Origin of the sequence: Actinopolyspora sabaoui (genome assembly GCF_051225635.1) — a bacterium.
GTDB lineage: Bacteria > Actinomycetota > Actinomycetes > Mycobacteriales > Pseudonocardiaceae > Actinopolyspora.
This window is the reverse complement of record NZ_JBMIHH010000005.1, coordinates 342,402-400,072: the sequence shown is the minus strand read 5'-3', so window position 1 is coordinate 400,072 and position 57,671 is coordinate 342,402. Positions and strand designations below refer to the sequence as shown.

The 57,671-nt window shown below is 67.8% G+C and carries 49 protein-coding genes and 1 riboswitch (1 of these 50 only partly in view); of the genes, 14 read left to right on the top strand and 35 right to left on the bottom strand.

Annotated features, from left to right (window positions below; translation table 11 throughout):
- The 3 genes from ACOQFL_RS11825 to ACOQFL_RS11815 form a co-directional block, all read left to right on the top strand.
- Positions 1-4,865 carry the 3' portion of a type VII secretion system-associated protein gene (locus tag ACOQFL_RS11825; protein WP_435544174.1) on the top strand. Its footprint begins 319 nt before the window's first position, so 4,865 of the gene's 5,184 nt are visible here — the last part of the coding sequence; its start codon lies beyond the left edge, outside the window; its stop codon occupies positions 4,863-4,865.
- A 24-nt stretch (positions 4,866-4,889) separates the two neighbouring features.
- Positions 4,890-7,334: an ADP-ribosylglycohydrolase family protein gene (locus ACOQFL_RS11820; protein ID WP_435544173.1), complete on the top strand. Its 2,445-nt coding sequence runs from the start codon at positions 4,890-4,892 to the stop codon at positions 7,332-7,334.
- A gap of 128 nt (positions 7,335-7,462) precedes the next feature.
- Positions 7,463-7,705, top strand: coding sequence for a hypothetical protein (locus tag ACOQFL_RS11815; protein WP_435544172.1), 243 nt, complete (start codon positions 7,463-7,465; stop codon positions 7,703-7,705).
- Positions 7,706-7,754: 49 nt separating this feature from the next.
- On the opposite strand, the gene ACOQFL_RS11810 is transcribed toward ACOQFL_RS11815, so the two are convergent.
- Both ACOQFL_RS11810 and ACOQFL_RS11805 read right to left on the bottom strand, forming a co-directional pair.
- Positions 7,755-8,981, bottom strand: a complete 1,227-nt coding sequence (locus ACOQFL_RS11810) for an RNA polymerase sigma factor (protein ID WP_435544171.1) — start codon at positions 8,979-8,981, stop codon at positions 7,755-7,757.
- Positions 8,978-9,346 carry a YciI family protein gene (locus ACOQFL_RS11805; protein ID WP_435544170.1) on the bottom strand — a complete coding sequence of 123 codons (369 nt, stop codon included), beginning with the start codon at positions 9,344-9,346 and terminating at the stop codon, positions 8,978-8,980. Before ACOQFL_RS11805 ends, ACOQFL_RS11810 begins: the two co-directional genes overlap by 4 nt.
- A 240-nt stretch (positions 9,347-9,586) precedes the next feature.
- Here ACOQFL_RS11805 and ACOQFL_RS11800 point away from each other — a divergent pair, with 240 nt between their 5' ends.
- Positions 9,587-10,363, top strand: coding sequence for an enoyl-CoA hydratase-related protein (locus ACOQFL_RS11800; protein WP_435544169.1), 777 nt, complete (start codon positions 9,587-9,589; stop codon positions 10,361-10,363).
- 220 nt (positions 10,364-10,583) lie between these two features.
- On the opposite strand, the gene ACOQFL_RS11795 is transcribed toward ACOQFL_RS11800, so the two are convergent.
- From ACOQFL_RS11795 to ACOQFL_RS11770, 6 genes are all read right to left on the bottom strand, one after another.
- A complete protein-coding gene (locus ACOQFL_RS11795; RefSeq protein WP_435544291.1) occupies positions 10,584-10,922 on the bottom strand; it encodes a barstar family protein in 339 nt (112 codons plus the stop codon).
- Between the two features lie 268 nt (positions 10,923-11,190).
- The gene (locus tag ACOQFL_RS11790) at positions 11,191-11,454 is read right to left on the bottom strand and encodes a hypothetical protein (protein ID WP_435544290.1); all 264 of its coding nucleotides are present in this window, start codon (positions 11,452-11,454) and stop codon (positions 11,191-11,193) included.
- Positions 11,455-11,865: 411 nt separating this feature from the next.
- Positions 11,866-12,753 (bottom strand): 3-hydroxyisobutyrate dehydrogenase, encoded by an 888-nt coding sequence (gene mmsB / locus ACOQFL_RS11785; RefSeq protein WP_435544168.1) that lies wholly within the window; start codon positions 12,751-12,753, stop codon positions 11,866-11,868.
- Between the two features lie 59 nt (positions 12,754-12,812).
- A complete protein-coding gene (locus ACOQFL_RS11780) occupies positions 12,813-13,871 on the bottom strand; it encodes an enoyl-CoA hydratase/isomerase family protein (protein ID WP_435544167.1) in 1,059 nt (352 codons plus the stop codon).
- Positions 13,868-15,049 (bottom strand): acyl-CoA dehydrogenase family protein, encoded by a 1,182-nt coding sequence (locus tag ACOQFL_RS11775; protein ID WP_435544166.1) that lies wholly within the window; start codon positions 15,047-15,049, stop codon positions 13,868-13,870. The genes ACOQFL_RS11780 and ACOQFL_RS11775 overlap by 4 nt, the downstream gene beginning before the upstream one ends.
- A gap of 172 nt (positions 15,050-15,221) precedes the next feature.
- Positions 15,222-16,721 (bottom strand): CoA-acylating methylmalonate-semialdehyde dehydrogenase, encoded by a 1,500-nt coding sequence (locus ACOQFL_RS11770; protein WP_435544165.1) that lies wholly within the window; start codon positions 16,719-16,721, stop codon positions 15,222-15,224.
- A gap of 324 nt (positions 16,722-17,045) precedes the next feature.
- On the opposite strand from ACOQFL_RS11770, the gene ACOQFL_RS11765 reads away from it, so the two are divergent.
- Positions 17,046-17,387 carry a type II toxin-antitoxin system PemK/MazF family toxin gene (locus ACOQFL_RS11765; RefSeq protein ID WP_435544164.1) on the top strand — a complete coding sequence of 114 codons (342 nt, stop codon included), beginning with the start codon at positions 17,046-17,048 and terminating at the stop codon, positions 17,385-17,387.
- Between the two features lie 137 nt (positions 17,388-17,524).
- Here the strand turns inward: ACOQFL_RS11765 and ACOQFL_RS11760 are convergent, their stop codons facing one another.
- On the bottom strand, positions 17,525-18,151 hold the full coding sequence (locus tag ACOQFL_RS11760) for an MOSC domain-containing protein (protein WP_435544163.1): 627 nt from the start codon (positions 18,149-18,151) through the stop codon (positions 17,525-17,527).
- A gap of 470 nt (positions 18,152-18,621) precedes the next feature.
- The gene (aceA, locus tag ACOQFL_RS11755) at positions 18,622-19,944 is read right to left on the bottom strand and encodes an isocitrate lyase (RefSeq protein WP_435544162.1); all 1,323 of its coding nucleotides are present in this window, start codon (positions 19,942-19,944) and stop codon (positions 18,622-18,624) included.
- A 115-nt stretch (positions 19,945-20,059) separates the two neighbouring features.
- Between aceA and ACOQFL_RS11750 the strand changes: the two genes are divergently transcribed.
- Positions 20,060-21,535: a helix-turn-helix domain-containing protein gene (locus tag ACOQFL_RS11750; protein ID WP_435544161.1), complete on the top strand. Its 1,476-nt coding sequence runs from the start codon at positions 20,060-20,062 to the stop codon at positions 21,533-21,535.
- Positions 21,536-21,877: 342 nt separating this feature from the next.
- Here the strand turns inward: ACOQFL_RS11750 and ACOQFL_RS11745 are convergent, their stop codons facing one another.
- The 7 genes from ACOQFL_RS11745 to ACOQFL_RS11715 form a co-directional block, all read right to left on the bottom strand.
- A complete protein-coding gene (locus ACOQFL_RS11745; RefSeq protein WP_435544160.1) occupies positions 21,878-23,542 on the bottom strand; it encodes a BCCT family transporter in 1,665 nt (554 codons plus the stop codon).
- Positions 23,543-23,970: 428 nt separating this feature from the next.
- Positions 23,971-24,876 (bottom strand): LysR family transcriptional regulator, encoded by a 906-nt coding sequence (locus ACOQFL_RS11740; RefSeq protein ID WP_435544159.1) that lies wholly within the window; start codon positions 24,874-24,876, stop codon positions 23,971-23,973.
- Complete coding sequence (locus ACOQFL_RS11735) at positions 24,846-25,853, bottom strand: formylglycine-generating enzyme family protein (RefSeq protein ID WP_435544158.1); 1,008 nt, start codon at positions 25,851-25,853, stop codon at positions 24,846-24,848. Before ACOQFL_RS11735 ends, ACOQFL_RS11740 begins: the two co-directional genes overlap by 31 nt.
- Entirely contained in the window at positions 25,846-28,209 is a 2,364-nt protein-coding gene (locus ACOQFL_RS11730) for an arylsulfatase (RefSeq protein ID WP_435544157.1), read from the bottom strand. The genes ACOQFL_RS11735 and ACOQFL_RS11730 overlap by 8 nt, the downstream gene beginning before the upstream one ends.
- A gap of 529 nt (positions 28,210-28,738) precedes the next feature.
- A complete protein-coding gene (locus ACOQFL_RS11725) occupies positions 28,739-29,212 on the bottom strand; it encodes an OsmC family protein (RefSeq protein WP_435544156.1) in 474 nt (157 codons plus the stop codon).
- Between the two features lie 224 nt (positions 29,213-29,436).
- Complete coding sequence (gene lepA, locus ACOQFL_RS11720; RefSeq protein ID WP_435544155.1) at positions 29,437-31,299, bottom strand: translation elongation factor 4; 1,863 nt, start codon at positions 31,297-31,299, stop codon at positions 29,437-29,439.
- Positions 31,300-31,475: 176 nt separating this feature from the next.
- Positions 31,476-31,859, bottom strand: coding sequence for a VOC family protein (locus tag ACOQFL_RS11715; protein ID WP_435544154.1), 384 nt, complete (start codon positions 31,857-31,859; stop codon positions 31,476-31,478).
- 314 nt (positions 31,860-32,173) lie between these two features.
- Here ACOQFL_RS11715 and ACOQFL_RS11710 point away from each other — a divergent pair, with 314 nt between their 5' ends.
- Positions 32,174-32,641, top strand: coding sequence for a helix-turn-helix domain-containing protein (locus ACOQFL_RS11710; RefSeq protein ID WP_435544153.1), 468 nt, complete (start codon positions 32,174-32,176; stop codon positions 32,639-32,641).
- An 8-nt stretch (positions 32,642-32,649) separates the two neighbouring features.
- Positions 32,650-33,198 carry a PIN domain-containing protein gene (locus ACOQFL_RS11705; protein ID WP_435544152.1) on the top strand — a complete coding sequence of 183 codons (549 nt, stop codon included), beginning with the start codon at positions 32,650-32,652 and terminating at the stop codon, positions 33,196-33,198.
- A gap of 18 nt (positions 33,199-33,216) precedes the next feature.
- Here the strand turns inward: ACOQFL_RS11705 and ACOQFL_RS11700 are convergent, their stop codons facing one another.
- Positions 33,217-34,227: an EamA family transporter gene (locus ACOQFL_RS11700; RefSeq protein ID WP_435544151.1), complete on the bottom strand. Its 1,011-nt coding sequence runs from the start codon at positions 34,225-34,227 to the stop codon at positions 33,217-33,219.
- 91 nt (positions 34,228-34,318) lie between these two features.
- On the opposite strand from ACOQFL_RS11700, the gene ACOQFL_RS11695 reads away from it, so the two are divergent.
- The 3 genes from ACOQFL_RS11695 (at position 34,319) to rpsT (ending at position 36,020) form a co-directional block, all read left to right on the top strand.
- Positions 34,319-35,236: an SPFH domain-containing protein gene (locus tag ACOQFL_RS11695; protein ID WP_435544150.1), complete on the top strand. Its 918-nt coding sequence runs from the start codon at positions 34,319-34,321 to the stop codon at positions 35,234-35,236.
- Between the two features lie 9 nt (positions 35,237-35,245).
- Positions 35,246-35,452 carry a type II toxin-antitoxin system antitoxin gene (locus ACOQFL_RS11690; RefSeq protein WP_435544149.1) on the top strand — a complete coding sequence of 69 codons (207 nt, stop codon included), beginning with the start codon at positions 35,246-35,248 and terminating at the stop codon, positions 35,450-35,452.
- A 307-nt stretch (positions 35,453-35,759) separates the two neighbouring features.
- The gene (gene rpsT / locus ACOQFL_RS11685) at positions 35,760-36,020 is read left to right on the top strand and encodes a 30S ribosomal protein S20 (protein WP_092924347.1); all 261 of its coding nucleotides are present in this window, start codon (positions 35,760-35,762) and stop codon (positions 36,018-36,020) included.
- Positions 36,021-36,158: 138 nt separating this feature from the next.
- On the opposite strand, the gene holA is transcribed toward rpsT, so the two are convergent.
- The gene (gene holA, locus ACOQFL_RS11680) at positions 36,159-37,139 is read right to left on the bottom strand and encodes a DNA polymerase III subunit delta (RefSeq protein WP_435544148.1); all 981 of its coding nucleotides are present in this window, start codon (positions 37,137-37,139) and stop codon (positions 36,159-36,161) included.
- Between the two features lie 106 nt (positions 37,140-37,245).
- A riboswitch (SAM riboswitch) is annotated at positions 37,246-37,377 on the top strand.
- Between the two features lie 13 nt (positions 37,378-37,390).
- Here holA and thrC point away from each other — a divergent pair.
- Positions 37,391-38,662: a threonine synthase gene (gene thrC / locus ACOQFL_RS11675; RefSeq protein ID WP_435544147.1), complete on the top strand. Its 1,272-nt coding sequence runs from the start codon at positions 37,391-37,393 to the stop codon at positions 38,660-38,662.
- A gap of 421 nt (positions 38,663-39,083) precedes the next feature.
- On the opposite strand, the gene ACOQFL_RS11670 is transcribed toward thrC, so the two are convergent.
- The 5 genes from ACOQFL_RS11670 to rsfS all read right to left on the bottom strand — a co-directional run bounded on the left by ACOQFL_RS11670 (position 39,084) and on the right by rsfS (position 44,541).
- A complete protein-coding gene (locus ACOQFL_RS11670) occupies positions 39,084-41,462 on the bottom strand; it encodes a ComEC/Rec2 family competence protein (protein WP_435544146.1) in 2,379 nt (792 codons plus the stop codon).
- Positions 41,463-41,469: 7 nt separating this feature from the next.
- Positions 41,470-42,336 (bottom strand): ComEA family DNA-binding protein, encoded by an 867-nt coding sequence (locus ACOQFL_RS11665; RefSeq protein ID WP_435544145.1) that lies wholly within the window; start codon positions 42,334-42,336, stop codon positions 41,470-41,472.
- A 234-nt stretch (positions 42,337-42,570) separates the two neighbouring features.
- Positions 42,571-43,461 carry a DegV family protein gene (locus ACOQFL_RS11660; RefSeq protein WP_435544144.1) on the bottom strand — a complete coding sequence of 297 codons (891 nt, stop codon included), beginning with the start codon at positions 43,459-43,461 and terminating at the stop codon, positions 42,571-42,573.
- A gap of 40 nt (positions 43,462-43,501) precedes the next feature.
- A complete protein-coding gene (locus tag ACOQFL_RS11655; protein WP_435544143.1) occupies positions 43,502-44,116 on the bottom strand; it encodes a histidine phosphatase family protein in 615 nt (204 codons plus the stop codon).
- Positions 44,113-44,541 (bottom strand): ribosome silencing factor, encoded by a 429-nt coding sequence (gene rsfS / locus ACOQFL_RS11650; protein ID WP_435544289.1) that lies wholly within the window; start codon positions 44,539-44,541, stop codon positions 44,113-44,115. The genes ACOQFL_RS11655 and rsfS overlap by 4 nt, the downstream gene beginning before the upstream one ends.
- A gap of 658 nt (positions 44,542-45,199) precedes the next feature.
- Here rsfS and ACOQFL_RS11645 point away from each other — a divergent pair.
- Positions 45,200-45,790 carry a DUF421 domain-containing protein gene (locus ACOQFL_RS11645; protein WP_435544142.1) on the top strand — a complete coding sequence of 197 codons (591 nt, stop codon included), beginning with the start codon at positions 45,200-45,202 and terminating at the stop codon, positions 45,788-45,790.
- On the opposite strand, the gene nadD is transcribed toward ACOQFL_RS11645, so the two are convergent.
- The 4 genes from nadD to ACOQFL_RS11625 all read right to left on the bottom strand — a co-directional run bounded on the left by nadD (position 45,791) and on the right by ACOQFL_RS11625 (position 48,864).
- Positions 45,791-46,414, bottom strand: a complete 624-nt coding sequence (gene nadD, locus ACOQFL_RS11640) for a nicotinate-nucleotide adenylyltransferase (protein ID WP_435544141.1) — start codon at positions 46,412-46,414, stop codon at positions 45,791-45,793.
- A 128-nt stretch (positions 46,415-46,542) separates the two neighbouring features.
- Complete coding sequence (locus tag ACOQFL_RS11635) at positions 46,543-46,764, bottom strand: ferredoxin (protein WP_435544140.1); 222 nt, start codon at positions 46,762-46,764, stop codon at positions 46,543-46,545.
- Between the two features lie 134 nt (positions 46,765-46,898).
- Complete coding sequence (locus ACOQFL_RS11630) at positions 46,899-48,098, bottom strand: cytochrome P450 (RefSeq protein ID WP_435544139.1); 1,200 nt, start codon at positions 48,096-48,098, stop codon at positions 46,899-46,901.
- Positions 48,099-48,240: 142 nt separating this feature from the next.
- Positions 48,241-48,864 carry a TetR/AcrR family transcriptional regulator gene (locus ACOQFL_RS11625; protein WP_435544138.1) on the bottom strand — a complete coding sequence of 208 codons (624 nt, stop codon included), beginning with the start codon at positions 48,862-48,864 and terminating at the stop codon, positions 48,241-48,243.
- Positions 48,865-49,192: 328 nt separating this feature from the next.
- Here ACOQFL_RS11625 and ACOQFL_RS11620 point away from each other — a divergent pair, with 328 nt between their 5' ends.
- Positions 49,193-51,283 carry a RecQ family ATP-dependent DNA helicase gene (locus ACOQFL_RS11620; RefSeq protein WP_435544288.1) on the top strand — a complete coding sequence of 697 codons (2,091 nt, stop codon included), beginning with the start codon at positions 49,193-49,195 and terminating at the stop codon, positions 51,281-51,283.
- A 465-nt stretch (positions 51,284-51,748) separates the two neighbouring features.
- Here the strand turns inward: ACOQFL_RS11620 and proB are convergent, their stop codons facing one another.
- From proB to ACOQFL_RS11585, 7 genes are all read right to left on the bottom strand, one after another.
- Positions 51,749-52,885, bottom strand: a complete 1,137-nt coding sequence (proB, locus tag ACOQFL_RS11615) for a glutamate 5-kinase (RefSeq protein WP_435544137.1) — start codon at positions 52,883-52,885, stop codon at positions 51,749-51,751.
- Positions 52,882-54,405, bottom strand: coding sequence for a GTPase ObgE (gene obgE / locus ACOQFL_RS11610; RefSeq protein ID WP_435544287.1), 1,524 nt, complete (start codon positions 54,403-54,405; stop codon positions 52,882-52,884). Before obgE ends, proB begins: the two co-directional genes overlap by 4 nt.
- Positions 54,406-54,573: 168 nt before the next feature.
- Positions 54,574-54,831 carry a 50S ribosomal protein L27 gene (gene rpmA / locus ACOQFL_RS11605; RefSeq protein WP_092923565.1) on the bottom strand — a complete coding sequence of 86 codons (258 nt, stop codon included), beginning with the start codon at positions 54,829-54,831 and terminating at the stop codon, positions 54,574-54,576.
- A gap of 14 nt (positions 54,832-54,845) precedes the next feature.
- Positions 54,846-55,154: a 50S ribosomal protein L21 gene (gene rplU / locus ACOQFL_RS11600; protein WP_092630791.1), complete on the bottom strand. Its 309-nt coding sequence runs from the start codon at positions 55,152-55,154 to the stop codon at positions 54,846-54,848.
- A gap of 290 nt (positions 55,155-55,444) precedes the next feature.
- Entirely contained in the window at positions 55,445-56,305 is an 861-nt protein-coding gene (locus tag ACOQFL_RS11595; protein WP_435544136.1) for a hypothetical protein, read from the bottom strand.
- On the bottom strand, positions 56,302-56,880 hold the full coding sequence (locus tag ACOQFL_RS11590) for a DUF6114 domain-containing protein (RefSeq protein WP_435544135.1): 579 nt from the start codon (positions 56,878-56,880) through the stop codon (positions 56,302-56,304). The genes ACOQFL_RS11595 and ACOQFL_RS11590 overlap by 4 nt, the downstream gene beginning before the upstream one ends.
- A gap of 105 nt (positions 56,881-56,985) precedes the next feature.
- Positions 56,986-57,618: a DUF6230 family protein gene (locus ACOQFL_RS11585; protein ID WP_435544134.1), complete on the bottom strand. Its 633-nt coding sequence runs from the start codon at positions 57,616-57,618 to the stop codon at positions 56,986-56,988.
- Positions 57,619-57,671 lie beyond the last annotated feature (53 nt).

The window sequence follows — 57,671 nt, the reverse complement described above, 5'->3', positions numbered from 1 at the left end:
TGCTCGGTTCCCTGCTGGAGGCCGAGCTCATCCTGTTCGCCCAGCCGCAGGGCGAGGGACTGTTCACCTTCGAACACCCTTCGGGACGCAATCAACTGCAGGTGTTCACCTCGGAAGGTCATCTGCCGCGGAACTGGACCAGCTGGCAACGCATGACCGGCAGGTCATTGGCGGAGCTGCGCCCGCTCGGCACCGATATGCAGGTGAACCCCACCAGCCCGGGCAAGGTGCGTGTTCCCTGCGAGGACCTGATCCAGGCCGCGGGGATCCCGCTGCGGACCAACGAGGGCGCATCGCGCAACGGTTCGGAAGCGACCACGGTGGTCACGGGGATCGGAACCCGGCACCGACCGGATCGATCCGGGGGAACGACACAGGCGGTCCCGGTGCAGCCGCCGATGCCCCAGCGACCCCCCGCGACGGCCACGGCTCCGGCGGAGCGATCGAGCGGTTCACCGGAAAACGTCACAGCGGGGAGCACCCCGCCCTCCGACGCCACCCGCACGCCTGCCGATGGGACCAGCGGCGCAGCCGGCGAGGACGAAACCGGACAGCGCCTGCTCGGCAGCCTGCTCGCCGCCGCGGCCGGTGACGCGCTCGGTGCACCGGTGGAGTTCTACCCGCTGGAGCAGATCCGCAACCGGTACGGCAGCGCGGGAGTGACCGACTACGACCGTGACAGCCAGCAGGGCGGGTCGTTCACCGACGACGGCCAGTTGATGCTGTTCGCGCTCGAGGGATTCGTGCGCGGTCACATCGCGGTGCGCCTGCGGGTCGCGGAGACACCACTTCCGGCCGTACAGCTGGCATTGCAGCGCTGGCTGCACAGCCAGGGATACTCCTGGTCACGTGTGGCCGGGCCGTTCTCGGCCACTCACCCGGAACCGGACGGCTGGCTCGTGGAGCGGCCGGAGCTGTTCGTGGTGCGCTCGCCCGCCAGCAGCTCGATCAGCGCGCTGCGCGAGTTCGCGGCCTCGGGCAGGGCGGGCACGATCGAGGAGCCACTGTACTATTCGGACACTCATGGCGCGGTGCTTCGCGGAGTCGGTCCCGCGCTGTGGTCGGACGACCTCGCTGAGGTCTTCCGAATGGCCGCCTGTGCCGCCGCGCTGACCCACGGCGAGCCGGACGGTTATCTGCCCGCCGGCACGTTCGCGGTCCTGCTCCGGGAGCTCCTGCGGGAAACCCCGGTTCCGGAGGCACTCGCGCGGGCCAGGAGGGTACTCGGCGAGCACGCCGCCGAATCGGCCACGGAGCAGGCACTGGCCGCGGCGGTGGGCCTGGCCGAAGACGGGCGTCCCACACCGGAACGACTCAAGGACGTACTCGGCGGCGGCTGGACCGGTCCCGAGGCCCTGTCGATCGCCGTCTGTGCCCTGCTGAGTACCGAAAGCCTCGCCGCGGCCGTGCTGCTGGCGGTCAATCACTCCGGCGACAGCGACTCCACCGGAGCGATCTGCGGCGCCCTGGCGGGCGCCCGGTACGGCAAGGACGCCCTGCCGGGCACCTGGCTGCGCGACCTGCGGGGACGAGAGACGATCGAAGCCCTGGGACGGGACGCGCTACTGGAGTTCGGCGCGGAGCCGCCGGACGACCCGAACTGGCGGCACCGTTATCCGGGCAGGTTGGACGGTTCCGAACTCGGATTCAGCACCGACTTTCCCGTGACGGTTCCCGACCACTCCGAACCGTCCACGGCGGAACAGCCGACCGCCGAGGACTCCCCTGCCGAAGCACCGGCTATCGAGGAACCGGCCGAAAGCGCCGACGCGAACGCGGGCTCCTCGACGGAGGAGGCGAACGAGGCCGAAAAACGTCCCGGTGCGGCGGACACGTCCCGGAAACCGGTGCTCGGCTGTCTGCTGGGTGGGGCGGTCGGTGACGCGCTGGGGTACCCGGTGGAGTTCGACTCGCTGCGCGCGATCCGCGACCGGTTCGGCCCCGAGGGGGCCACCGGCCTCGAACCGAGCGGAGCGGACACCGCTCCGATCAGTGACGACACCCAGTTGACGCTGTTCACGCTGGACGGACTCATCCGCGCCGGTCACAGTGTGCGTCGTGGTCAGGCGACCGATCCGGTCGAGCTGGTGCAGCACTCCTACCAACGCTGGCTGCACACCCAGGGCTTCGAGAGTGATGAGGTCACCGGCCCCGGCTGCACCGAACCGGACGGTTGGCTGCTGTCCCAGCCCGAACTGTTCGACCGACGAGCGCCGGGAACGACCTGCATCGAGGCGCTGCGGGGATTCGCCGCGGGCGACAATCCCGGTTCGCCGGACCACCCGCTGAACGACTCCAAAGGGTGTGGCGCGGTCATGCGTGCCGCACCCGTGGCACTGTGGTCGGCCGATGTGGACGAGGTGTTCCGGCTGGGCGCCGAGACGGGGATGCTGACCCACGGCCATCCCAGCGGATATCTGCCTGCCGGGACGCTGGCCGTGTTGGTGCGTCGGCTGTTGGAGGGGGACACGCTGCGGCGGGCCCTCGACACCGCGTTGGCGCGACTGGCGACCTGGGAGGGGCACGAGGAGACGACCGAGTGCCTGTTGCGGGCGGAGGAGCTGGTCTCGCTGGGCGAGCCGGGCCCTGAGGTGATCGAACAGCAGCTCGGCGGTGGCTGGGTGGGCGAAGAGGCACTCGCCATAGCTGTCTACGCCGCGCTGAGCCACCCCGACTCGTTCACCGACGCGGTGCTGTTGGCGGTCAACCACTCCGGCGACAGCGACTCCACCGGAGCGATCTGCGGCAATATCATGGGCAGCACGTCGCGGGTCGAGCGAATTCCCGCGGAATGGCTGGAATCGCTGGAACTGCGCGAGTCGATCGAGCGGCTCGCGCGGGACGCGGAGCTCGAGTTCGGCACGGAGACGCCGCCCGAGCGGGACTGGGCGGAACGGTATCCGGTACCCGACGGAGGAAAAGCCGGTGTGGCGGCACCCAGGTGGCCGCTGCGAGAACGGGCGTTGGCCACGCCACCGGAAACAGGTGCGGCGGACGAAGCCGGGCAGTCGAGCGAAGCGGAAGCGTCGGAAGAACCTGCCGAGGATGCCGCGGTCACGCCGAGCGGGGACGAGACCGAACCGGAGGGCGGGGAACCAGCCGGTGGGGAGGAGCAGTCCACCGCGCACGAGGAAAGCACGTACCGGCAACAGGACGAGGTCGCCGCGGCACACACACCGGTGGAGACGGCGGCCGTGGCGGACCCGGCCGGGGAAGAAACGGACGGGGTGGCTACCGCGGCGGATTTCGCCGGGAGCGACATCCCGGCCACGGATTCCGTCCCGGCGCCGGAGCAGGACGCCACGTTGGAGGCCGACGCCGCCTCGACGAGCGCACGAACGGCGGAGTACCTGAACGCGGCGGAGTACGACACGGTGGATGGTGAAGTCCACGACGACGAGGAAAGCCACACCGGCGAAGGTGAGGAAGGCGGGGAAGAACGCGGCACCCCGCTGTCGGAGGGAACCGACTCCGAGGGAACGTCCGAGCCGACACCCGGAACCCCGGCGATGACGGGACCCGCGCCCGCCCCGGAATCCGACGTTTCCGAAGGAACCGGCCCACCGGAGGACTCGCCGGAAACGGAACTCTCCGCGGAGGAGACACGGTTGCTGGCCGCCTGGCGCAAGCTCAGGGAGAGCCCCGAGGAGGTTCCCAGCGAGCTCGCCGGGGAACTCCGCGAGCTCACCGCGCGGGCCTTCGGTGACGAACGGGCCGCGCTGCTGTTCGGTGAGCAGCCCGACGAATCCGCCGACTCCGGGGTCCTGGCGCGGGAAACCCCGCTGAACCTGGACTTCGACGAGCGGCTGGCGGGGTGCGTACTGGGTGCGGCCTGTGGCGACGCGTTCGGAGCACCCTGGATGCTCGGCCGAGCGGACCGGCTGCGACGTCCGGAATCCATCGGGTTGGCCGAGGCGTTCGGGAGCAGCGGGCGTATCACGGCGGCGACCCAGCAGCTGGCCTTCCTACTGGCGGGAACGATCCGTGCCGACCTGCTCGGACGCGGAAGCGAAACCGCCTACGTAACCGAGATCCGGGAGGCACTACGGCACTGGGTCCGTACGCAGGGCGTGGCGATCGACCCGCCCACCACGACCGACTGGCTCTCGCACTGTTCCGAACTCAACGCCCAGCGCTTTCCCGATCACGCCGGGACGGCCGCGTTGGTCGAACCGCGTGACGAGGACGAACTTCCCCGCCCGACGGACCCACCCAACCACTCGGCGGGATACCTGGCCACTGTGCGCGTGGCACCGCTGGGTCTGCTGGCCCACGACACCGGCACGGCTTTCACGCTCGGTGCGCGAACGGCCGTGCTCACCCACGGCGCTCCGGACGGCTATCTGCCCGCCGGTGCGCTGGCCGCGCTGAGCCACGAGCTGCTGGGGGGAGCAACGCTGGCCGAAGCCGTGGCGGAGGTACTGACCGAACTGGACAAGTACGACGGCTGCGAGAACACGGCGGACGCGTTGCGCTCGGCGGTTCGGCTGGCGCGGCGGGGGACACCGAGCGCCACGGCGCTGCGTTCGTTGGGGACGGGTTGGCACGGCCCGAGCGCCCTGGGGATCGGTGTGCTGGCGGCACTCTCGTACCCCGACTCCTGGCGCCAGGCGGTCGTGCTGGCGGCGAGCCACACCGGCAACAGCGCCGCCACGGCGGCGGTCTGCGGTGCCGTGGTCGGGGTTTCCCGGGGTAGCAGCGCGCTACCCGCGAAGTGGCTGGACCGGCTGGAGGTGCGCGAGATCGTGGACCGGCTGCTCGCCGACCGCCGAGGTGTCGCGGACACCGAGCCGAACGGAAACCTTCCGGCCTGGGCACGTGCCTATGTCACCGAGACCGAACGGTCATCACACCGTCAGCGGTAACGGTCCGCGACGGGCCACACTAGGATGACGAGTGCTTTGGACGAGAACACCCTGGAAGACGACGAGAAGCGATTACTGACCGCTCTTCGTGCCCGCGAGAACGCGCCTCGGAGACGAGCCGACCCGGATGCTACGGCCGATCCGGCCATGTGGCTGGTGCGGAGCTGGCGGGGACTCGTGGCCAGCCCGGCGGCAACGCCGCTCTGGGCCACCGGGCTGCGTCACCGGCTCGCTGAGGAGACCACATCGGCCGGGAAACTGGGCTCCTTCGTTTCCGGTGGACTGTTCGACGTGGACGGTTTCGTGGCGCGCTCTCCCGGTCGACTGCTGGGGACGCTCTACGGCGGCGCGTTAGGTGAAACCGTCGCGCGGCAGGACAGCCAGGGCACGGAGCGCACCGCGGCCCTGCTGTGCGCGCTGGACGGACTGATCCACGCCCACGCCGAACTGCGGGAGCTCGGACGGGCCGATCCGCTGCGAGCGGTGCTCGCGGGACAACGGCGCTGGCTGCGCAGCCGGGGTGTCCCCGTGGCTCTGCCCGACGAGCAGCACGGAACCGAGTCACGTCCGGAAACACCGCTGGACGATCCAAGGCTGGTGGGTTCCGGCGGGGGTGATCCCGTGATGCTGACGGTGCTGGCTCGTCTCGTACCGGAGGAAACCCCGGCGAGCCCGGAGCACCCGGGCAACGACGTCGAGTCGGCGGCGGCCGTGCCGCTCGGCGCGGCCGCGGCGCTGTGGGCCGAGGACGACCGGAGTGCTTTCCGGCTGGGCAGCGAGATCGCCGCCGTCACGCACGGCGGGGCGCGGGGGCATCTGCCCGCCGGGGTGCTCGCCGTGCTGATTTCCCGGCTGCTGCGCGGCCACGGACTGGCGGAGGCGGCGGAGCTCGCGATCGGGCTGTGCCCGCACCCGGACATCACGGCGGAGCTGTGCGAAGCGGTGCGGCTGGCCGGTTTCCGACCGACGGGCAGCCTGCCCAGTGCGCGGAACCTGGCGGCCACGGCCGACGGCGGAACCGGCAGCGGAGTGCTCGCGATGGCGCTGCGGGTGGCGCTGTCGGCCGCCGAGGACTGCGCCACGGCGATCGAGGTCGCCGCCGGTCACTGTGGAGACACCGTCACCTCTGCGATGCTGTGCGGGCAGCTGCTCGGCGCCCTGCACGGCCCGGAATGGGTGAACCGCACCGGCAGGACCTCGCCCCGGATCGGCCCGCTGCTGGAACGGGTGGCCGCCGCTGCCGTCGCCGAGTTCGGTCCGGATCCGGCCGATACCGCGCCGCGCGGGGAGAGCCTTCCGGCGGGAGCGCCCCGGCAGCCGGAGCTCGCTGAGCGCGGAAGGATCGACGAGACCATCGACGAGAACTCCGCCGAGTCGGCGTGGCGACCGCGTTTCGTGCGGGCCGTGCTGGGATGCGCCGTCGGGGAGGCACTGGGCGGGGCGGTCACGGCCGACAGCTGGCGCGAGATCAGGGACCGCTACGGCGAGGAGGGACTGCGGGAGTACGTACCGGCCGGGCATCCCTCGGGGCGAATCGGCAGCGACACCCAACTGCTGCTGTTCACGCTGGAGGGAACGATCCGGGCCGGGGTGTCACGCAGGTCGTCCGGCGAGGTGCCGCGCCCCACGCGGCACGTGCAGCACGCCTATCAGCGATGGTTGCACACCCAGCACCTGAGCTGGCCCCGCGCGGCCGGGGAGTTCCTGGCCGTCTCCTCCGAACCGGACGGTTGGCTGGTGGGGTTGCGCGGGCTGTTCCAGACTCGCAGTCCGGGCAGGACCATGATGCGCACGCTGATCGCTTTCGCGAAGGGGCAGCAGGCCATGGGCTCGCCGGAGGAGCCGATCAGCGACTCGGACGGCAGCAGCGCGCTGCTGCGGGCGATCCCTGCGATGCTGTGGACGCCCCGCGCGGACGAGACTTTCCGGGTGGCCACCGAGACGGCGGCACTCACCCACGGCCACCCCACCGCCTGGCTGAGCGCGGGCACGCTGGGGGTGATCGTCTCGCGGTTGGCGCGGCAGGAGGAACTCTCCGAGGCCGTCGAGGCGGCCGAGTCCGAGTTGGGGCGACATCCGGAGCACGAGCCCGTGACACGCAGGATCGATGCGGCACGCGAGCTCGCAGAGTCCGGCGTCGTCGAGCCGGAGCGGCTGGAACGCACCCTCGGCACTGGTTTCAACGCGGCCGAGGCGCTGGCGATCGGGCTGTACGCGGCACTGGTGGCCGAGGGAGATTTCGCGGCCGGGCTGCGCACCGCCGTGAATCACTCCGGCAACAGCGGGGTCTGCGGCGCGGTGACGGGCACGCTGCTGGCGATGTCGGTGGACGAGGAGATCCCCGAGCACTGGACGCACCAGCTCGAACTGGGCGAAACCGTTCGCGCACTCGCCGCGGACGGCTGCCTGGAATTCGGACCGAACCCGCCGGAGCCCCCGGAGTGGTTCGAGCGGTATCCCGCTTCGTGAGCGGCGGGACTTTCCGGAGTGGCAGGACTTTCCGGAGTGGACGACGCGGTCGCTGCCGTGTCGCGGTGATGTCCCAAAGCTCACGGGCGGATCAGTGGCAGCGTGAGACGACAGGAGCGTTTTCGGCGATGCGGCGGACGAACCGCGGAACGAACCAGATCCACCTCTTCCTGCTGATCACCGTAGGAGCGCTTTTCCCGCTGCTGGCGGAGTGGATGCTCGGTCCCGTGGACAAGGCGCCCTGGTGGTCGCTCATAGCGCTGGCGACGCTGCTGTTCGGATGCTTCTCCCTGGTTTCCCTGGGCACCACCAAAGCGATCCAGCGCAAGAATCAGAGCAAGAGCACAGCCCACCGGGAGAGCCGTGAATAACTCTCCGCATCGCCGAAGTACCACGAACCGTCGAATCCGAGGCCAGTCCTCACTCATTCACGCCGGAGAGGCGTCGTAGCCGGTGTCCGAGGTGCTGTCGCTCGGCGAGATTGACGGTGGCGGCGATCGCTCGCCGGTAAGCGTTCGCCGCGTCCTCGGGTCTGTCGGCCTGCTCCAGTAGGTGAGCTCGTACGGCGTTGAGCCGGGGAAGGCGGGGATGCTCGGCTTCCAGCACATCGAGCTGGGCGAGCGCGGTGTCGTTTCCGTCTACCATGGCCTGGGCAACGATGCGGTTGAGGGTGATCGTGGGGTTGCCGCGATCTGTCACGAGTTCGAGGATCCGGTAGAGCACGAGGATCTCGTCCCAGTCCGTTGTCGCGAGGTCGGAAGCTTCGGCGTGCAGGGCCGCGATGCACGCCTGGAGCAAGTAAGGACCTGGTTCGGCACCCGGAGTCACTTGTTCGACGAGCTCGATTCCTTCGTCGATCAGTTCCCGGTCCCACAACGTCCGATCCTGCTCGTCGAACGGCTTTAGGCTCCCGTCCGGCCCTACCCTCGCTGGGTGGCGGGACTCGCTGAGCAGCATCAACGCGAGGAGGCCTGCTACCTCGGTGGATTCGGGGAGGCTGCGGCGAAGTAGCCGGGTCAGGTGAATCGCCTCCGCGACGAGATCCGCGTCGCGGGGCGGTGCACCGGTGGTCGTGTGGTGCGCCTCGGTGAACATCGCGTAGAGCACGTCGAGCACGGCGGTGACGCGCTCCTCGGCATGCTCGGGATAGGGGAGCGGGCGGCCGAGTTCGGAGACCCGCCGCTTGGCCCGCGTGATCCGTTGGGCGATGGTGCTCTCGGGCACCTGGTACACATTGGCGATCTGTGCTGTGCTCAGTCCGGCAACCGCGCGCAGGGTCAGCGCTACCTGCCCGGAACGTGGCAGGTCAGGGTGGCAACACAACTGCAGCACCAGTAGCGAGTCGTCATTCTGGGCCGCCTCCGGCGCCGGGGGATGCAACGAGACGGCACGCGTCTCGCGATGGCGGCGTCGCGCGTCGCTGCGGGCGTGGTCGGCATAGCGGCGGCGGGCGGTCGCTGTGAGCCAGCCCAGCGGATCGTCCGGGAGCTGTGTCGGCCATCGCTGCTGCGCGTGCAGGAGTGCCTCCTGGACGGCGTCTTCGCACAGGTCGAACCGGGTGCTGCCACAGGTGCGCACCAGTCGGGCGAGGGCCTGTCGCGTGAGTTCACGCCACAGGCCCTCACCCGTCCGAGAATCGGCAGTCACCCGTCCCCCAGATCGGCGAACATCACCGGACGTAGTTCGAGTGCGAGGCCGGGGATGTTCGCATCGGGGATCTGCTCGGCGAGCTTCACCGCTCGTGCCTCGTCCGCGACATCGATGAGGTAGAAGCCCCCCATGAACTCCTTGCTCTCGACGAACGGCCCGTCGGTCACCTCGGGCCCGCTCCCGGAACTGCGAATGACCTTCGACTGACTGGGATCGGCCAGGGCCTGAGTCGCGATGAACTCGCCTCGCTCCTTGGTCTCGGCCATGAACGCGCCGTGTCCTTCCTGGAGCTGCCGCTGCTGCTCGTCGGTGAGCTGCTCCAGCACCGTCGGGTCGACCTGCATCAGGATCAAGTACTTCACTGTTTCCTCCTCGATAAGTGAACCACCCTTGTGGCAACTCACCAGGGGGTCGTCACCGAACCGGCGAACACGACACACGCGATCAGGATTTTCATTCCGGATTTTCCGCCACCCCGCACCTCCCCCGCCGAGGGGGCGATCCCACGACCGTGCTCCGGCTGACCCGCTGGTGGACGACGAGCGGCTCGTTGGACGAGCACACCGTAGTGACACGCCACGAGTACGGCTAGGCTGCGGCGCATGACTGACGAACTCGTGCACCGCGAGGTGACCGGCGGCATCGCCACGATCACGCTGGACTCACCGCACAACCGCAACGCGCTGTCCGCGCGACTTCGCCGGGAACTGCTGGAAGCACTGCGGAACTCGATCGACGACGAGACGGTGCGGGTGATCCGGCTGACCCACACCGGCACCGTCTTCTGTGCGGGCATGGACCTCAAGGAGTCCCGCTCGGAGAGCGCGGAGAACCAGGGGATCAACGAGGTTCCCGGGCTGCTGGAGTGCATCTGGAACAGTCCGAAACCGGTGGTGGCCGAACTGAGCGGCCCCGCGCGGGCGGGCGGAATCGGGCTGGTGGCAGCCTGCGACATCGCCGTGGCCGCCGAGGGCGCCACCTTCGCGTTCAGCGAGGTGCGGATCGGGGTCGTCCCGGCGGTGATCTCGGTGACCGTGCTGCCCAGGCTGCACGCCAGGCAGGCCCATGAACTGTTCCTGACCGGGGAGACCTTCGACGCGAAGCGGGCCGAGGCGATCGGCCTGCTCAACGCGGCGGTTCCGGAGTCGGAGCTGGACGAGGCGGTACGGCACTACCTCGACATGCTGGCCAAGGGCGGACCGAACGCGATGGCGGCCACCAAGGCGATGCTGCGGCAACCCCGTCCGGACGATGTGGACAAGGACTTCGCCGACATGCTGCGGCTGTCCGCCGAGCACTTCGCGGGCGAGGAAGGTCAGGAGGGCATGCGAGCCTTCGCCGAGAAGCGCTCCCCCAGCTGGGTCCCCCAACAGGACTGACCCCGCACCGGGACACCATAAACCGAACTCCCACCACGCCCGCGGGGCGAACCCCGACCACCCTCGCGGTCGGCACCGCCGCGGGTTCTCTCGCGGTGCTCTCGCGAGGAAGGCCCGACGTTGTGTAGGTCGCTACCCGATGTCGGACCTCCCCGGAGCGAGAGCCGTGCGAGAGGTTCCGCCACCCGCACCGCCCGGCAAATCGAGCGGCCGAGTGCGCTCAGTCCGTAGTGCAGACGGCGCGGAACACTCGTTCGCCTGATTCCTGTGCCGCGGCCACCAGCACCGAACCGATGCCGCGATACGCCTTGGGGTCGTGCTCGGCCAGCACCCGGTAACCGGACCAGATCAACACGTGCTCTCCGGTCGGGAGCCAGGACAGATCGATCAGGCAGTCGTAGAGCGCGTCGAGATTGCGCCCCGCCCATTCCGGGAACGAGAGCTGGGCGGCGATCGCGCACAGCATCATGCGCTTGTTGACCAGCTCGCTGCCGTCGACCACGTGGGGATGGGCCCCCGCCGACCGGACCTGCTCGACCGCCTCTGCGGTGGTGCCCACGACGGGCAGCGGGGCGGGCTCGACCACTGACGTGTCCTTCCTGGCGTGTCGCTTCAGGAAGCCTACCGCATTCATCATCATCAACCGTGCGATTCAATCTTGCCGGATCGATACCCGGGGTCCACGACGCTCACATTCCGTCGACATACTGGCCCACCCAGCCGAGAACGACCAGCGCGAGCAACAGCACCAGGGTGCCGGTGATTCGAGCGCGCGAACTCACCCACGCCTCCCTCGGAACGACGCGTGGGCACGACACACCGTGCCACTACCTCTCGGAACCGGCACGGTTCGAACTCGCTTCCACGACGCTTCCACGGCGCTCGTAACTTTCCTTGCTGCGCAACGGTGGCTCGGCGTCGCGAATCCTGCTCGCCTTGGCCGAGATCTCGTCGACGATCCGGTCGACGAGCCGCGCCACCAACCAGCACAGCGGCACGAGAACAACGAGCACCAGCGCCACCTGGAACGGGTAGGGAAGCAGCACGAGCCACGACTCGACTCCGTCCCACAACGCGACCAGCTCGCCCATCACGGACCGTCAGCGTACTCCCGGGGTGGTTACAGCGTGCGCCGGGCACCCCGCGCGACGGAACGGCCAACGACACCAAGCCCTGCTTGACCGGTCCAGCCCGCCTGGGAAGGCACGTGAATCGGCTGCAGCGCTCGGTCGCGCCGCGTCCGCCCGGGCGCTCACCCTTCGCGTTTGCGCCCGCAGGCCGAACCCCGACCACCCTCGCAAGCCGCACTCCGAGCACTCCCGCAAGCCGAGCTCCGGTCACTCTCGCCACCGGCACCGCCGCGGGTTCTCTCGCGGTGCTCTCGCGAGGAAGGCCCGACGTTGTGTAGGTCGCTACCCGATGTCGGGCCTCCCCGGAGCTAGAGCGGTGCGAGAGGTTCCGCCAAGCGACCACCCAAGCAGCCGGACAGGAATGCCCTCCGACTAGCTTTCGGAGTGGCGCCGGATGGACTCGATCACGGCGCTGAAGTCGTAACCACCGCCGCCCTCCGAGTTGAACCGGTCGTAGATCCGCGCGGCCAACCGCCCCACCTCACTGTCGGTGCCGCTCTGCTCGGCCGCCGAAACGGCCAGGTTGAGGTCCTTGAGCATCAGCGAGGCCGCGAAACCCGGCTCGTAGTCGTGGTTCGCCCTGCTGGTCTCCACCATGCCCGGCACGGGGCAGTTGGTGGTCAGCGACCAGCTCTGCCCGGTCGACACGGAGGTCACGTCGTAGAGCGCCTGGTGCGGGAGTCCGAGTTTCTCCCCCAGCACGAACGCTTCGGCCGTGCCCAGCATGGCCGCCGCCAGCATGAGGTTGTTGCACATCTTGGTGACCTGACCGTTGCCGTCACCACCGCAGTGGATCACCTTCCGCGCCATGGGCTCCAGGAAGGGCTGCGCGGCCTGGTAGGCCCGCTCGGAGCCGCCGACCATGAACGTCAGCGTGCCCGCCTCGGCACCGGCCGTGCCGCCGGAAACCGGTGCGTCTATCGCGTCCAGCCCCGCGGCCGCGGCCAGCTCGTGCGCCTTCCGCGAGTCTGCCACGTCCACGGTGGAGGAGTCGATCAGCAGCGTGCCCGGCGCGACCGAGCCCAGCATCCCGTCGTAGCAGTCCAGCAGCTGCTTACCCCCCGGCAACATCGTGATCACGGCGTCGGCGCCGGTAACCACCTCGGGCGCGGAGTCGACCGTGGTCACCCCGCTCGCCTTCGCGCGCTCGATCACTTCCGGCATCAGGTCGAAGCCCCGCACGGTGTGGCCGGCGTTGACCAGGTTCGTCGACATCGGGCCGCCCATGTGCCCCAACCCGATGAATCCGATGACTGCCATGGTCGATTACCTTTCTCGCGATCCGACACTGGCACGAAAACCAGGGGTTTGCGGGGAGATCAGCCGGACAGACCGAGATCCCCGTTGGTGGGAGTGCGGAAGAAAGCGGCCACGTGCTCCTCGCCCACGTCCTCCAGCTGGGCGGGGGACCAGGCCGGGTTGCGGTCCTTGTCCACGAGGGTGGCGCGCACGCCCTCCAGGAAGTCGCCGCGGTGCACGCAGGCCAGCGAGACCCGGTACTCCTGGTCGAGCACTTCCTCCAGGGAGCTCAGTCGCGCCGCCGACCGCAGCGCGCGCAGCGTCACCTTCAGCGAGGTGGGCGACTTCGTGGCTATGGTCTCGGCCGCTTCGACCGCCTCCGGTTCGCTCCGGGAGCGGAGTTCGGTCAGGATCCGCTCCACGGAGTCGGCCGCGTAGACCTCGTCGATCCAGTCCGCGGCGGCGCGCAGCCCGGACTCCGGGGGCGCGGTGGCGTACTTGTCCAGTACGGCTCCGGCATCCCCCTCGGTGAGTGCGTTGACCAGTTCGTCGAGTTCGGAACTGTCGACGTAGTGGTCGGCCAGGCCGCAGTGGATAGCGTCCGCACCGCTGACCGGGGCTCCGGTCAGCGCCATGTGGGTGCCGAGCTGCCCCGGGGCACGGGAGAGCAGATAGGTACCACCGACGTCCGGGGCGAAACCGATGCCGACCTCGGGCATGCCGACCTTGGAACGCTCGGTGACCACGCGGTGCGAACCGTGTGCCGAGATGCCGACGCCGCCACCCATGCAGATGCCGTCCATGATGCCGACGACCGGCTTGGGGTAGTGCGCCAGAGCGGCGTTCATCCGGTACTCGGCCGCCCAGAACTCCTCGGTGTGTTCGGGCTCGCCCGCCTTGACCGCGTCGTACATGGCGCGGATGTCCCCGCCCGCGCACAGCCCGCGGTCACCGGCCCCTTCGATGAGCACCGTGCGCACCCGGTCGTCGGCGCGCCACCGTTCCAGCGCCTCCAGCACCGAGGTGACCATCTCCATGGTCAGCGAGTTGAGGGCCTTCGGCCGGTTGAGCGTGATTCGGCCGAGGGTTCCCCGCACGTCGAGCAGCACCTGCTGCTGTTCGGCGTCGTGAGTTGTCATTGGTTCGACTCCAACAGTCCACGGGAAATGATCAGTCGCATGATTTCGTTCGTTCCTTCCAGGATCTGATGCACCCGCAGGTCGCGAACGATCTTTTCGATGCCGTACTCGGCAAGGTATCCGTAACCCCCGTGAAGCTGAAGGGCTTCGTTGGCCACGTTGAATCCGCTGTCGGTGGCGAGTCGCTTGGCCATGGCGCAGAGCTTGGTGGCCTCGGGGTCCTTGGCGTCCAACGCGGCGGCGGCGCGCCACAGCAGGGTGCGGGCGGCCTCCAGTTCGGTGGCCATGTCGGCCAGTTTGAAGCGCAGCGCCTGGAAGTCGCCGATCCTGCTTCCGAAGGCGGAGCGCTGTTCGACGTAGGCCAGGCCGCGCTCCAGTGCGGCGCGGGCGCCGCCGAGCGAGCAGGCACCGATGTTGAGCCGGCCGCCGTCCAGTCCGGACATGGCGATGCGGAAGCCGATGCCCTCCTCACCGAGCCGGTTTTGCACCGGAACCCGCACGTCGGTGAACACGACCTGCCGGGTGGGCTGGGCGTTCCAACCCATCTTGTCCTCCTCGGGGCCGAACGAGATGCCCTCGCTGGCGCCGTCCACGATGAGGGCGGAGATACCCCCGGGCCCCGGCTCGCCGGTACGGACCATCACCACGTAGACGCCGGAGTAGCCGCTTCCGGAGATGAACTGCTTGACCCCGTTGACCACGTACTCGTCGCCGTCGAGTACCGCCCTGGTGCGCAGCGAGGCCGCGTCCGAACCGGCGTCGGGTTCGGTGAGGCAGTAACTGCCCAGGCTCCGCATGGCGCACAGTTCGGGTAGCCACCGCGCGCGTTGCCGCTGGTCGCCGAAAGCATCGATCATCCAGGCGACCATGTTGTGTATCGAGATGTAGGCCGCGATGGTGGGGCACCCGGTGGCCAGCTCCTCGAAGACGAGGGCGGCGTCGAACCTGCTGAGGCCGGTGCCGCCGTACTGTTCGTCGACGTAGATGCCGCCCATGCCGAGCTCGCCCGCCTCGGCCAGCACGTCCACGGGGAAGTGTTTCTCCCGGTCCCATCGCAGCGCGTCGGGGGCGATGCGTTCCGCCGCGAACTCGCCCGCCGTCTCCTTGAGCGCACGTTGGTCGTCGGTGAGCGCGAACGGGGATCGCGGGGTTTCGGAGGCGATCACGGAAGCGGTCATGTGGGACTCCTGCTCGATCGGGGACGCCGGATCGCGGCGTCGGGCCTCTCGCGGTGGCGGCACCGGTTCGCGTTCCGGGGTGGTCACACCGCCGGTGGGGTCACCACCGGCGGTGTGGACCGGCCGGCGCGGCGGTGCGGCGGACGGCCCACCGGGTCGCCTGCGGAGCGGCTCAGTGCATGGTCGGGATCGTGAAGCTGGCCTCCTCCTTCCGGCCGGAGGGCCAGCGCGAGGTCACGGTCTTGGTCCTGGTGTAGAACCGGATGGAGTCGGGACCGTGCTGGTTGAGATCGCCGAATCCGGAACGCTTCCAGCCGCCGAAGGTGTGGTAGGCGATCGGCACCGGGATCGGGACGTTGACACCGACCATGCCGGTGTCCACCCGGCCCGCGAACTCACGTGCGGCGTCGCCGTCCCTGGTAAAGATCGCGACACCGTTGCCGTACTGGTGTTGGCTGGGCAACCGCAGCGCTTCCTCGTAGTCGGCGGCGCGGACCACCGAGAGCACGGGGCCGAAGACCTCCTCGTTGTAGACCCGCATGTCCGAGGTGACGTGGTCGAACAGCGAGGCACCGGTGAAGAAGCCGTTCTCGTGTTCGGGCATCCGGAATCCGCGGCCGTCGACCAGCAGGTCCGCGCCCTCCTCGACGCCGATGCCGATGTAGTCGTCGACCCGCTGCTTGGCGGCGGCCGTCACCAACGGGCCGAAGTCGGCGGAGTCGTCGAAGCTGGTGCCGATCCGGAGCCCGTTGACTCGTTCAGTGAGCTTTTCCACCAGCGCCTCGGCCGTGGGCTGCCCGACGGGAACGGCCACCGAGATGGCCATGCAGCGCTCACCCGCTGAGCCGTACCCGGCACCGACCAGGGCTTCCACCGCTTGGTCGAGGTCGGCGTCGGGCATGATGATCATGTGGTTCTTCGCCCCGCCGAAGCACTGCGCCCGCTTGCCGTGGGCCGTGGCGGTGGAATAGATGTACTCGGCTATGTCGGAGGAGCCGACGAATCCGATCGCGGCCACGTCCTGGTGGGTCAGCAGGGCGTCCACCGCGGTCTTGTCACCGTTGACCACGTTGAGCACGCCGGGTGGCAGCCCGGCCTCGACGAACAGCTCGGCGAGCCGCAGCGGCACCGAGGGATCACGTTCGGAGGGTTTGAGTACGAAGGAGTTGCCGCAGGCGATGGCCGGGGCGGCTTTCCACAGCGGGATCATCGCCGGGAAGTTGAACGGGGTTATCCCCGCTGTCACCCCCAGTGGCTGGCGCATCGAGTAGACGTCGATGCCCGCGCCCGCACCTTCGGTGTATTCCCCCTTGAGCAGGTGGGGAATGCCAGTGGCGAACTCGACGACCTCCAGGCCGCGCTGCACGTCGCCCTTGGCGTCGGGAACCGTCTTGCCGTGTTCGGAGGCCAGCAGCCGCGCGAGTGAATCCATCTCGTCACGGCACAGTTCGAGGAACCTCATCAGCACGCGCGCCCTGCGCTGGGGGTTCCAGTTCGCCCACTCGCGTTGCGCCTCGGCGGCGCCGCGCACCGCGGCGTCGACCTCCGCGGCGGAGGCCAGCGGCACCCTGGCCTGCACACCTCCGGTGTTCGGATCGAACACGTCATCGTGGTTACCGGAGGTCCCGGCGACACGCTTGCCGTCGATGAAGTGCTCCAGCTCAGTGGTCATTCCGCTACGCACCCTTCCCTCGCACCGGTCGCCGGCTCCCGTTATGCGTTTGGAAGCCAAACTTTTGGTAATCCAATCATTGCCCCAATGCAACACATCACAACAGGGTGTGCTGTGTCACAACACGATTGTGTGAGGTCAACGGCCGAACCGGAAGGAGGCGCGGCGCCGGAGGCCGCACACCTCGCCACGCTCACCGGCGGCATCGAGCGTGTGCGTGGCACCCCGTCGACGCACGAACAGCGGAAGCGGGGAGGATCCGGCTGCGGAGTTGATTCACGAACCGTTCGCCACCCTGCCGACCAACGAGATTCGGGAGCTCACGTGACCGCCCAACCGATCAGCCCGGGTGACGTCTGGATCGTCGATCTCGATCCGGTGCACGACGAGGAACAGAGCGGGCAAAGCCCGGTTCTCGTGGTCTCGTCGCGTTTCCACCTGGAACTGACCAACAGCGCACTGGTCAACGTGCTACCGCTGACCGGTGTGGAACGGAGCGAGCGCTCGCAGCGTGTCCACATCGCGGCCGCCGACAGCTGGGTCGTCACCGAGCGGGTACGCACCGTGACAACGCGAGATCTCCGGCGGTTCGCTCCGGAACTGGCGCCCACCGAGGAAGAACTCGCTGAGGTGCGGCGAGCACTCGCCCGCACACTCGACGTCTGAGCCCCGTCACCACCGACAAGCGGGATAGTCACGAGCGAAGCCGCACTTCGGCAGGAGACCGCCACGCGCACCGACAACCGACCACACGAGCGAGTCCCATCGTCGGTTCCCGGACGAGCGGCGTGCGACGGAGCTCGTCAGCGAACCTTCACCGCCCAGTACTCGGGCAGATCGGGCTCGGCCGCAGCCACGTGTTCGGCCAGTTCGGGCGTCGCACGCCCCATCCGGAACGCGAAGAGCTCGGCGATCGTCACGCCGTGCTCCGGTCGGTACAGCACCTCGCGGGATTCGCCGGCGGTGATCTCCCCGGGCTGCTCCACCGCCAGATAGGCCCCGGGCCTACCGTGCTCGGTGAACCGCTTGATCAGCCCCGGCATGTCCCAGAAACCCGCGAAAACCCTGCAGGGGGTGCGTGGGCCGGTCACGCGCAGCACGGTCGTGCCGATCCGCCAACGCTCCCCGATCACCGCGCTGCCGCAGTCGCAGCCTTCCAGGGTCAGGTTCTCCCCGACGTTGCCCGGTTCCAGTTCCCGCCCGATCTCGCCGGACCAGTACCGCAGGTCTTCGATGTCGTAAGCGTAGACGGCCTGGAACCAGCGGCCGTGATTGTCGGTGTCGCAGACCGTGTCCCCCACGACTCCCGGGATGTCGACCGGCACCGGCCCCCGCACCGGTCGCTTGTCGATCCCGCTGGCACCGATCCGGCCCGTCCACTCACCCGTGCGGGCGGTGGTTGCGATGTTGACCTTGTGCACGCGACTCACGGAGCCAGCCTATGCATCGCACGTCTCCCGATCGAGCGGAATTCGAAATCCGCTCGGGAGGCGGGCGGGGCCGTCGCTCGGCGATCCGCCTGTCGGGCACGGAACGCGGAGCATATCCACCTTCGCCGGGGACGAGCGGGCACGGCGGGGCCCGGCACACAAGCATGGGCGGGAACCCACCGATCCGGGTTCCCGCCCACTCGCACCATCGCGATCATCACACCCCGCCACAGGGCCGCTGGTGCGTCTTGGTGAACGCCGCCGCAGGAGTACGGCGCTCACTGCCATCGCCCTCCGCCACGACGCCGGATCGGCGCCTCACCGGTTCGTGACGGAGGGGGTCTCGGGCCGTACCTCGGCTCACCACGGGCCGTGGCACGCCCCCTCGCCACCCGACTTCGGGCCTGTCCGAGCGGTGGCCGGAGGTTCCGTCCGGGAAACCACTCGGCAACCGGCCCGGGAGGTCTCCCTCAGAACTGCGCGGTCTCGGTGGAACCGGCCAGCGCGGTGGTCGAGGAGTCCGGGTTGACCGCCATGCTGATCTGGTCGAAGTAGCCGGTTCCGGCCTCCCGCTGGTGCTTGGTGGCCGTGTAGCCGTCCTTCTCCGCGGCGAACTCCCTGTCCTGCAGGTCGACGTAGGCCGTCATGTCCTCCGAGGCGTAGTTCTTCGCCAGGTCGAACATGCTGTAGTTCAGCGCGTGGAAACCGGCCAGCGTGATGAACTGGAACTTGTAGCCCATCTGGCCGAGCTCGCGCTGGAACTTGGCGATGGTGCTGTCGTCGAGGTTCTTGCGCCAGTTGAACGACGGCGAGCAGTTGTAGGCCAGCATCTTGTCGGGGTATTGGGCCTTGATGGACTCGGCGAACCGCTTGGCCACGTCCAGGTCCGGTGTGGAGGTCTCCATCCAGATCAGGTCGGAGTACGGCGCGTAGGCCAGCCCGCGGTCGATGCAGGGCTCGATGCCGTTGGTGACCTTGTAGAAGCCCTCCGAAGTGCGCTCACCGGTGACGTACTTCTGGTCGCGCTCATCGACGTCGCTGGTCAGCAGCGTGGCTGCCTGCGCGTCGGTGCGGGCGACCACGAGGGAGGGCACCCCGGCGACGTCGGCGGCCAGCCGGGCCGAATTGAGCGTCTTGACGTGCTGACTGGTGGGGATGAGCACCTTGCCGCCGAGGTGACCGCACTTCTTCTCGGAAGCGAGCTGGTCCTCCCAGTGCACACCGGCGGCGCCCGCCTGGATCATGCCCTTCATCAGCTCGTAGGCGTTGAGCACACCACCGAAGCCGGCCTCGGCGTCGGCGACGATCGGGGCCAGCCAGTGCCGGTCCTCCTGCTCGACCTCGTTGGCCTCGGCGTCCAGCGCCTCGGCCCAGGCGACCTGGTCGGCGCGCTTGAGCGCGTTGTTGATTCGCCGAACCACCTGCGGGACCGAGTTGGCCGGGTACAGGCTCTGGTCCGGGTAGGTCTCACCCGCGAGGTTCGCGTCGGCGGCGACCTGCCAACCCGAGAGGTAGATGGCCTGCAGTCCGGCGCGGACCTGCTGGACGGCCTGGTTTCCGGTCAGCGCACCGAGCGCGTGAATGTAGTCGTTGTCGTGCAGCAGGTTCCAGAGCCGTTCGGCGCCCAGCCTGGCCAGGGTGTTGTCCTCCTGCACCGAGCCACGGAGTCGGATGACGTCACCAGCGGAGTAGGTGCGCTCGACGCCCTTCCAACGGGGGTTGGTCTCCCAGTCGCGCTGCAGATCCTTGGCTGCCTGCAGGGCCTGTTCACGGGTACCGGGTTGCGGGCTCATGGCTTTCACCTTCCGATCGCTTGCGGCCTGTTGATCCCAGTGTTGGTACTCGACCAAGAAAAAACGAGCCCTGATCCGGACAAAATTTTGTAATTTTTCTGCTAAGGTGAACCGCATGTCGGAGTTTACGGCCGAGTCAACGGAAGAACGCGGCACTTTTTCCAACGAGCAGGACCTGCTCGTCTTCGGACAGCGGCTGCGCCACATGCGCAAGGCGGCCGGGTTGACCCTCTCCGAGCTGGGGCAACGGGTCGATCGGGCACCTTCGCAGCTCTCGCTGCTGGAGAACGGACACCGCGAACCGAAGCTGTCACTGCTGCGCTCGCTGGCCGTGGCGTTGAACAGCTCGGTGGACGAACTGATGTCCAAGAAGCCGCCGAACCGGCGTGCCGAGCTGGAGATAGCCGTGGAGCAGGCACAGCTGGACCCGCTCTACCAGCAACTGGACGTGCCACCACTGAAGATCGGCAAGCGGGTCCCCACCGAGGCGTTGGAACACGTGCTGGCGCTCTACGAGGAGCTACGGCGCAGGGAGACGAAGCGGGTGGCCACCCCCGAGGAGGCCCGGGCGGCCAACGCGGAGCTGCGCGGCATGATGCGCGAACACGGCAACTACTTCCCCGAGATCGAGAAATCCGCGGGCGAGATCCTGCGGGGTGTCGGGTACCACGGGGGTCCGCTTTCCGAAGGGCTGATCCAGTCGATCGCCACGCATCTCGGGTACGGGCTTCGCTTCGTCACCGACCTGCCCCGTTCGGTGCGGTCGGTGACCGACCTGCGGCACAACCGGATCTTCCTGCGACGCGAGTCGCTGGGAATGCACAGCCCCCGCACCATCCTGCTGCAGACCCTCGGGCACCTGACTCTGGGACACCGGCAACCACGCGACTTCGCCGACTTCCTGCGGCAGCGCGTGGAGGCGAACTACTTCGCCGCCGCCGTACTCATTCCCGAGAGCGCCGCGGTGAGCTACCTGCGCCAGGCAAAAGCCGACCGGGACCTGGCCGTGGAGGACCTGCGCGACGTGTTCTCGGTGTCCTACGAGATGGCCGCACACCGGTTCACCAACCTCGCCACGCAGTACCTGGATCTGGTCTGTCACTTCGTGCGCAACGACGAGACCGGGATCATCTACAAGGCATACGCCAACGACGGGTTGGAGTTCCCCGCGGACCCCACCGGGGCGATCGAGGGCCAGCGGATGTGTCGGTACTGGGCCGGGCGGCAGGTGTTCGCCTCCCCGGACCGCTACTCCACCTACTACCAGTACACCGACAAACCCGGTGCCACCCACTGGTGTGTGGCACACGTCGACCCGAGCAGGGGACGCGACTTCGCCATCACACTCGGCGTGCCCTACACCGAGTCGCGCTGGTTCCGGGGGCGCGAGACCACGAACCACTCCAAGTCGGGCTGTCCGAACGGTGAGTGCTGCCAACGCCCGCCCGCCGAACTGGCCAACCGGTGGCAGGGCATGGTCTGGCCCTCGGCACGGGCACACTCGCACGTGCTGTCGGCGTTGCCTTCGGACACCTTCCCCGGGGTGGACGAGGCCGACGTCTACTCGTTCCTGGAAACCCACCACGGTTGAACCGGTTCCGGGACCCCGTCCCGGAAAACGGGCTCCCGGAAAAGGACGCTCCTCCCCGTATGGCTTCGGGGAGGAGCGTCCGCAACGGCGCCAAGCGACGGAAGTCACGTGGCGACCGACTCGACGTGGTAGCCCATGCGCCGGAGCCGCCGGAAGAAGACGCTCCCGCGTCGGCCTCGGCCGACGACTTGCCCTTGGTCTCCTCGGCCCACAGCACACACGCCACCAATTCGAGCAAGGTGACCCCGGCTCCGAAATACGTGGTCACCGAGGTACCGCACCGGTCCGGTGACACCGGGACCGGGTTCGGCTATGGCGGGTAGCCGTGATCATCGGTGGTGGTTACCGAAGGTGCACACGCTCCTCGGAATGTTCCTCACCTCCGGACCGCCGCTCCGCGGGCTCGCTCTCCTCGGAATCGCTGTTCTCGAAATCGCTGTCCTCGGGCTCGCGGTCCTCGGCCTCGGCGGGTCCACTGTACGAGGGCCCCTCGGCGTGCGGGATGTTCTCCTTGGAGATGGTTTTGTGGAAGGCCACGCAGATACCGATCAGAACGATCGTGAACGGTGTCCCGATGAGTACCGAGGCTTTCTGGAGCGCGCCGAGGCCACCGGAAACCAGCAGTACCGCCGCGACGCCCGCCAACAGGAGTCCCCACAGCAGTCGGACCCAGACCTTGGGATTCGAGAAGCCGCCGGTGGACAGTTCGCCCAGTACTACGGTGCCGGCGTCGGCACCGGCGACGAAGAACACCCACAGCACCACCAGCGTGATGATCGACAGGAGGACGGGCAACGGGTACTGCTGGATGAAGACGAACATCCCAGCGGCCGGGCTCTCCGCCACGGTTCCGGCGATGTCGGAGCCCTGCCCGTCGCGGGCCAGCCGCAGCGCCGCTCCACCGAACACGGCGATCCAGATTATGCTGACCACGCTGGGAACGAGAACGGTGGCTCCGACGAACTCGCGGATGCTACGTCCGCGGGAGATGCGGGCCATGAACATCCCCACGTAGGGGGCCCAGGCGATCCACCAGGACCAGTAGAACACGGTCCAGCTCCCCAACCAATCCGTGTTCGGACTGAACGCGTCCAGCCGGAAGCTCATCGGGACGATGTTGGACAGGTAATCGCCGATGCCCTCGGTGAGGACGTTGAGCTGCGTGACGGTCGGCCCGACGACGAAGTAGAAGACCAGCAGCAGCGGGGCGATGAGCATGCTGATGTTGGCGAGCCACTTGATGCCGTGCTCGATCCGCGTCGTGGCCGAGACCATGAACGCAGCCGTGGTGAGGCCGAGGACCACGAGCTGCACCAACATCACCGTGGGCACCCCGAACGTCTGACCGAGCCCCGCCGTTATCTGCAGTCCGGCCTGTCCCAGGGCGACGGCGATGCCGAACACGACCGCCAACACCGCCAGGATGTCGATCGTCTTTCCGATCGGACCGTCGACGCGGTCACCGATCAAAGGTCGGAAAATGGCGCTGATCAGCGCCTTCTCATCTTTGCGGTGGGTGAAGTAAGCCACGGCCAGGCCCGCGGTGGCGTAGATCGCCCAGGGGTGCAACGCCCAGTGGAAGAAGGAGTACTGCATAGCCACCCCGGCGGCTTCCTCCGAGCCGGGTTCGGCGAGACCGAACGGCACGTTGACATAGTGCGACAGCGGCTCGGCCAGGCCCCAGAAGATGATGGCGGGCCCCATACCGGCCTGGAACATCATGGCGAACCAGGACAACCGACCGAAATCGGGCCTGTCGTCCTTCTTTCCGAGTTTGATCCTGCCGTACCTGCTGACTCCAAGATATATCACGTATACCAGAAACAGGTTCGCCGCGAGCAGGAAAAGCCAACTCAGATCCGAAACGACGTGGCCGAACAGGCGATTGGTGACGGCCTCGAAGCCCTTCGGTGCCACCACGCCCCACAGGACGACCAGCGCCGTGACCGCGACGGAGACGAAGAAAACGCCTCCGATCGCGGAACGATTCGTTCTTGACGTTTGCACGGAAATCACTATCCAAAGATCGGGGACACGCGGACAGCACGGACGCTGTGTCCAGCCCGGAACAACGAAACCCGGAACGACATCCAGCGCCCCGTAAATCCGCCTGCAGGCCAACCCACCAACGCCAAAAACACCAACCTCGCCATGCCACACCTCCTTTCAGTTCGCGGTGTCGCACACCGACGAACAAACACGACGACGATCACCCGAAAATCCTACGAACCAGGACGGCCGATCGGATCTCCGACATTCAAAGATTCACCGTGCCATCCGCGACAGTTCTCGGACAACCCATGATTCATCGATCCTCTCGATTCCCGAAAGAGACAATTCCGAACAGAATCGTCTCGCCTCCCGAGGTGGGAATGACCCGTTCCGCTCCGCGGTGTGCGGCGAAGGCGGGGCCGTTGATCCGACCCGCACCGCCACTACCCCCCGGAGCGGTCTCCCGGTCCACGTCGCACGAGTTCCTCCACCAGGCTCACGAACTCCGCGGCCGACGGCGACAGCGGACCGCGACGCCAGAACAGCACTCCGCGCCGGATCACCCGTGGCCGCAGTGAGACGGTCACCGCGCCGCGTTCGGCGGCCTCCCGGGCCATCGAAGCGGGCAGCAACGTGGCACCCGCTCCGGCCAGCACACTGGGCACGATCATCGCCTGGTGAGCGGTCTCGACCGCCACGTGTGGACTGCTGCCCTGGGTGCCCACGGTGTTCTCGATGACCTCGCGAGGCGCGGTTCCCTTCGGGGTGCTGACCCAGTCCAGCGCGGCGAGGTCGGCGGGCGACAGCGCGGAACGTCCCGGATCGGCCGAGGCGGGCAGCACCGCCAGGAACTCCCGCCCCGGCAACACCATGCTGCCGAGATCGTCCACCGTCTCCTCGGTGGAGTCGACCATGCCGAGCTCGCACTCGCCCGCCCGTACGGCGGCCGTGACATCGGACCCCAGCTCGGGATCCGTGATGCGCACGGCCACCTTCGGATGCATGCGCAGGAACGAACCGACCAGATCGGCCAACGGGTCCACGGCCAGGGTGGTCTGGGCGACGATGTCCAACCTGCCGCCCGCGAGCCCCAGCACTTTGCGCACCGAGTCGGTGGCCGTGCTGAAGTCACGCATCACCTGCCGTGCCGGTTCCAGGAGTGCCTCGCCCGCCGGGGTCAGGCTCACACCCTGTGCGAGCCGGTGGAACACCCTCCCGCCGAGCCGGTTCTCCAGCGAGGCGATCGCGTGCGACAGCGAGGGTTGCGCGACACGCAGCGTCTGGGCCGCGGCCGTGAAACTCCCCTGGTCGGCAATGGTCAGGAAGTACTCGAGCTCCCTGCGTTCCATCCCGCCGCCTCCTGCTCCTCGTCACTCGACCACACGTCGCGGACGCACCGGAACCCGATGTTGCCGATGGACGAGTCAGGGGTGACTCCCTGACGCGCCGAAACCCGGTAACGCCGACAGTAGGACTCGTGGCACAGGTAGGAACCGCCGCGCGCGCTGCGCCGTTCTCCCCGCTCGGGCCCCCTCGGGTTGACCCGGGTGTCCCGCGCCGGGAAATCCGGGTCGAACCGGTCGGCACACCATTCCCACACGTTGCCGGTCGTGTTGTGCAGCCCGTAGCCGTTGGGTTCGAAGGCGTCCACCGGGCAGGTCCCGTACCAACCGTCCGAACACTCGTTGCGCCCGGGGAACTCACCCTGCCAGACGTTCATCCGGTGCCGTCCGGAAGGCTCCAGCTGTTCACCCCACGGGAAGGGTTTTCCCTCGAGCCCTCCCCTGGCCGCGTACTCCCACTCGGCCTCGGTCGGCAGCCGCAGCCCGGCCCAGTCGCAGTAGGCGAGCGCGTCCCGGAAGGAGACGTGGGTGACCGGGTGATCCGGGCGATCCCCGGCATCGGAACCGGGCCCCTCCGGCCGCCACCAGTAGGCGCCCTCGACCTGGCGCCACCAGGGAGCGGCGGCGACTCCGCGCGTGGGCGGGAAGTCGTCCGGCAGCAGCCCGCCGAACACGAACGACCACCCCCACCGTTCGGCGTCGGTACGGTAGCCGGTGGCATCCACGAAGACGGCGAAATCGGCCACCGACACGGCCGTCGGGCTGATCCAGAACGGGTCGAGCCGCACCGTCCGCACCGGCCCCTCGCCGTCCTGCGGGTACGCCTCGTCCCGTTCGCTTCCCATCCGGAACTCGCCGCCGTCGAGCCGCACCAGCCCCACGGTGGAACCGGAGTGGACCCGGGTGCGCACCGTCTCCGTCGGCGAGGCATCACCCGCGGGCCGCGTGGGTGCGCAGCAGTCTCCCGTTGTCGTGTCAGTCATGAGCCGCCCTGAACAGTTCGCGGTCGCGTTCGCTGTCGCTGTCGCTGTGCAGATCGTCGCCGAGATCCACCCGCACGCTGTGCAGCTTGGCCGGGTAGGCGTTGTCCACCGGCGGGTAGTCGTCGGTGACCGGTGACGCACGGTCGATTCCGATGTCGAACGTCTCGTCGAAGGCGAAATAGTACGGGATGGTGCCACCCACCCGCTGCTGTCCGCACTGCTCACCGTCGACGTGGAGGGTCGCGGTCCCGCCCATACCGACACCGCCACCGTCGTAGGCGAAGTCGAGCACGATCTCGTGCTCACCGGTGGGGAGTGGTTCTTCGGTCCGCACCCGGTAGAGCTCGAGTCCGAAGTAGTTGTACGCGTAGCAGGCGCGCCCCTGGTGTACGTACAGCGACCAGCCGCCGAAACGTCCGCCCTGGGCCACCAGCACACCGTCCGCACCGGACTCGGGGACCTCGATACGGGCGGTCAGGGTGTGCGAGCGGTTCTTGACGTTGGGTGCGGTCTCCTCGGTCAACCGTGAGGCGGAGGCGTGGAAGGTGATCGACCGACGATCGCCGTGCAGGTCGCGCCGTCCGGCCTCCCGCGGGTTCTCCCGCTCGGTCATGCGGTCGTCGAGGGGGAACACGTTGTAACGGCTGGCCTCAACCAGGAAAAGCTGTTGCAACTCCCGGAGTTTGCCCGGGTGCTCCGCCGCGAGGTCGTGGGCCTGACTCCAGTCCACGTTCGTGTCGTAGAGCTCCCAGCGGTCGTCGTCGAAGTAGTGCCGGGTGCCGTCCTGGACCATGTCCCACGGGGTGCCGTGCCTGGTGACCGCCATCCAGCCGTCGTGGTAGATCCCGCGGTTGCCCACCATCTCGAAGTACTGGATCCGGCGGCGTTCCGCTGCCGAGGCGTCGTTGAAGCTGTAGAGCATGCTCGTGCCCTCGACCGGCTGCTGCGTGACCCCGTTCACCTCGTCGGGCTGTGGAATCCCGGCGGCTTCGAGGACGGTGGGCAGCACGTCGATGACGTGGTGGAACTGGTCACGGATACCGCCGCGTTCGGCGATGCCGCGTGGCCAGTGCACGATCATGCCGTCCCTGGTCCCACCGAAGTGCGAGGCGACCTGTTTGGTCCACTGATACGGCGTGTTCATCGCCAGTGCCCAGCCGACCGGATAGTGGGCGTGCGTGGTCGCGTCACCCAGTTCCTCACGGTGGCGGTTGATCGTCTCGGCGTCGTCCGGGATGCCGCTGGCATACCGGTGCTCGTTGAGCGTGCCACCGAGTCCTCCCTCGGCGGAGGCGCCGTTGTCGCCGAGGATGTAGACGAACAGGGTGTTGTCGAGTTCGCCCTGCTGCTCCAGCTCATCGACGAGACGGCCGATCTGGTCGTCGGTGTGCTCGGCGAATCCCGCGTAGAGCTCCATCAACGAGGCGGCGGACTCCCGCTCCTGCTCGGACAGTTCGTCCCAGTGCGGCACGCCCTCGGCCCACGGGGCCAGTTCCGTTTCGGGAGGAACGACTCCCAGTTCCTTCTGCCGCTCCAGGGTGATCTCACGCTGCCGGTCCCAGCCGTGGTCGAACCTGCCCCGGTACTTGTCGCGGTACTCCTTCGGAACGTGGTAAGGCGCGTGGGTCGCGCCGAAGGGGAGGTAGGCGAAGAAGGGGGTTTCGGGCTTGAGCGACTTCTGGTCACGCACCCAGTCGATCGCACGATCGACCAGGTCCTCGGAGAGGTGGTAGCCGTCCTCCGGTCCGCGGTCGGGTTCCACCGGTGTGGTCCCGTCGAACAACACGGGGTACCAGTGGTTCATCTCCGCGCACATGAAGCCGTAGAACTTCTCGAAGCCCTCACCGGTGGGCCAACGGTCGAACGGGCCCGCCACACTGACGTCGCGCGCCGGGGTCTGGTGCCACTTGCCGAACGCCGCGGTGTTGTAGCCGTTACCGGACAGTATCTGGCCCATCGTGCCCGCGCTCAACGGCCGTATCCCGTTGTACCCCGGAGCGGCGCTGGCCATCTCGGTGGTGACTCCCATTCCCACCGAGTGGTGGTTGCGGCCGGTCAGCAGCGACTGCCGGGTCGGCGAGCACACCGCGGTCACGTGGAACCGCGTGTAGCGCAGCCCACTCTCCGCCAGCCGGTCGGCCGTGGGCATCTCGCACGGCCCGCCGAAGGCGCTGGGGGCTCCGAAACCCATGTCGTCCAGCAGCACGAGCACCACGTTGGGAGCCCCTTCGGGCGCGCTCGGCGGCTCCGGCGGGGAGAACGGCGGGTCCTGCTCGCGGATGTCCAGCGATGACGCGTGCTGCCGAGCTCCTCCCCGGATCGGGAGACTCGTTCGCGACATCTCCGGATCACTCATGCCAGACCTCCTGAAATCGTAATGATCGGGACAGCATCCGGTCGTCCACCGGTCGAAAACAAAAAACCGCGGGTGGCGGACGAGGATCGTCTTTGATCAATCACGCGCACCCGTGGGCACCAACCGACGATTTCACCGGATTACCGAACCAACCGAAACCGCCGTTATTCGCTGGGGCATACTAACCGACGGCACGGGAAACGCAACCCCGAGGCGCCGACACGTCCCACCGAACCACCACTCAGAATCGGCGCCAACGAAAGATAAACGCAGGTCACCACACAAATCCGACACTTGCCAGACAATTTTTGAATTAAAGACATAGACAGTATCTATAGGGAAAAACGGAAACGGCGAAGCGGGACGAGCGTCACACCACCCGAATATTTGTCGCGACCTGAAAAGTAACCAACGCACCACGCTGAGTACCCGAAACGGGGTGATATCCCACTGCTCCCGGGCGGCGATTTCTCGTGGAATCGCCGCCCGGGGCACCGGAAGAAGAGGGCCGACCGGTCTCGCGGCCCGGTCAGCTCGCCACGCGGATCACGGGCTCGTGCCGGACCGGAAAGTTCACGGAATTGGCGATGAAGCACTTGCGGTGCGCCTGCTCGTGCAGCTTCGCAGCCCTGTCACGCATCGACTCGCTTCGAACCGTCACCTCCGGGCGCAGCACCACCTCGGTGAAACGACCTCCACCGCCCCGCTCCTCGGTCATGGTGCCGCGAGCCGCGTCGCGGTACTCGGTGACCACGACGCCGGAGGAGGCACAGATCCCCAGATACCAGAGCATGTGGCACTGCGCGAGCGAGGCGACCAGCAGCTCCTCCGGGTTCAGCAGTTCCGGATCCCCCAGGAAGGCCGGATCGGCCGAGCCACGCAGGGGCGCCTTGTCCGCGACCTCGACCAGGTGCTCACGGCCGTAGGAGTCGTACTTCTCGGTACCGCTGCCCCGATTCCCGGTCCAGCGCACCACGGTTTCGTACTCGTGTTTTTCGGACATCGTCCCTCGTTTCGATCCTCGATGCGACGAAGACCGATCCTAGGGAACACGATCCGGTGCTGCCCCCTCGTTTCGCGGATCCGCGGGAGCGGTGCGACACACCCTTACAGGCTTTCGCGCGGGAGGAGTACCGGACACCCGAAGCGGGAGCGCGCGGCATGTCCCACCGAACGAGCCCGACGGAAACCGGGTCGGCAAGACTCCGCTGCTACTTTCCCAGCCGGCTACTTCTTGCCCTTGGAGTCTCCCTTGGAGTCGTCCTTGGCGGACTCGTCGGTGGACAGCGCGGCCACGAACGCCTCCTGCGGCACCTCGACACGGCCGACCGTCTTCATCTTCTTCTTGCCTTCCTTCTGCTTCTCCAGCAGCTTGCGCTTACGGCTGATGTCACCGCCGTAGCACTTCGCGAGCACGTCCTTGCGCATGGCGCGAATCGTCTCGCGGGCGATGATCCGCGACCCCACGGCCGCCTGGATCGGCACCTCGAACTGCTGGCGCGGAATGAGTTCCCGAAGCTTGGAGGCCATCTTGGTGCCGTAGGAGTAGGCGTTGTCCTTGTGCACGATCGCGCTGAAGGCGTCCACCGCCTCGTGCTGCAACAGAATGTCGACCTTGACCAGATCCGAGGCCTGCGTGCCCGCCTCCTCGTAGTCCATGGAGGCGTAGCCGCGGGTGCGCGACTTGAGGTGATCGAAGAAGTCGAACACGATCTCGGCCAACGGAATGGTGTAGCGCAGCTCGACGCGGCTCTCGGAGAGGTAGTCCATACTGTCGAGCCGCCCGCGCCTGCTCTGGCACAGCTCCATGATCGCGCCGACGAACTCGGCAGGAGCGATCACCGTACACTTCGCGATCGGCTCGCGCACCTCCTGGATCTTGCCCTCGGGCCAGTCCGAAGGGTTGGTGACCTCCAGCTCGGTACCGTCCTGCAGGGTGACGCCGTAGACCACGTTGGGAGCGGTGGAGATGAGATTGAGGTTGTACTCGCGCTCCAGCCGCGCCCTGGTGATCTCCAGGTGCAGCAGCCCCAGGAAGCCGCAGCGGAAACCGAAGCCGAGCGCGCCGGAGGTTTCCGGCTCGTAGGTCAGCGCGGCGTCGTTGAGCAGCAGCTTGTCCAGCGCGTCACGCAGTACCGGATAGTCGGACCCCTCGATCGGGTAGAGCCCGGAGTAGACCATCGGGATCGGGTCGCGGTAGCCGGGCAGTGGGTGCTCGGCACCGTTCTTGGCGAAGGTAACCGTGTCACCCACCCGGGACTGGCGAACGTCCTTGACACCTGTGATCAGGTAACCGACCTCACCAACCCCGAGTCCTTCGGAGCGTTTCTGGTCGGGCGAGATGATGCCGACTTCGAGCAGCTCGTGGGTGGCTCCGGTCGACATCATCCGGATCTTCTCGCGCGGGGTGATGCTGCCGTCGACAACCCGGATGTAGGTGATCACGCCCCGGTAGGTGTCGTAGACCGAGTCGAAGATCATCGCCCTGGCGGGCGAGTCGTGCTCGCCGACCGGCGCGGGAACGTTGAGCACCACGGCGTCGAGCACGTCGGCGACACCCTCGCCGCTCTTGGCCGAGACGCGCAGCACGTCGGACTCCGAGCAACCGATGATGTGGGCCAGCTCCGCGGCGTAGTGGTCGGGAGCGGCGGCGGGGAGATCGATCTTGTTGAGCACGGGGATGATCTCCAGATCGTGCTCCATGGCCAGGTAGAGGTTGGCCAGGGTCTGCGCCTCGATTCCCTGGGCCGCGTCCACCAGCAGGATCGCCCCCTCGCAAGCGGCGAGCGAGCGGCTGACCTCGTAGGTGAAGTCGACGTGGCCGGGGGTGTCGATCAGGTGCAGCACGTAGTCCTCCCCGTCGACCTGCCACGGCAGTCGTACGTTCTGGGACTTGATCGTGATGCCGCGCTCGCGCTCCAGGTCCATCCGGTCCAGGTACTGGTCCCGGTACGCGCGCTCGTCGAGCACCTCGGTGAGCTGCAACACCCTGTCGGCCAACGTCGACTTGCCGTGGTCGATGTGGGCGATGATGCAGAAGTTCCTGATGCGTTCAGGAGACGTGAAGGTCGTGTCTGCGAAGGTGCTCACTGAAGTCTTCCTCGCGGGATGTCGACTCGCGTACGGGCAGGGCTTGCGCCCATGGTCCCACGAAAGTGCGGAATGCCCGACCCCAACCCGGGAGTGCGACCGCGCCCCGCACGTCGCGGCGGAGCGGGGCAGGACGGGTGGCCCGACCGCCCCGCCGGGCCCGCGCGGACCACGGATCAGGGATGTTGCCGAACGTCACTGCGCAGCGGATGTTCCGGTGGCACCTCCACCAGCACGATCCGCATCCCGTCGGGGTCGGCGACGGTTCCCTCGATCAGCCCCCAGGGCTGCCGCTCCGGCTCGGCGAGTACCTCGACTCCGAGCTCGCGCAGTTCACGGACGCTCTCGGCGGCGTCGCGCACCTGCAGCCACAGCATCTGGTCCTCGCTGGGGCCGCTGCTGCCGGTGCCGGACACCTCCAGCAGCCCCTGCCCGAGGAAGAACACCGTGCCCCCGGGAAACTCGCGGTGGATCGCGAGTCCGAGCGTGTCTCGGTAGAACCGCACCGAGCGATCATGGTCACCGGGACGCAGGATCATCCTGCTGCTGAGAACCTCCATGCCCCCGTCCTACCCGATCGAGTAGGGATCCGCCGAGCAGCGGTACCGCTCGCGCGGCGATTTATCGCGTAATCGCCGCGCGCCCCGAGGGGAATCGACAGGGCACGGCGCTGTTGCCGTGTCAGAGCATCAATTTCGCGCGAAATCCACGAACGGAGCGGGGAGTCTCGGTAGGCCAGCGGCGACAACAGCCCCAGCACAAGATCCAGAAATTGCGATTTTTTCGAATAGGTATGTACACTGGCACACGCAGGAAGCGAGCGGCCTTCGCGGGCCGCTACGCGTCGAGGGAGGCTCAACCCATGACCGCGACGATGCAGGATCAGACTCTGCTACCTCCGGATGCGGGTAAGGAGCAGAACCTGTTGGGCGCGCTGGCCAAACAGCTCGCAAATGACCAACAAGGTGGGCACGCGCTACTACTGGGGCCGGATGGCAGCGAGCTCGAGCTGCCCGATCCCGTGTTCCAAGCGCTGCGTGATGTGGTCAGCGCCATGTCGCGGGGCTTGGCCATCACGGTGGCTCCGCACAACACGATGCTCACTACCCAGGAGGCGGCCGACCTACTGGGAGTCTCGCGACCGACATTGATCAAACGGCTCGAGGCAGGCGAGATTCCCTATGCGCTCCACGGCCGTCACCGGAAGATGCGCCTGAAAGACATCGTGGCCTACCAGCACCGCACGTGGCAGGAGCGGGAGGAAGCACTCGACGAGATGGCCGCCGCCGGCCAGGAAGCCGGTTTCCACGAAGACACACTGCTGCCGCTGCCACAGGAATAGGAGCCCCGGTGGCTTTCCCCGCCTTCCTGGACACGTGCGTGCTGGTCCCCGGGTATCTCAACGACACGCTGTTGCGGCTGGCCTCGGCGGAGACGTACCGCCCGCTGTGGTCGGCCGATGTACTTGAGGAACTGCATCGCAACCTGGCCAGAATGACCTCGACGACGCAAGCCGACCACCGGCTGCACAACATGCGTCGACACTTCACCGATGCCGAGGTCACCGGCTACGAGTCCTTGCTCCCGAATATGACCAACGACGAAGGTGATCGCCACGTGTTGGCGGCCGCCGTACGAGGAAACGCCGCAGTGATCGTCACCGCGAACCTGCGTCATTTCCCCGGACACTCGTTAAAACCGTACGAGCTCGAGGCAGTACACCCGGACGAGTTCCTGCTCGACCAGCTCGACCTTTATCCGGGACGGGTCATGGCCAGCTTGACCAGACAAGTGAGCGCCTACACCAGGGAACCCACTACGATCGCCGCCTTGATGAACCGCCTCGAACAAACCGGCCTACCGAAGTTCGCCGCCGAGGTCCCACGCCACCAACAGTGAGCAGCCCCGGCTCTCCACTCAGGAGATTCCCAGCAGCACCACACCGCCGAGCACCACTACCGAACCCGCGATCCGTCGGACCGGGTCATCCTCCCCCAACAGCCACCACGCGAGCAGTCCGGCCATCACGATGCTCAGCTCCCGGGCGGGCGCAACGAGACTGACCGGGGCCAGCCGCATCGCGAACAACACGAGCAGGTAGGCCAACGGTGACAACAACCCCACGAGCATCACTTCGCGCCGGTTACCGGACCAGACATCCGCGATCCGGTCCCTCCTGACCCAGGCGTACGGCGCGAACAGCACCACTCGGGTCAACTGATCTCCCCATATGAGCAGCAATGGAGAGAGTGCCAGCGCGGTGACGGCGTAGGCGTCCCAGACGGTGTAAAACGCGATCATGCTGCCGGTGAGCAGCCCGAAACCGACCCCGGCCAGCTTTCCGGCCCGAAGTCGGTTGTCTCCGCCCCCGGAACTGATCACCAATACCCCGAGCATCACCAGCAAGCCACCTGCCACACCGGTGATTCCAGGGCGCTCCTCCAGCACCAGCACCGCGATCAACAGGGCGAGCAGTGGCCCGGTCCCCCGTGCGAGCGGATAGACCACGGACATGTCCCCGACCGAGTAGCCCCGCTGCAGCAGCACGAAGTACGCGAGGTGCAGGGCGGCACTGACGACGACGACGAACAGCCCGAGGTGCAACGGCGGCAGTCCGACGTGCAGCACCACGAGTGCCGCCAGGGGCAGGTACAACACGGCGGAGCAGGCGGCGGTGAGCCACACGAAGGCGGCTCCACCGGAGGCGACCCGCTTTGCGAAGTAGTTCCAACTCGCGTGCACGGCTGCCGCGACCACCACGAGAGCAACCGCCGCCGATCCCATTCGAGCTCCCTCCGGCCGGTCCACATCCGACACGTGACGCACCGCGAAGACGTCGACGGCGTAGCCCGGTTCGCTGCCCATCCGTCGGGCGGGCAGCTTAGCCTCCTGCTGTCCCACCGGTCCCCCACGAGTAACCGAGATCATCCGGCGGTTTCCGACTTTGCCCCCACCTCGAAAAAGTGATATCACTATGATGTCTTCCAGAAATCACGGAACACGGCTGGGGAGGAAACGGATGAGCACCGAGGAAACCGGAACGGGAGTGGCGATGCCGGAACCGGAGATCAGGGAGCAGCCCGCGAGACGAGCCTCGGGACTCCCGATACTCGGGTTAAGCGTCCTGCTGCTGCTCATGGCAGCCGCTCTGGCCGCCCTCGGCGGAGCGACCTCCACCTGGTGGCTGCTCGGGTTCGGGATCGCGCTGGGAGTCGCCACCCTGGTGGGCATGGCCGGACTGGTGACGGTCTCACCCGGCGAGGCACGGGTACTGCAGTTCCTGGGTCGTTACACGGGGACGCTGCGCCAGGAGGGACTGCACTGGATCAATCCGCTGACCACCAGCCGGACACGCATCTCCACCCGCATCCGCAACCACGAGACCAGCGTGATGAAGGTCAACGACGCCGAGGGCAACCCCATCGAGATCGCCGCCGTGGTGGTCTGGCAGGTCGCCGACACCGCACAGGCATCCTTCAGCGTCGACGACTTCGTCGAGTTCGTGCAGACCCAGACGGAAACGGCCGTGCGGCACATCGCGACCAACTACGCCTACGACACCAGAGGCGGGCGGGAGCTCTCCCTGCGGGAGAACGCCGACGAGATCACGGCCAAGCTGTCCGAGGAGGTCTCCGTGCGGGTGCACTCGGCCGGGGTGAAGGTCGTCGAGTCCAGACTCACCCACCTCGCGTATGCTCCCGAGATCGCGCAGTCGATGTTGCAGCGTCAGCAGGCCGACGCGGTCGTGGCCGCCCGGCAACGCATCGTCGAGGGCGCGGTCGGCATGGTCGAATCGGCGCTCGGTCAACTCACCGAGGACCAGGTCGTCGAACTGGACGAGGAGCGCAAGGCTTCGATGGTCAGCAACCTGCTGGTCGTGCTCTGCGGTGACAAGGCGACCCAACCGGTGGTCAACACCGGCTCGCTGTACCAGTGAGGTAGTCGCGTGGCATCCCGTAAGAGCTTCCTGCTCCGCCTGGATCCGGCGGTGCACGACGCACTCGCGCGTTGGGCGGGCGACGAACTGCGCAGCACGAACGCGCAGATAGAGTTCCTGCTGCGCAAGGCGCTGCGGGACGCGGGCAGACTGCCGGGTGAGACCGGACGGCAGCGCGGCAGAGGAAGGCCCAGCAAGGACGAGAACTCGGACTGAGCGACCACGACGGCATTTACCCGCACTGCTGGGGCATACAGGCGGGAACCCCGGCCTCCTCAGCGGGCACCTCCGGCGGGCAGCGCCCCTGACCAGCGGAACCGGGCGCGGCCGCGCGGCGCGGCGTTGCTACGATGGTCGATCGCACCGCGCGGCATTTCCGACGTGGAGGAAGGCTGCCCGCGAACCGTCGTACCGGAACCGTCGGTGAGCCGGAGTTCCCCGGCGATCCGAAACGCTCCGCGACGGGGGCAGCGCCGTTCGAGCGCGGTGGCGGTATGAGTCGATCAGCGAAAGAGGCGCAACAGTGGCCAACATCAAGTCATCCAAGAAGCGAGTCCTGATCAACGAGCGCAACCGTCTTCGCAACAAGTCGGTCAAGACGTCGATGAAGACCGCGATGCGCCGGTTCCGCGAGGCCGCTGCCACCGGCGACAAGGAAAAGGCCGCCGAGATGGAGCGCGCCGCCACCCGCCTGGTCGACAAGGCCGCCAAGAAGGGCGTCATCCACCGCAATCAGGCGGCCAACAAGAAGTCCTCGATGGCCAGGCAGCTCAACCAGCTCTGATCGGGCTTTCCGGACGGTCGACCACCACCGGGACCGTCCATCCCGGAACGCCGGTAACCGGGCCTCTTCGCACGCCGCGGCGAGGCCCGTACTCCGCGGTCCCCATCCATTTCCCGGGGGTCGGCCCGGCTTTTCCGTTCAGCCCTGGTTCCGGGAGCTCCGGGTCGCGATCAATCCCAGCACCGCGCGTTCCAGAGCGTAGTCGGCATCGGCGGCCTGTCCCTTGACCTGACCGTTGAGCGAGGCGACCAGCTGCATCGCCTCGGTCACTCCCGCCGCGTTCCACCCCCGCGCCTGCGAGAGGGCCTTCTTGACCTTCCAGGCCGGCATACCGAGCTCACGCGCGAGCCGGTACTGATCCCCACCTCCAGCGCTGGCCACTCGCCCGATGGTGCGCACGGCGTCGGCCAACGCGTCGGCGATCAGCACGTGCGGCACCCCCAGCTGCAGCGCCCAGCGCAGCGCCTCCAGCGCACCGGCGCGGTCCCCCATCACGGCTTTCTCCGCCACCACGAATCCGGTGACCTCGGCCTTGCCCTGGTGATAACGCCGTACCGCTGCCTCGTCGACCTTGCCGTCGGTATCGGCGACCAGCTGGGACACCGAGGAGGACAGTTCGCGCAGATCGTTGCCGACCGTCTCCACGAGAGCGCTCACCGCGGCCGAGTCGATTCGTCCCCCGGCTCGGGTGGCCTCCGCACGAACGAAGCTCTCCCGCTCTGCGGGCCGCGTGATCCGGTTGCACTCGGTGACGGCGGCCCCCATGGCGCGCAGTTCGCCGGGGAGTTCCTTGGCGTGCTTGGCCCTGCCACCACCGTTGTGCAGCACCACGAGCACCACCCCTTCGGCCGGAGCGCGCGCGTGACGGAGCACCGCCTCCGCGATCTCCTTGTTCGCGTCCTGCGCACTGTCCAACGCGATCACGCGCCCCTCCGCGAACAACGAGGGACTGAGCATCTCGTCGAGCTCGGGAGGGGTGAGGTCACTCACCTTGGAGCGGCGTAGCTCGGCTTCGGGATCGGCCCGGCGAGCGGCGGCGAGAGATTCGGAAACAGCACGCTCGACCAGCAGTTCTTCGTCACCGAGCACGAGATGCAACGAGGCGGGAGCCGAGTTCATGGTCCGCATTCTCCCACTCGGCCCGACGGTCAACCCCGTCCCGGATGCTGGATCGAAGTGGTCGCATGACGGGTTCATGCCGTAGCGTTGCCGAAACAACTTGGATAGCTCATCCAGAGGGGCAGAGGGACCGGCCCGACGAAGCCCCGGCAACCAGCGTCGCCACCGCGACAACGTTCATGGCGTGGTGGCGACGAAAACGGTGCCAATTCCGACCCGCCAGCGGGACAGATGAGGGGAAGGACCTCGCGATGACAGCTGCCGCCCGAACACAGTCCGAGACGACCGACCGGAAGTTCGACCTCGGCCCCGCGGCCGAGCTCGTTTCCAAGGAAGAGGGGCATCGGCAACCCCTGGCTCCGGAGTTCGTCTGCCTGGAGGACTTCTCGCCACTGGAAGTCGCCTACGACTTCGGTCGCGTGCGCAGGGAGGACATCGAATCCGGCCCGCGCTCGATCTGGCGCTACAAGAGTCTACTGCCCGTTCCCTCCGATGTGGAACAACACCCGAACACCGACCCGGGCTGTACGAGGTTGGTCCGGGCCGACGCGCTCGCCAACGCGCTGGGCGTCAAACGCATCTGGATCAAGGACGACACGGGCAACCCCACCCACTCCTTCAAGGACCGGGTCGTGGCGGTGGCCCTGGCCGCCGCGCGCGAGTTCGGTTTCAAGGTACTGGCATGCCCCTCCACCGGTAACCTCGCCAACGCGGTGGGAGCGGCGGCGGCACGTGCGGGCTGGGACTCGGTGGTGCTCGTCCCCTCCTCGCTGGAACGCGCCAAGGTGCTGATGACCGCCGTCTACGACGGCTCACTGCTGGCGGTCGACGGCAACTACGACGACGTGAACCGCCTGGCCACCGAGCTGGCCGGGGAGCACGAGGACTGGGCGTTCGTCAACGTCAACGTGCGGCCCTACTACTCGGAGGGTTCCAAGACCCTCGCCTTCGAGGTGGCCGAACAGCTCGGCTGGCGCATTCCGGAACAGGTCGTGGTTCCCATCGCCTCCGGATCGCAGCTCACCAAGGTCGACAAGGGCTTCCGCGAGCTCGGCGAGGTCGGGCTGGTGGAACAGAGCCCCTACCGGATCTTCGGTGCGCAGGCCACGGGCTGCTCCCCCGTCGCCGACGCCTACAAGCAGAACAACGACGTGGTGCAGCCGGTGCGGCCCGACACCATCGCGCGTTCGCTGGCGATCGGCGCCCCGGCCGACGGTCCGTACGTGCTCGACACCGTGCGCCGCACCAACGGCTCGATCGAGGACGTCAGCGACGAGGAGGTCGTCGAGGGCATCCGGCTGCTGGCTCGCACGGAGGGCATCTTCGCCGAGACCGCGGGCGGGGTCACCGTGGCCACCACGAAGAAGCTGATCGAGTCCGGACAACTGGACCCGGACTCGGAGACGGTACTGATGATCACCGGTGACGGTCTCAAGACGATGGACTCGCTGCAGGATCACGTCGGCCCGAAGGCCACCGTGGCGCCGAACACCGAAGCAGTGGATGAGGCACTGAACCTCTGAAGAACGGTACCGCTGAGCGCCTTTCGCGCTCGGCCGGTTACCGGTCGCTGAGGCGGACGCTTGCCACGTTGGGCCGCTCTTGAGTAGGTCGCTACGCGGCGAGCGGCCCTGCCTCGCAATCGAACCACCTCAGCGACCGGGGTTCTCTCGTTCGCCGCCTGTTGGCGGGGTTTGCGACGTACTGCGTGGCGGAACCTCTCGCACCGCTCTCGCTCCGGGGAGGCCCGACATCGGGTAGCGATCTACACAACGTCGGGCCTTCCTCGCGAGAGCACCACGAGAGAACCCGCGGCGGTGCGAGCTGCGAGAGTGGTTGTTCGGCGCTGTCGCGCCGACTTGAATACGCAACGACGAGCACACAGAAAAGTCAGTGGTTATGCGGATAGTCCAGTCGGGAATTTTCCAGCCCGGCTGAACTCGCTCAATTAGCGGGACGGAAGGGGTCGCCGGTGTTGGCGGTCCGCATGCTTCGCTTTCCGCCCAGCACCGCGATGTCCCCGCGGCGATCGGTGCGGCGCACCACGGCACCGAGGTCGCGCAGCGTCGTGACGATCTCGTGGCTGGGATGCCCGTAGTCATTGCCGTGTCCCACGCTGATCAGCGCCACCCGTGGGGAAACCGCCCGGAGGAACTCCTCGCTGGTGTACCCCGAACCGTGGTGCGGCACCTTGAGCACTTCCGAGTCCAGCCGGACCCCTGCCGCGAGCAGCTCGCGCTGCGCGGCCAGTTCGATGTCGCCGGTCAACAACACCCGCCCTACCGGGGTCTTCGCCCGCAGCACCACCGAGGCGTCATTGACCCGTTCCGCCCCCACGGGTGCGGTGGCCACTTCCGGGGCCAGTACCTCGACCGCCAGCGCGGGCCAGCGGATCAGCTGCCCCGCGTTCAGCCGCACCAACCGCGCGTCGCTGTCGCGTACCCGTTGTCGAACGCCGGTGTCCGACCAGATGGACGGTCGGGCCGCTCCCGTCGCCACCGCATCGACCTCGCGTCCCACCAGCACCCCGGAGATCCCGGCGTAGTGATCGGCGTGCGGATGGGTGAGCACCAGCAGTGGAACGTGCCGTACCCCGAGGCGGTCGAGACACCGATCGACCAGGGCGGCGCTGGGCCCGGTGTCCACCACGACAGCGGTGTCGCGCTCTCCGGTTGCCAGCACCAGGCTGTCCCCCTGACCGACGTCGCAGGCCACGACGCTCCAACCGGCCACGGGCCAACCACCGGGCCGCACTCCGATCGTGACCAGCAGCAGTAGCACGGACAGCAGCGACCCGCCCAACAACCTCCTGCCCGTGCGGAAGCGGAGCAGTAGCAGGATCGCGCCCACCAGCGCCATCACGAGCGGGATTCCCGGCGCCCCGGAAGGCAACGGGATCGTCGCCAGCGAGGAACTCGCGGCACACCGGGCCACCAGCAGCACCCACTCCAGTTCCGGAACGGCCAGCAGCACCAGGAGTTCACCCAGCGGGGCGAACCAGGGGGCGAGCAGCGTCGCGGCCACACCGAGCACCGTGGCCGGGGCGATCACCGGTTCCACCAGCACGTTCGCGGCGACACCGACGAGGCTGAGCTCCCCGGACAGCGCGACCACGAGCGGGGCGGTGGCGAGTTGCGCGGCGGCCGGTGCCACCAGCGCCTGAGCCAACCGCAGGGGCACCCCACGTCGCCGCAACCACCCCGACCACGCCGGGGCGAGCAGCACCAGAGCTGCCGTGGCCGTGACCGACAGCGCGAACCCGGGGCTCACGGCCAGCCGGGGGTGCCACAACAGCAGCAAAATCACGCAGCCCGCGAGCGCGGGCAGTGCCGTTCCGTTACGGCCCAGCACCAGCGCGAGCAACCCGATCGCCCCCATTACGGCCGCACGCAGCACGCTGGGCTCACCCCCGGCGAGGACCACGAATCCCGCCAGCGCCACCCCCGCGCAGCCCGCGGCCAGCGGGGGTGGCGCACGCATCGCACGGAGCAGCAGCAGTACGGCGCCGCAGACGATCGCCAGGTTCGCCCCGGAAACCGCGGTCAGATGGGTCAGCCCCGCCTTTCCGAAATCACGGCGGACCGTGTCGAGCAACCCGCTGGTGTCGCCCACCACCAGGCCGGGAAGGAGTCCTTCGGCACGTGGGGAGAGTACGGAATCGGAAACATCGCGTAGTCCCGCGCGCAGCCGCTCGGCGAACCGCTGCGAAACGGGCGGCCGAGTCACGTCCTCCGGTGGCTGGTGGACGGCGAGAACGATGACCAACAGATCGGCTCCACGTGGCCGGAGCGCCGCACCGGTGGTGGTGGCTCGCTGTCCCCGCAACAGCTCGCCCCAGGATTCGGCGGGCACCAGCAACAGCACCGAACCGGAATCCGGCTGCCACCGCTCCCGCTGTCGTACCGCTCGGATCCGGGCTCGAACCACCGACCGTGCCCCGAGCCCACCACCGCCGGTCGAGGCACCGCTCACGGGTGTGGGGCGTTCGGTGAGCTCGACGCGCAGCCGTACGCTCTCGCCCCGGGAGGCGGATTCCCGAAGCGGGTGGTTCTCGACAGGACGCAATCGCACTGCCAGCCCGAAACCGGCGGTTCCCACCAGAACCGAGCACGCGATCACCCCGACGGCCCATCTCCGACCCGTCACGAACAGGCACGCCGTTGCCGCCGCGGCACCGCAGCACGCCAACAGGGCGGCGGCGACCCAGCCGGTGTGCAGCCCGGTCAGCGTGACACCCCAGACTCCGAGCGCTGCCGGTACCAGCCGGAGATCCAGCGGGCGGGTCGTCGACGCGGCAGTGGTCGAACCCGACGGCTCGGTCATCGCCGCCTCACACCCGAACCAGATCGCGCAACCGCGAGAACCGCACCGTCCCGATCCCGTCGACCTCGCGAAGCTGGGTCACCGATTCGAATCCCCCGTTCTCGGAACGCCAGCGCAGGATCGCCCCTGCCGTGACCGGACCGATGCCGGGCAGTTCCCGTAACTGTTGTTCGTCGGCCCGGTTGAGATCCACCTTCGAGGAGCCGGTGGCGGTGGTGCCGTCCGGTACCGACCTCGAGGCACGTGACGGCACCGGAACCCCGACGTAGAGCTGTTCCCCGTCGGACAGTTCCCGAGCCAGGTTCAACGCCAGGGTGTCCGTCTCGGGTAGCGGGCCTCCCGCCGCCCGCAGCGCGTCGGCGACACGGGAGCCCGCCGACAGCGTCACCAGCCCCGGTTCGTGCACTCTGCCCACCACGCTGACCACCAGCTCGGCGTCGGAAGAGGTGGTGACGGCCGCATCGGTCACCGCTGCCGTTCCCGGAGCCGGAATCCGAGTCGACGGGACCGGCGTGGTCCCACCGCCGGAGTCGCGGCTCAGCAGCAGAACGAGGCAGCCGATCACGGCGGCGAGAACGACGCCGAGGCACCCCGCCCGGCCCGGATCCAGCAGCACCTCGCGCGGTGTTCGGGGCACCCACCGCCGCACCCGATCCCCGGTTTCCGTCCGCTCGTGGCTTTCCGCGGCCTCACGAATCTCCGACGCCTCGGCGCTCTCCGCGGTGTCGGACGCGGAGACCGGGACGGTCGCGCCGCCCTCGGAACCCATCAACTGCCGCAGCCGTCGACGGGCCGGGGAAAGCTCGTCGTTGGCGGCGGCAACGGTTCGTTCGTCCGAAGGGGACGAACCGTTGGACCGGAAAAGATGGGGCATACCGGCGAAGCTAACCGGCGGTGCACCGAGCGGGAACACCGAAGAACGCCTCCGGTGGACAGCCGAGCGCGTTGTGGACACTTACGCGGCGAGCCGCACGCTACGAGATGGCACCGAGCGCCACGAGGCGGTGTTGAAAACCGGAACGCCCGCGGGGCGAAGTTCTCGGAGCTCCTCCGGCCACGCGTTCGGATCCCGCCCGGCGAGCGCGACACCCCGCGCGGAGAATTCCGTTCAGTCGTCGAAAGGTGTGATGCCGGTGGTATTCCACCCGCCGGGCAACACGACGACTCCCACCGAGCCCGGCCCGATGTGGGCTCCGATGGTGGCCCCGACCTCGGAAACAACGCAGTCGGAGCAACCGGGCAGTCGCTGTCGGATATTTCGGGCGAGTGTCTCGGCGCGTCCCGGTGCCGCCAGGTGGTGGACGGCCAGCGCCGGTCCGTGCGGGGCCCCGGTGTCCGGGACCGCCTCGACAGCCAGCTGCTCCAACCTCCGCACGGCCGCACTGGTGGTCCGCACCTTCTCAGCGGCGTCGATCACGCCGTCGTGCAGGTGCAGCAGCGGCTTGATCGCCAGCGCCGTTCCCAGCAGGGCGGAGGCGGTGCCGATGCGCCCGCCCCGGCGCAGGTACTCCAGCGTCTGCACCGAGAAGAGGATGGTTCCCCGCGCCGCCACACGCTCGGCCACTCCGGCGACCTCCTCCAACGCCGCGCCCCCAACGGCCAGCTCGGCGGCGGCCAACACGGCGAAACCCAGCCCCATGGCCACCGAGCGGGAGTCGACCACGTGGATGGCCGAGGGCGCCACTTCGCGCGCGGCGGTGCGAGCGGCATCCACCGTGCCGGAGAGTTCACCGGACAGGTGGATCGAGAGCACACCATCGGCCCCCGCTTCCAGCGCCGCGCGGTAGGCGGCGGCGAACTCGGCAACCGCCGCCCCCGACGTGGTGACCCGCCTGCCGCGACGGAGCTGCTCGGTGAGTCGTCCCGGACCGAACGAGGTCTCGTCGCTGTACTGCTCGGCCTCCGTACTCACGTGCAGCGGAATCACGCGCACGCCGTAGTACTCGACCCGTCGGGCGGGCAGGTACGCCGTCGAATCGGTGACCACGGCGACGCTCAACGCGGGTCCCGCCGAGAACCACGAGCGATCCGGGAGAGCGTCATTCGACGAACCCGCCGTTGTAGGTCGTCAGTCGCCAGCCGTGCTTGCCGAGGGTGCTGCGGGAGAGCACGGTCCAACCGCAGTTGCCCACCCCGGCGAGGCTGGACCAGATCTCGGTCGGCCACCCGAGCAGTCTGGCGGTCAGCGCGGTTATCAGCCCGCCGTGGGCGCACAACAGCGCCGTGCCCTCCACGGCCTCGTCGAGTTCACACACCACCTCGTAGGCGCGTTCGGCGACCTCCACCCTGGTCTCACCGTCCGGTGGTGCCCAGCTCGGCTGGGTGCGCCACGTACCCATCGCCCCGGGCCACCCCTGCTCGACCTCGGCGCCGCTGAGCCCCTGCCACTGCCCCAGATGGGTCTCGCGCAGCCGCTTGTCCAGCCGGACCTCCTGCCCGGTGAACTCGGCGAACGCCGCGGCTGTGGTGCTGGCACGACGCAGGTCCGAGCTCACCGCCACCTCCGGGCCGAACCCCGCTACCAGCGGCGCGGTGCGTTTGGCCTGTTCCAGACCGAGTTCGGTGAGTTCACTGTCGAGATGCCCCTGGATACGGCCTGCCAGGTTGTAGTCCGTCTCGCCGTGCCGCCAGAGCACCAGCCGTCGCAGGGTCACGCTTGACTACCCTCTTCACTGGGCTGTTCGGTGGAGTCGGGCTGTTCGGCGGAGTCGTCGGGAGCACCGTCGTGGTCGAACTCGATGACCGGGCAGTCCTTCCAGAGCCGTTCCAGCTCGTAGAAGGCACGCTCCTCGGAGTGCTGCACGTGCACGATGACGTCGACGAAGTCGAGCAGCACCCAACGCCCTTCCCGGGTGCCCTCCCTGCGAACCGGTTTCGTGCCCGCGGCCCGCATCTTCTCCTCGATCGCTTCGACGATCGCTCCGACCTGCCGTTCGTTGGAGGCGGAGGCGATCACGAAGCAGTCGGTGATGATCAGTCGGTCGGACACGTCCAGCAGAAGCAGTTCCTCGGCCTTCTTGTCCGACGCCGCCCGCGCGGCTACCAACGCCAAGCTGCGGGCGTTCTCACTGGCTGCCACATCGCTCCTCTCGGTGGTCACGGTCTGCCACCCGTACTCCGAACGAGGATAACCGTCCCTCGCTCGGCGGGCGGAATCCGCCGTACCGGCCGGGACAGGGGACGAGCTTTCGTGCACAGGACCCGAGAACTCGGTCCGCATGATGAGTTTTCACCTGTTCACCACCAGCGTGACGCTGCGAGCACTGCACTCAAACCTTTCCCGGAGTCGTGCCCTCAGCAAGTACACGGAAGAGATCGATCGGATATCCGCCTTCCATGCGGCAGTGGCATTCGCGAACGCACGGCTCCCCGAAACGATCGCGAGTCACCGGAGTACCCGCGAAGAAGTGAGTATTCATCATGACTCGGGGCCGAGCGGATGAGAACAAGACGTTCGAACCGCTGGTGAAAGTCTCACACAACGCAACGCCAAACTTCGCGAGATCGCGGGGAAAGGCCGCGGGCAGGAAGCGCTGACCACTCGATCCGGACTGTTTCGGTGCCTCCGATGAGGGGTACGCCACACACAGCTCCGTCGTCTTGTCTCGACACGAGGTCAGCCGGAACAGCGAAGCAGCGTGGTTAAGCGGGCAGCCGGGCTGCGAAGCTCTGTTCAGCGTGCCAGTGGCATGGTGCCGCTGCTTCGTCTCTCGAGTACGTATCCGGGGAGGTATGCGGTGTTCAGCGGCTTGATCACGAGCTGGCAGGCGCTCGTACTAGTGGTCATCTCCACGTTGGGAATCTACGTGGCCATGATCATTTTTTCGCGTGTCGCAGGGCTCCGATCGTTCTCCCAGATGACAAACTTCGATTTCGCGGCGACGGTCGCGTTCGGCTCGATAATGGCGACCACCGCCGTGAGTTCGGGAGTGAGCCTGCTGCAAGGAATCATCGCCCTGGGAATGCTCTTCGCGGCCCAAACATCGATTGCCGCCCTACGAAAACTAGGGAGCTTCGAGCGGCTCGCCGATAACCGACCACTGCTGTTGATGGATGGGCGGGAGGAACTCAGTCGCAACCTCGAACACGCCCAGATGACCCGCGACGACCTCTACTCGAAACTGCGTCTCGCGGGAGTGACGCACTTGGACCAGGTCCAAGCTGTCGTGTTGGAAACCACGGGCGAGGTTTCGGTACTTACGGTCGACCCCAATGGGCACCCCTTGGAGAACCGCATGCTCTCCAGCGTCGAAACTTCGCCAGAGTCGCCGCGACACGCACCTCCCGATCCACCGAACCGGAACTCCTCCGGCCAACGAGACGCTTGATCACGGCCCCCACTCCTGCGCGGGTGACTGGCCGAAGCGGCGGTAGAGGCCGCGCTTGCTGATGTACTGGACTATTCCGTCCGGAACGAGGTACCAGACCGGCAGGCCGGAGGCGACGCGCTGTCTACATCCGGTGGAGGAGATGGCCATGGCGGGGATCTCGACCAGGCTGACCGAACCACGCGGCAGGTGTTCGTCGTCCAGGGAATACCCCGGACGTGTGACTCCGATGAAGTGCGCCAGATCGAACAGGTCGTCCACCCGGTGCCAGGAGAGAATCTGTTCCAGGGCGTCCGCCCCGGTTATGAAGTACAACTCCGCGTCGGGGTACTGCCGCCGCAGATCGGAGAGCGTGTCTATCGTGTAGGTTGGACCGCTGCGATCGATGTCGACCCTGCTGACCGAGAACCGCGGGTTGGAGGCGGTGGCGATCACCGTCATCAGATAACGGTCCTCGGCCGAACTCACATCCTCGTGGCCCTTCTGCCAGGGCTGACCGGTCGGCACGAACAGCACCTGCTCCATGCCGAACTGGGCCTGCACCTCACTCGCTGCGACGAGATGGCCGTGATGGATGGGGTCGAAGGTTCCCCCCATGACGCCGATTCGGCGAGGACGCGACATGGTGCCCCAGCATAGTCGCCACACGGCGGGAAGATCCCGGAAGGACGCCGTGCCGTGACTGACCCCACGAGGCACGGCGCACGATCACCCGCGGGCCGCGACGAGGCGCCGGCAGGAGCGCGCCCCGATCACGGCTCGGGAGCCAAGGTGCGTCCCGACTGCGCGTCACGAACTCGGATCGCCTCCACCGGACAGGACTCGGCCGCGTCCACCACGTCGTCCTCCGGGTCGATGTCAGTTCGTAACGGGCGCGAGACACCGTCGACCAGCTGGAAATGCTCCTCGGCGATGGCGGCACACATTCCCGAACCGATACACGTCTCGCCGTCGACCTCGACCTGCCAACTCATCCGATCACCTTCCATGTTTTCGGCACTGACGCCGTCGGTTCAGTGTTCGCCCCACGGTTTCGCTCCGCGACACGACGAGCGCGACGGACGAGGAGGGCCCACCGGAATCCGGAAAGCACGGCGCTGTCACAGGGTCACCAAGTCACCGGGAGATTCCTCGGTCCACGCACCAGCATTCCGGTCTTCCAGGAGACCTCCGGTTCGTCCACTGCGAGCCGCAGGTCCTCGAAGTCCCGCAGCAACGTGCCCAGTGCCACCTGCAGTTCCATCCGCGCCAACTGCGCCCCGAGGCAGTGGTGCGGGCCGTGCCCGAAGCCGATGTGCGAGTTGGAGTCGCGTCGCAGATCGAGCCGGTCGGCATCCTCGAAGACGGACTCGTCGCGGTTGGCCGAAGCGAGGCTGGCCAGAACCGGCTCACCCGCGCGGATCAGTACACCGCCGAGCTCGACGTCCTCCAGGGCATAGCGTGGAAAGGCCGCGTTGACCCCCAGCGGGACGAACCGCATGAGTTCCTCGACGGCCGCGGGAATGCGTTCCGGATCGGCACGCAGCCAGCCGAGCTCCTCGGGATGCGTCAGCAGCACGTAGACGAAGTTGGGGATCTGGGTGGCCGTGGTCTCGTGCCCGGCCACGAGCAGACCCACCGAGAGGTCCAGCAGTTCGGTCTCGGAGAGCTTGTCCTGTTCGTCCCTCGCCTGGATCAGCGCGCTGAGCAGATCGTCGGCGGGACGCTCCCGCCGCTGCTCGACCAACCCGGCCATGTAGGCACGCATCTGTCCGATGTAGTCGTTGACCTGCTGTTCGGACAGCTTGCTCGTGGACAGGAAGGCATCCGACCAGACCCGGAAGTCGGTCCTGTCCTCGTAGGGAACCCCGAGCAGTTCGCAGATCACGGTGATCGGCAGCGGCAACGCGAACTCCTCCACCAGGTCCAGCGGAGGCCCGCTGCGCCGCATGGCCCGACTCAGGTCGTCGGCGATCCGCTGCGCGCGCGGCCGCAGCTGCTCGACCCTGCGAGCGGTGAACGCCTTGGCCACCAGCTTGCGCAGCCTGGTGTGCTCCGGTGGGTCCATGGTCAGGATGCCGGTCTGCTGCGGATTCGGGCGCGCGCGTGGCTCGTCCTTGTCCACCGTGGCCGCGCGGCTGAACCGTGGATCGGCGAAGACTGTTCGCACGTCGGAGTATCTGGTGGCCAGCCATGCCGCTTCGCCGTAGGGAAGCTGCACCCGCGACACCGGTTCCTGCTTGCGCAGCTCCGCGTAGAACGGGTCCAGCCGCAGTCTGTCGGGCGAGCTGAACGGATAGGTCCGCGGCGTCGGGTCGACGGTGGTCATGCTCGGCTCCCGCACACGAGACGACAAGTAAGCAGTTGCTTACTATCCGCATGGTAAGAGCCCGAACCGGGCCACGCATTCCGCCGAACAGGTAACGGGAGCACCCGACGCTCCGGCGCACACCCGAACCGGACGACGCCGCTCACTCCTCACCGGCAGACGCGTTCCGTTCCAGGAGCAGTGGAACGGCACGCATCAGGTAGTCGACGACCACCTCGGGCGAAGCCTCGGTCAGCGGGCTCTTGCGCAACACGGAACGCATCATGCCCACACCGAAGAACCAGGCGAGCACGAGGTCGGCCCGCAGCTCGGCATCGGGGGCGTCGGTGAGCGAGGCCAGCCGACCCGAGTAGGAACCACCCAGCTCGTCACGCAACAACGTGGCCGCCCGCTCGTCACTGAGGGAACGCAGCAGGGCCACCAGCGTGTGCTCGGCACCGGAACGCGTGTGCTCGGACAGCACACTCTCCAGGATGCGACGCGGCAGTTCCGCCGCGGGCCCGCTCCGCAACAACGCCTCGCTGTTGTGACTGAGCACCTCGGCGAACAGCTCCTGTTTGGAACCGAAGTACCGGAACAGCAGTGCCTGATTCACCTCGGCGCGCGCGGCGACCTCGCGGACCGTGGTCTGGCCGAAACCGCGCTCGGCGAACAGTTCGCCCGCCGCACGCAACAGCGCCGTCCTGGTCGCCGTCGGATCACGCTTTCGTCGTGGCTGTCGGTCCTCGCACAAACCCGCCTCCCGAGACGGTGCCGACACGCTCATCCGATCACCGGAAGTGCCTCACCGGCCGCCGGAAATCGTGACACGACCCACTACAACACAGGAGTGAGCCGAGGAACACTTCAGCCGTGTCCGGTCGATGGTCACCACACCCGGTCAGCCGTGCTCGGCGGCACCCTATCGTGCCGCTCGCTCCTACGCCGCTCGTTCGGCGGGCCGCACCGCCGGCCCGTACGCGAGGCGCGTGGGCATCACCGTGCTCCAGCGGCACCCGAGAAACGGTCATACGACGGACGAGCACCCACCCGTTGGGCCGAAGACAGCGGGTTTCGGTAAGAATCGGCCCGTGGACGAACAGGCGCTTCGAGAAATGGCCGAAGAACACCTCCGTGCGCTGGCCGGACCGATGGCCACGCTGCGCGAGGACCAGTGGAGCGCCATCCGCGCCCTGGTGCTGGAGCGGCGTCGGGCCCTCGTGGTGCAGCGGACCGGTTGGGGGAAATCAGCCGTCTACTTCGTGGCGACGGCCCTGCTGCGCGACCTGGGCGAAGGACCGACCGTCATCGTGTCCCCACTGCTGGCACTGATGCGCAACCAGGTCGAGGCCGCCGCCGCGGCGGGTGTGCACGCCGCCACCATAAACTCGGCCAACCAGGAGGAGTGGGCCTCGATCGAGGAAGAAGTCGCCGTCGGCGATGTGGACGTACTGCTGGTCAGCCCGGAGCGACTGAACAACCCCGATTTCAGGGACAACGTACTGCCGGAACTAACCCGCAACACCGGACTGGTCGTGGTCGACGAGGCCCACTGCATCTCCGACTGGGGACACGACTTCCGACCGGACTACCGCAGACTGCGAACCCTGCTTACCGAGCTGCCCGACGGGGTGCCGGTGCTGGCCACGACCGCCACCGCCAACGATCGGGTGGTGCACGACGTCTCCGAGCAGCTCGGCGTCACCGAGGACTCGGAATCCCCGAACACCCCGCTGGTGCTGCGCGGATCGCTGGATCGCGAGAGCCTGCGACTCGGCGTGGTTCCGCTGCACTCCACACGGGAACGCCTGGCGTGGCTGGCCGACAACCTCGAACGACTTCCCGGTTCCGGGATCATCTACACCCTGACGGTGTCCACCGCGGAGGAGGTCGCGGACTTCCTGACCGAACGCGGTTTCGCGGTCAGCTCGTACTCGGGCCGCACCGAGGCGAACGAGCGGGCCGCCGCGGAGTCGGCACTGCTGAACAACGAGGTCAAGGCACTGGTGGCTACCTCGGCGCTTGGTATGGGCTTCGACAAACCGGACCTCGGTTTCGTGATACACCTGGGTGCCCCCGCCTCCCCGATCGCCTATTATCAGCAGATCGGCCGCGCCGGACGCGGCGTCGAACGCGCCGAGGTGGTGCTGCTGCCCGGTGACGAGGACCGTCGGATCTGGGACTACTTCACTTCACTGACCTTCCCCGGCGAGGACACCGTGCGCGCGGTACTGGCGACTCTGGAGAGCGCCGACAAGCCGCTTTCCACCGCCGCGCTGGAACCGCACGTGGAGCTGAGCAGGTCCCGGCTGGAGATGGTACTCAAGGTGCTCGATGTGGACGGCGCGGTGCGGCGGGTGAAAGGCGGCTGGACCGGCACCGGTGTCGCGTGGTCCTACGAGAGCGAACGCTACGAACGGATCGCGCGGCAACGAGAGGTCGAACAGCAGTCGATGCTGGAGTACCAGCGAACCGCGAAGTGCCGCATGGAGTTCCTGCGCGCCCAGCTGGACGATCCGCACGCCGCACCCTGCGGACGTTGCGACAACTGCACCGGAACGACGTACTCCACCGAGGTGAGCCCGGACACCTCCGAGTCCGCCCGGCATCGACTGGAACGCGCCGGGATCACACTGAACCCCCGCAAGATGTGGCCGAACGGGATGCGGGAGGTCGGGATCCCGGTCTCCGGCAAGATCCCACCGGCCGAACAACACGAACCGGGGCGTGCGCTCGGCAGGCTGAGCGACATCGGCTGGGGTGACAAGCTGCGCGAGCTGCTGCGTCCGGACACTTCCGACCGCGAGGTTCCGGAGGAGCTGGTACAGGCGTGTGTACGGGTGCTCGCCGAATGGGACTGGAAGGACCGACCCGCGGGGGTCGTGGCCATGGGCTCGTCCTCGCGGCCGATGCTGGTTTCCGGACTGGCGGAGCGGATCGCGAGCATCGGCAGGCTGCGGCTGCTCGGCCACGTGGCGCACGATCCGAACCGGACACCGCGACGCAGTCACAACAGCGCACGACGGTTGGCCGGGCTGTGGTCACGGTTCAGCCTGCCGGAGGAGCTCCCCCTCACCGACCTCGGTGGGCCGGTGTTGCTGGTGGACGACTACGCCGACACCGGCTGGACCCTCACCGTGGTGGCCCGCATGCTGCGCAAGTCCGGCGCCTCCGGGGTGCTTCCCCTTACCCTCGCCAGTACCTGAGCGGAATTTCGGGCTCATCGCCGGAGATACTCAGGTAGCGGAACCTCCGACGGCGCCTCGCTGTATTGCTGGGGCGATCGCTCCGGCGCGGTGGCCGGGTCCCTGGTACCTCGCTCATGGTCACTCCCCGACTGCGCTCTCGGGTTCGGAAATTTCGCGAGAAATTGACGCCCCCGCACGGCGGTATGGCACGGCTGGCGTCAATTTCCCACGAAATCGCCGGGCCATCGACGCGAAGCTGAGCTCTCACCACGCCCGCCACGCAGGCCGAACTCCGACCACCCTCGCGAGCCGAACTCCTACCACTTGCGCAGTCGGCGCCGCTGCGGGTTCTCTCGTGCGGTTCTCGCGAGGAAGGCCCGACGTGGCGTAGGTGGCTACTCGATGTCGGGTCTCCCGGAGCGAGAGCCGTGCGAGAGGTTCCGCCACCCGGCCGACCGAGCAAAGCACCGTTCCGAGCGAAACTCAGGTGAGAGGGGCCAGGTCATCGGCGTGCACGACCTCACGCCGCTGTTCGAACGGGAGTTCGTGACTGGAACGGCCGATCAGGCTGGGCAGCTCGGCAGCGTCGAAGCACACCACGCCACGGGCCACCACCGCGCCGGACGGTCCGGCCAGTTCGACGACGTCGCCGCCCTCGAACGCCCCCTCGAACCCGGTGATCCCGGCGGCCAGCAGGGAACGCCGTCGCCGCAGCACGGCGTCGACGGCTCCCTCGTCGAGGTGCAGCCTGCCCTGCGCTCCGGCCGCGTGGGCCAGCCAGAACCGTCGTGCGGACAACCGCGGTCCGGTCGCCGCGAACACGGTCCCCACATCGGCCTTCCCGAGGGCCTCGCCTGCCAGGTCCGCCGAGGTGAGCAGCACGGGTATCCCCGCCGAACAGGCCACCCGGGCGGCCTGGACCTTGGAGGCCATCCCGCCGGTCCCCAGTCCGGAGGTTCCGCTCGTCCCGACGGTGATCCCTTCCAGGTCCCGCGCTGCCGAGATCTCGCGAACCGGGCCGGCCCCCTCGTCGCGCGGGTCGCCGTCGTAGAGCGCGTCGACGTCGGAGAGCAGCACCAGGGCGTCGGCACCGACGAGATGGGCAACCAACGCGGCCAGCCGGTCGTTGTCACCGAAGCGGATCTCGGCGGTGGCGACCGTGTCGTTCTCGTTGACCACCGGGACGGCACCGAGGTTCAACAACCGGTGCAGCGTGCGGTGCGCGTTGCGATAGTGCGCCCTGCGGACGACGTCGTCGGCGGTCAGCAGTACCTGTCCCACGGTGAGTCGGAACCTCGCGAACGAGGCGGCGTAGGCGTGTGCCAGCGCCTGTTGCCCCACGCTGGCGGCGGCCTGCTGGGTGGCCAGATCCCGGGGCCGTTTCCCCAGGCCCAGCGGAGCGATTCCCGCCGCGATGGCTCCGGAGGACACGAGCACGAGCTGACTGCCCTCCGCCATCCGTGCGGCGACGGTTTCCACCAGAGCCGTCAGGCGGTTCTCGTCGAGGCCGCCCTCGGCCGTCGTCAGCGAGGAGGAGCCGATCTTGACCACGACCCGGCGCGCCGCCGAAATCGCGTTCCGGGTCGGAGATGCAAGGGCGGCGAGTTCACCGGAACTCATAGCGAGTCGTCCTCGTCGTCGGAGTCTCCGTCGTCGGAGTCCTCGATCGTGTCGTACTCGGCCATGGGGTGCCCGGCCTCGTCGGTGGTCCCGGTACGTCGGGCACGTTTGGCGGCCTTGCGCTGGTCGGCCGAGGTCCGGGGTGAGCCCCCGGAACGAGTGGCACGCACGGCGGCGTTGCCCTCCGGGGTGGTGGGTTCCCAGTCGAAGGTGACCGAGCCGATCGTGACCTGACTGCCGGGCTGGGCCCCCTGCCTGGCCAGTTCCTCCTCGACACCGAGTTTGGCCAGCCTGTCGGAAAGGTAGTCGACGGCCTCCTCGTTGTCGAAGCTGGTCTGCATCACCCACCGTTCGGGCTTGTCCCCACGTACCACGTAGGCATCGGGTTCCTCGGGGTCGGCTTCCACGGTGAAACCACCGCTGTCGACGGCCTTCGGCCGCACCGTCGGGCGGCTGGGCTCGGGAGCGGGGAGGCTGGCCCGGAACCGCTCCACCTCCTCGGCGAGAGCGAACCGGAGTTCCCGGAGCCCGTCGTGGGTGGCGGTGGATACCTCGAACACCGGCCAGCCGCGTTCGCGCACCTGCTCGTGAACCAGATCGGCCATGGCACGGCCGTCGGGGATGTCCATCTTGTTCAGCACGATCAGGCGCGGTCGTTCGGCGAGATCGACCGCGCCCTGTTCCTCGCTCAGGGCAGGGGTGTAGCGGTCCAGCTCGCTTTCCAGCGCGTCGATGTCGGACAGCGGATCCCGTTCGGGGTCGAAACTCGCGCAGTCGACCACGTGGACCAGCACCGCGCATCGTTCGAGATGTCGCAGGAACTCCAGCCCGAGGCCCCGTCCCTCGCTGGCACCGGGAATGAGGCCGGGAACATCGGCGACGGTGAAGACCTTGTCGTCCGCGCTCACCACACCCAGGTTGGGGGTCAGCGTGGTGAACGGGTATTCGGCGATGCGGGGTTTGGCGGCGGAAAGCACCGAGACCAGAGAGGACTTTCCGGCCGAGGGGAAACCGACCAGCCCCACGTCGGCGACGGACTTCAGCTCCAGCACCACGTCCTGTCGCTGGCCGGGCTCGCCCAGCAACGCGAATCCGGGAGCCTTCCGGGCCCTGGAGATGAGCGCGGCGTTGCCCAGTCCGCCGCGGCCACCACTGGCGACCACGAACCTGGTGCCCTCGCCGACGAGATCGGCCAGCACCTCCCCGTCGGGGGTGGAGACGACGGTTCCCTCCGGAACCGGCAGTTCCAGGTCCGCACCGGCGGCGCCGTTGCGCATACTGCCGCGGCCCTGGGTGCCGCGGGTCGCGGTGACGTGCGGGCGGTAGTGGAAGTCCAGCAGGGTGTGCACCCCGGAATCCACCACGAGCGTGACGTCACCGCCCTTACCGCCGTTGCCGCCGTCCGGTCCTCCCAGTGGCTTGAACTTCTCCCGGTGGATCGAGGCGCAACCATTACCTCCGTCACCTGCGGCGACATGGATCGTCACGCGATCGACGAAGCGCGACACGAAAACCTCCAGGACCGGGGAGAAACCAAGCGAGGGGCGGGTCACGGTGCACGGACCGGACCCGCCCCTCGCGGAAAACAAGTGTGTACCCGAAAGCGGATCGCCCTACCGGAGCCGATCACCTCGTGGGAGAGAGTCAGGTCCGGTAGTCCCTACTCCGGGGCACGTGGCGAAGCCGGTTCAGGCCTCGCTCGGTACGACGTTGACAAACTTCCGGCCACGCCTGCGCGCGAACTCCACCGAGCCGGCCGAGAGTGCGAACAGCGTGTCGTCGCCGCCGCGCCCCACGTTGCCGCCGGGGTGGAACTTGGTGCCGCGCTGCCGCACCAGGATCTCGCCTGCGTTTACCTTCTGGCCGCCGAAACGCTTCACTCCCAGGAACTTGGGATTCGAGTCACGGCCGTTCCGAGAGTTGGACGCGCCCTTCTTGGTTGACATGTGTTCTCACGCCCTCACTTGGTGATGCCGGTGACCTCGACGCGGGTCAGCTTCTGCCGATGTCCCAGCCGCTTGTGATAGCCGGTCTTGTTCTTGAATTTGTGGATCCGGATCTTGGGACCCTTGGTCTGCTCGACCAGCTTGCCGGTCACCGAGACCTTCCGCAGCGCTTCGGCGTCGGCGGTGACTTCGGAGCCGTCGACGACCATCAGCGCCGGGAGGGTGACCTCGGAACCCTGCTCGCCCTCGAGCTTCTCAACCTCGACGACGTCCCCGACGGCCACCTTGTACTGTTTGCCGCCGGTCTTGACGATCGCGTACATGAGTCGGAAGTCTCCTGCTGCTCGGTTTCGCTAGTTCACCAGTCTGCGACGGACGCCCTCCCCGGCTGTCCGGAGATCCCAGTACGCCGACCAGGCGGCGTCACAGGGGGCTCCCACCACAGCGACGAAGCGACCCTGCCGGGTGAGCCCCATCCGGATGAGCCCCGTCTCCTACAGGTGTGGAACCCCTGCCGCCCGTCCGGCGGCGAGAATTTCCCGCTTATCATACAGTCCGACATCCGGTGCCCCGCCGCAGGGGCCGAACCGTGCCGAGCCGGTGGAACAGTCGATCATTCCAGGGTTATCTCCGCACCCGGTATGAACAGTTTACCGCCACTGAGCTCGGCGTTGCGCACCACCGCGTCGCTGAACGTCAGCTCGGGCAGTTCCAGGAAGCCGAGATCCACGTCGGGCAGCAGGAACGCCTCGGGCGACATTTCCACGGGAACCAGCGGATAGCCGACCACGTTGAGCGTGCCGGTCAGTTCGCGGGTGTAGAGCTCGATGGGCCCCTCGGTGACGGTCGCCACCGACCCCGGTTCCGCCGCCACCCGGGCCACCTTGCCGTTGCCCAGGTCGCCACGCTGCACCAGGTCTTTGATCAGCAGCTCGTCGACGGTGAAGTGCATCGTGCGCACCTGCTCACCCGCGACTTCCCGCATGGCGAAACCGTGGTAGTGCACCCCGCGCAGCGTCAGGGAGCTCGCGGTCAGCGTCCAGGTGCGCCCCGGCCCCGGGCGTACGTCCGGGGGTTGTTCCGAGGCGAGCGGGAGTCGAGTCTCCCCCTGCTCGGGATTGGATGCCGTGGCACCGCTCTCCGATGATTCCGAGGGCGAGGAGCTCGTCCCGCTCTCCGAGGGAGGTTCCCGCGATGCCGAGAGAACCGTGTCTTCCGGAGTCGCGGTTTCCTCCGCGGTGGCGGTGGCCTCAAGCCCGGCGGGCGGTGCCCCCGACTCGGTCGGAGCCACTTCCGACCGCGACGGTTGCGGTTGTTGTGCCGCCACCAGCGCGGGCCGGGTCAGCCCGCCCGCGCTTCCCAGCACCACCAGTCCGGCGAGCAGCGCGGCCACGGCGCCGAGCCGGGGATGAGTGGGCGCTGGTCCCGATGCTCCTCCCGAGCCGCCCCGCCGGATTCGCTGTTCCTCCCTCACTTGTCTCCTTCGCCGGTGCTCGCGGCCTCGCTGACCTCTGTCGTCTCCCCGTCGGATGTTGTCTCCCCGTCACGCTCCCTGTTCGCCCGAGGAACCGGGGAGGGCTTGTACCCGGCGTCCTGCCGACCACGCTCGGAGCGTTTGGGGGTACGGGCGGTGGTTTCAGGAGTTTCGCGTGCCGGTGCGCGCCGAGGCGACCAGGCGATCGCTAGCGAGGAGCCGATCACTCCCAGCGTCGTCCCGATCAGGAAGGACCCGAGATTGACGACCACCAACGCCACCAGTGACAGCAACAGCGCCACGATGCCCGCGGACAACCGCCACTCGGGGCGGATCCAGAACGACAGAGCACAGGCGATCATCACCACTCCGATGACCAGAGCGGAGATACCGGCCGTCGTACGCAGTGACACCTCGATGTCGCCGAACTTCAGCGAGGCGTAGGGCGGATACAACAGCAGCAGCGCCGCGAGCAGGGTGAACAGCCCACCCCAGAAGGGTCTGGTGCGGCGCCAGCGCCGGAATCCGGTCAGTGCGGCCGGAACACCGCCACGGTTGCCGATGGTTCCTCCCACCCTTGGTCCTCCCTCCCGGTTTGACCGAGCCGTGGGCCCCGCTCCGTTCTTTCGATCCGAGGCGAGGCCGCTCATTGTGGAATCGGAAGTGGTTCCCCGTTGGCCTCAGAAGCAGGGGTGATGACCGGGTTCGGTCGTGATCTCGACGTCCCGGAGATTGAGCGTGGAGGCGGTGGTCGACCACGCCTGTTGCCGCAGCCCGTCGATCCGCGCGCCGGTGGCCTGGATACCGAACGCCCCCTGCGAGCCGCCCACACCCTCGGGGCCGAGGTTCAGTTGGGAGGCGTCCCTGCCGATCTGCACGTTGTCGAGTGTGAGGTCGCCGTTGACCTGCTCCACGCCGAGCACGAGGCGCTGCGCCTCCATGCCGCCGGGCGCCTCGATACGGACGGTGGCGTCGCCGATCCCGGGCAGGTCCGGCACCACAAAGGACTGGCAGAAATCGCTCAGCTCTGCGTGCTTGAACGCGTTGACCAACACGGGGTGGTTCTTCTCGCCGGATCCCTTGTCGTAGGCGCCGAATTGGGCCACGCCCTGTGCCACCAATTTGTCGGCCGATGCCTTGTAGGTGACTCCCGATACGGCGAAGTTGGCGGCCACCGCCCCCTTGGAAAGGCCGGTCAGCATCAACGCGATCGCGGAAAAACTTCCGAGCAGCATCAGCGCGAAGACGCGCCAGCGGGTACGCCCGTTGGGCGCATTGCCGTCATCGGTTTCGATCTCGCGATTCCCCGCCATGTATTCACCTCGGTGTGTGCGGCACTTGCTCGGACAGTCCCCACCGGAGTGGT

What these genes read in the sequence shown, in the direction of transcription:
- ACOQFL_RS11820 (WP_435544173.1), top strand. Translation starts at nt 4,890, where the DNA reads ATGACGAGTGCTTTGGACGAGAACACCCTGGAAGACGACGAGAAGCGA.
- ACOQFL_RS11815 (WP_435544172.1), top strand. Translation starts at nt 7,463, where the DNA reads ATGCGGCGGACGAACCGCGGAACGAACCAGATCCACCTCTTCCTGCTG.
- ACOQFL_RS11800 (WP_435544169.1), top strand. Translation starts at nt 9,587, where the DNA reads ATGACTGACGAACTCGTGCACCGCGAGGTGACCGGCGGCATCGCCACG.
- ACOQFL_RS11790 (WP_435544290.1), bottom strand. Translation starts at nt 11,454, where the DNA reads ATGGGCGAGCTGGTCGCGTTGTGGGACGGAGTCGAGTCGTGGCTCGTG.
- mmsB (WP_435544168.1), bottom strand. Translation starts at nt 12,753, where the DNA reads ATGGCAGTCATCGGATTCATCGGGTTGGGGCACATGGGCGGCCCGATG.
- ACOQFL_RS11780 (WP_435544167.1), bottom strand. Translation starts at nt 13,871, where the DNA reads ATGACAACTCACGACGCCGAACAGCAGCAGGTGCTGCTCGACGTGCGG.
- ACOQFL_RS11775 (WP_435544166.1), bottom strand. Translation starts at nt 15,049, where the DNA reads ATGACCGCTTCCGTGATCGCCTCCGAAACCCCGCGATCCCCGTTCGCG.
- ACOQFL_RS11770 (WP_435544165.1), bottom strand. Translation starts at nt 16,721, where the DNA reads ATGACCACTGAGCTGGAGCACTTCATCGACGGCAAGCGTGTCGCCGGG.
- aceA (WP_435544162.1), bottom strand. Translation starts at nt 19,944, where the DNA reads ATGAGCCCGCAACCCGGTACCCGTGAACAGGCCCTGCAGGCAGCCAAG.
- ACOQFL_RS11750 (WP_435544161.1), top strand. Translation starts at nt 20,060, where the DNA reads ATGTCGGAGTTTACGGCCGAGTCAACGGAAGAACGCGGCACTTTTTCC.
- ACOQFL_RS11740 (WP_435544159.1), bottom strand. Translation starts at nt 24,876, where the DNA reads ATGGAACGCAGGGAGCTCGAGTACTTCCTGACCATTGCCGACCAGGGG.
- ACOQFL_RS11735 (WP_435544158.1), bottom strand. Translation starts at nt 25,853, where the DNA reads ATGACTGACACGACAACGGGAGACTGCTGCGCACCCACGCGGCCCGCG.
- ACOQFL_RS11730 (WP_435544157.1), bottom strand. Translation starts at nt 28,209, where the DNA reads ATGAGTGATCCGGAGATGTCGCGAACGAGTCTCCCGATCCGGGGAGGA.
- ACOQFL_RS11725 (WP_435544156.1), bottom strand. Translation starts at nt 29,212, where the DNA reads ATGTCCGAAAAACACGAGTACGAAACCGTGGTGCGCTGGACCGGGAAT.
- ACOQFL_RS11715 (WP_435544154.1), bottom strand. Translation starts at nt 31,859, where the DNA reads ATGGAGGTTCTCAGCAGCAGGATGATCCTGCGTCCCGGTGACCATGAT.
- ACOQFL_RS11710 (WP_435544153.1), top strand. Translation starts at nt 32,174, where the DNA reads ATGCAGGATCAGACTCTGCTACCTCCGGATGCGGGTAAGGAGCAGAAC.
- ACOQFL_RS11700 (WP_435544151.1), bottom strand. Translation starts at nt 34,227, where the DNA reads ATGATCTCGGTTACTCGTGGGGGACCGGTGGGACAGCAGGAGGCTAAG.
- ACOQFL_RS11695 (WP_435544150.1), top strand. Translation starts at nt 34,319, where the DNA reads ATGAGCACCGAGGAAACCGGAACGGGAGTGGCGATGCCGGAACCGGAG.
- holA (WP_435544148.1), bottom strand. Translation starts at nt 37,139, where the DNA reads ATGAACTCGGCTCCCGCCTCGTTGCATCTCGTGCTCGGTGACGAAGAA.
- thrC (WP_435544147.1), top strand. Translation starts at nt 37,391, where the DNA reads ATGACAGCTGCCGCCCGAACACAGTCCGAGACGACCGACCGGAAGTTC.
- ACOQFL_RS11670 (WP_435544146.1), bottom strand. Translation starts at nt 41,462, where the DNA reads ATGACCGAGCCGTCGGGTTCGACCACTGCCGCGTCGACGACCCGCCCG.
- ACOQFL_RS11665 (WP_435544145.1), bottom strand. Translation starts at nt 42,336, where the DNA reads ATGCCCCATCTTTTCCGGTCCAACGGTTCGTCCCCTTCGGACGAACGA.
- nadD (WP_435544141.1), bottom strand. Translation starts at nt 46,414, where the DNA reads ATGTCGCGTCCTCGCCGAATCGGCGTCATGGGGGGAACCTTCGACCCC.
- ACOQFL_RS11635 (WP_435544140.1), bottom strand. Translation starts at nt 46,764, where the DNA reads ATGAGTTGGCAGGTCGAGGTCGACGGCGAGACGTGTATCGGTTCGGGA.
- ACOQFL_RS11630 (WP_435544139.1), bottom strand. Translation starts at nt 48,098, where the DNA reads ATGACCACCGTCGACCCGACGCCGCGGACCTATCCGTTCAGCTCGCCC.
- ACOQFL_RS11625 (WP_435544138.1), bottom strand. Translation starts at nt 48,864, where the DNA reads ATGAGCGTGTCGGCACCGTCTCGGGAGGCGGGTTTGTGCGAGGACCGA.
- ACOQFL_RS11620 (WP_435544288.1), top strand. Translation starts at nt 49,193, where the DNA reads ATGGCCGAAGAACACCTCCGTGCGCTGGCCGGACCGATGGCCACGCTG.
- proB (WP_435544137.1), bottom strand. Translation starts at nt 52,885, where the DNA reads ATGAGTTCCGGTGAACTCGCCGCCCTTGCATCTCCGACCCGGAACGCG.
- rpmA (WP_092923565.1), bottom strand. Translation starts at nt 54,831, where the DNA reads ATGTCAACCAAGAAGGGCGCGTCCAACTCTCGGAACGGCCGTGACTCG.
- rplU (WP_092630791.1), bottom strand. Translation starts at nt 55,154, where the DNA reads ATGTACGCGATCGTCAAGACCGGCGGCAAACAGTACAAGGTGGCCGTC.
- ACOQFL_RS11585 (WP_435544134.1), bottom strand. Translation starts at nt 57,618, where the DNA reads ATGGCGGGGAATCGCGAGATCGAAACCGATGACGGCAATGCGCCCAAC.